At 65.1% G+C, this 53,202-nt stretch carries 66 protein-coding genes and 1 pseudogene (1 of these 67 only partly in view); 51 read left to right on the top strand and 16 right to left on the bottom strand.

All coding sequences use genetic code 11. The annotated features are described in order from the left end of the window. Nucleotides 1-321, bottom strand: partial view of a queuosine precursor transporter gene (locus NIBR502770_RS00710; protein WP_141180706.1) — the 5' end (the start) only. The gene continues 441 nt to the left of window position 1, outside the view; only the first 321 of its 762 coding nucleotides appear in the window; it begins with the start codon at nucleotides 319-321; its stop codon lies off the left edge, out of view. 197 nt (nucleotides 322-518) lie between these two features. Here NIBR502770_RS00710 and NIBR502770_RS00705 point away from each other — a divergent pair, with 197 nt between their 5' ends. The 4 genes from NIBR502770_RS00705 (at nucleotide 519) to NIBR502770_RS00690 (ending at nucleotide 3,444) form a co-directional block, all read left to right on the top strand. Continuing rightward, the gene (locus tag NIBR502770_RS00705; protein ID WP_141180705.1) at nucleotides 519-1,175 is read left to right on the top strand and encodes a TetR/AcrR family transcriptional regulator; all 657 of its coding nucleotides are present in this window, start codon (nucleotides 519-521) and stop codon (nucleotides 1,173-1,175) included. 21 nt (nucleotides 1,176-1,196) lie between these two features. After that, nucleotides 1,197-2,108, top strand: a complete 912-nt coding sequence (locus NIBR502770_RS00700) for a TIGR01777 family oxidoreductase (protein WP_141180704.1) — start codon at nucleotides 1,197-1,199, stop codon at nucleotides 2,106-2,108. Then, nucleotides 2,105-2,515, top strand: a complete 411-nt coding sequence (locus NIBR502770_RS00695; RefSeq protein WP_141180703.1) for a hypothetical protein — start codon at nucleotides 2,105-2,107, stop codon at nucleotides 2,513-2,515. The genes NIBR502770_RS00700 and NIBR502770_RS00695 overlap by 4 nt, the downstream gene beginning before the upstream one ends. A 71-nt stretch (nucleotides 2,516-2,586) precedes the next feature. Next, nucleotides 2,587-3,444, top strand: a complete 858-nt coding sequence (locus NIBR502770_RS00690; RefSeq protein WP_141180702.1) for a hydroxymethylpyrimidine/phosphomethylpyrimidine kinase — start codon at nucleotides 2,587-2,589, stop codon at nucleotides 3,442-3,444. A 91-nt stretch (nucleotides 3,445-3,535) separates the two neighbouring features. Here NIBR502770_RS00690 and NIBR502770_RS00685 read toward each other — a convergent pair whose 3' ends face one another. Next, complete coding sequence (locus NIBR502770_RS00685; RefSeq protein WP_141180701.1) at nucleotides 3,536-5,284, bottom strand: pyruvate dehydrogenase; 1,749 nt, start codon at nucleotides 5,282-5,284, stop codon at nucleotides 3,536-3,538. Nucleotides 5,285-5,447: 163 nt separating this feature from the next. Beyond that, nucleotides 5,448-6,896 (bottom strand): MFS transporter, encoded by a 1,449-nt coding sequence (locus NIBR502770_RS00680; protein WP_370871443.1) that lies wholly within the window; start codon nucleotides 6,894-6,896, stop codon nucleotides 5,448-5,450. A gap of 183 nt (nucleotides 6,897-7,079) precedes the next feature. Between NIBR502770_RS00680 and NIBR502770_RS00675 the strand changes: the two genes are divergently transcribed. The 3 genes from NIBR502770_RS00675 to NIBR502770_RS00665 are packed head-to-tail and all read left to right on the top strand — an operon-like array spanning nucleotide 7,080 to nucleotide 10,205. Further along, a complete protein-coding gene (locus NIBR502770_RS00675; protein WP_141180699.1) occupies nucleotides 7,080-7,751 on the top strand; it encodes a response regulator transcription factor in 672 nt (223 codons plus the stop codon). Further along, a complete protein-coding gene (locus NIBR502770_RS00670) occupies nucleotides 7,748-9,199 on the top strand; it encodes a HAMP domain-containing sensor histidine kinase (RefSeq protein ID WP_141180698.1) in 1,452 nt (483 codons plus the stop codon). The genes NIBR502770_RS00675 and NIBR502770_RS00670 overlap by 4 nt, the downstream gene beginning before the upstream one ends. Then, on the top strand, nucleotides 9,183-10,205 hold the full coding sequence (locus NIBR502770_RS00665; RefSeq protein WP_141183257.1) for a TAXI family TRAP transporter solute-binding subunit: 1,023 nt from the start codon (nucleotides 9,183-9,185) through the stop codon (nucleotides 10,203-10,205). The genes NIBR502770_RS00670 and NIBR502770_RS00665 overlap by 17 nt, the downstream gene beginning before the upstream one ends. A 237-nt stretch (nucleotides 10,206-10,442) precedes the next feature. Here the strand turns inward: NIBR502770_RS00665 and NIBR502770_RS00660 are convergent, their stop codons facing one another. Then, nucleotides 10,443-11,927, bottom strand: coding sequence for a helix-turn-helix transcriptional regulator (locus NIBR502770_RS00660; protein ID WP_141180697.1), 1,485 nt, complete (start codon nucleotides 11,925-11,927; stop codon nucleotides 10,443-10,445). A gap of 176 nt (nucleotides 11,928-12,103) precedes the next feature. Between NIBR502770_RS00660 and aceA the strand changes: the two genes are divergently transcribed. Both aceA and aceB read left to right on the top strand, forming a co-directional pair. Beyond that, nucleotides 12,104-13,420, top strand: a complete 1,317-nt coding sequence (aceA, locus tag NIBR502770_RS00655; RefSeq protein WP_141158209.1) for an isocitrate lyase — start codon at nucleotides 12,104-12,106, stop codon at nucleotides 13,418-13,420. A gap of 220 nt (nucleotides 13,421-13,640) precedes the next feature. Continuing rightward, entirely contained in the window at nucleotides 13,641-15,293 is a 1,653-nt protein-coding gene (gene aceB, locus NIBR502770_RS00650; protein WP_141180696.1) for a malate synthase A, read from the top strand. A gap of 257 nt (nucleotides 15,294-15,550) precedes the next feature. Here the strand turns inward: aceB and NIBR502770_RS00645 are convergent, their stop codons facing one another. Then, complete coding sequence (locus NIBR502770_RS00645) at nucleotides 15,551-16,744, bottom strand: CynX/NimT family MFS transporter (protein ID WP_141158211.1); 1,194 nt, start codon at nucleotides 16,742-16,744, stop codon at nucleotides 15,551-15,553. A gap of 145 nt (nucleotides 16,745-16,889) precedes the next feature. Here NIBR502770_RS00645 and NIBR502770_RS00640 point away from each other — a divergent pair, with 145 nt between their 5' ends. After that, nucleotides 16,890-17,849, top strand: coding sequence for a D-2-hydroxyacid dehydrogenase family protein (locus NIBR502770_RS00640; protein WP_141158212.1), 960 nt, complete (start codon nucleotides 16,890-16,892; stop codon nucleotides 17,847-17,849). Between the two features lie 16 nt (nucleotides 17,850-17,865). Continuing rightward, complete coding sequence (locus NIBR502770_RS00635; RefSeq protein ID WP_141158213.1) at nucleotides 17,866-18,399, top strand: GNAT family N-acetyltransferase; 534 nt, start codon at nucleotides 17,866-17,868, stop codon at nucleotides 18,397-18,399. A gap of 5 nt (nucleotides 18,400-18,404) precedes the next feature. Here the strand turns inward: NIBR502770_RS00635 and NIBR502770_RS00630 are convergent, their stop codons facing one another. After that, nucleotides 18,405-20,585 carry a glycogen debranching N-terminal domain-containing protein gene (locus NIBR502770_RS00630; RefSeq protein ID WP_141180695.1) on the bottom strand — a complete coding sequence of 727 codons (2,181 nt, stop codon included), beginning with the start codon at nucleotides 20,583-20,585 and terminating at the stop codon, nucleotides 18,405-18,407. A gap of 58 nt (nucleotides 20,586-20,643) precedes the next feature. Next, nucleotides 20,644-21,705 (bottom strand): glycosyltransferase family 4 protein, encoded by a 1,062-nt coding sequence (locus tag NIBR502770_RS00625; protein WP_141180694.1) that lies wholly within the window; start codon nucleotides 21,703-21,705, stop codon nucleotides 20,644-20,646. Between the two features lie 214 nt (nucleotides 21,706-21,919). Between NIBR502770_RS00625 and NIBR502770_RS00620 the strand changes: the two genes are divergently transcribed. Together NIBR502770_RS00620 and NIBR502770_RS00615 are read left to right on the top strand one after the other, a co-directional pair. Continuing rightward, nucleotides 21,920-22,618 (top strand): DsbA family oxidoreductase, encoded by a 699-nt coding sequence (locus NIBR502770_RS00620; RefSeq protein ID WP_141180693.1) that lies wholly within the window; start codon nucleotides 21,920-21,922, stop codon nucleotides 22,616-22,618. A 35-nt stretch (nucleotides 22,619-22,653) separates the two neighbouring features. Further along, nucleotides 22,654-23,304 (top strand): TetR/AcrR family transcriptional regulator, encoded by a 651-nt coding sequence (locus tag NIBR502770_RS00615; protein WP_141158217.1) that lies wholly within the window; start codon nucleotides 22,654-22,656, stop codon nucleotides 23,302-23,304. Between the two features lie 30 nt (nucleotides 23,305-23,334). On the opposite strand, the gene NIBR502770_RS00610 is transcribed toward NIBR502770_RS00615, so the two are convergent. Together NIBR502770_RS00610 and NIBR502770_RS00605 are read right to left on the bottom strand one after the other, a co-directional pair. Then, on the bottom strand, nucleotides 23,335-24,009 hold the full coding sequence (locus tag NIBR502770_RS00610; protein ID WP_141180692.1) for a LytR C-terminal domain-containing protein: 675 nt from the start codon (nucleotides 24,007-24,009) through the stop codon (nucleotides 23,335-23,337). After that, on the bottom strand, nucleotides 24,002-24,301 hold the full coding sequence (locus NIBR502770_RS00605) for a type II toxin-antitoxin system VapB family antitoxin (protein WP_210411385.1): 300 nt from the start codon (nucleotides 24,299-24,301) through the stop codon (nucleotides 24,002-24,004). Before NIBR502770_RS00605 ends, NIBR502770_RS00610 begins: the two co-directional genes overlap by 8 nt. A 143-nt stretch (nucleotides 24,302-24,444) precedes the next feature. Here NIBR502770_RS00605 and NIBR502770_RS00600 point away from each other — a divergent pair, with 143 nt between their 5' ends. Together NIBR502770_RS00600 and NIBR502770_RS00595 are read left to right on the top strand one after the other, a co-directional pair. Further along, a complete protein-coding gene (locus tag NIBR502770_RS00600; RefSeq protein WP_141180691.1) occupies nucleotides 24,445-25,374 on the top strand; it encodes a hypothetical protein in 930 nt (309 codons plus the stop codon). A gap of 76 nt (nucleotides 25,375-25,450) precedes the next feature. After that, nucleotides 25,451-27,088 carry a stealth family protein gene (locus NIBR502770_RS00595; RefSeq protein ID WP_141158221.1) on the top strand — a complete coding sequence of 546 codons (1,638 nt, stop codon included), beginning with the start codon at nucleotides 25,451-25,453 and terminating at the stop codon, nucleotides 27,086-27,088. A 54-nt stretch (nucleotides 27,089-27,142) separates the two neighbouring features. Here NIBR502770_RS00595 and NIBR502770_RS00590 read toward each other — a convergent pair whose 3' ends face one another. The 3 genes from NIBR502770_RS00590 to NIBR502770_RS00580 form a co-directional block, all read right to left on the bottom strand. Further along, a complete protein-coding gene (locus NIBR502770_RS00590) occupies nucleotides 27,143-28,069 on the bottom strand; it encodes a phosphodiesterase (RefSeq protein ID WP_141180690.1) in 927 nt (308 codons plus the stop codon). Between the two features lie 161 nt (nucleotides 28,070-28,230). Beyond that, entirely contained in the window at nucleotides 28,231-28,743 is a 513-nt protein-coding gene (locus NIBR502770_RS00585; RefSeq protein WP_141158223.1) for a glutathione peroxidase, read from the bottom strand. Between the two features lie 52 nt (nucleotides 28,744-28,795). Further along, entirely contained in the window at nucleotides 28,796-30,475 is a 1,680-nt protein-coding gene (locus NIBR502770_RS00580) for a M23 family metallopeptidase (RefSeq protein ID WP_246857345.1), read from the bottom strand. A gap of 185 nt (nucleotides 30,476-30,660) precedes the next feature. Between NIBR502770_RS00580 and NIBR502770_RS00575 the strand changes: the two genes are divergently transcribed. Beyond that, nucleotides 30,661-31,596, top strand: a complete 936-nt coding sequence (locus NIBR502770_RS00575) for an oxygenase MpaB family protein (RefSeq protein WP_141180689.1) — start codon at nucleotides 30,661-30,663, stop codon at nucleotides 31,594-31,596. Between the two features lie 327 nt (nucleotides 31,597-31,923). On the opposite strand, the gene NIBR502770_RS00570 is transcribed toward NIBR502770_RS00575, so the two are convergent. After that, nucleotides 31,924-32,298 (bottom strand): ImmA/IrrE family metallo-endopeptidase, encoded by a 375-nt coding sequence (locus NIBR502770_RS00570; RefSeq protein ID WP_168223099.1) that lies wholly within the window; start codon nucleotides 32,296-32,298, stop codon nucleotides 31,924-31,926. A 16-nt stretch (nucleotides 32,299-32,314) separates the two neighbouring features. After that, a complete protein-coding gene (locus tag NIBR502770_RS00565) occupies nucleotides 32,315-32,722 on the bottom strand; it encodes a helix-turn-helix transcriptional regulator (protein ID WP_141180687.1) in 408 nt (135 codons plus the stop codon). Between the two features lie 393 nt (nucleotides 32,723-33,115). On the opposite strand from NIBR502770_RS00565, the gene NIBR502770_RS00560 reads away from it, so the two are divergent. The 16 genes from NIBR502770_RS00560 (at nucleotide 33,116) to NIBR502770_RS00500 (ending at nucleotide 42,890) form a co-directional block, all read left to right on the top strand. Continuing rightward, nucleotides 33,116-33,334 carry a hypothetical protein gene (locus NIBR502770_RS00560; protein WP_141180686.1) on the top strand — a complete coding sequence of 73 codons (219 nt, stop codon included), beginning with the start codon at nucleotides 33,116-33,118 and terminating at the stop codon, nucleotides 33,332-33,334. After that, on the top strand, nucleotides 33,331-33,561 hold the full coding sequence (locus NIBR502770_RS00555; protein WP_141180685.1) for a helix-turn-helix domain-containing protein: 231 nt from the start codon (nucleotides 33,331-33,333) through the stop codon (nucleotides 33,559-33,561). The genes NIBR502770_RS00560 and NIBR502770_RS00555 overlap by 4 nt, the downstream gene beginning before the upstream one ends. Nucleotides 33,562-33,645: 84 nt before the next feature. Further along, on the top strand, nucleotides 33,646-33,903 hold the full coding sequence (locus NIBR502770_RS00550; protein WP_141180684.1) for a hypothetical protein: 258 nt from the start codon (nucleotides 33,646-33,648) through the stop codon (nucleotides 33,901-33,903). Between the two features lie 193 nt (nucleotides 33,904-34,096). Continuing rightward, nucleotides 34,097-34,369: a hypothetical protein gene (locus NIBR502770_RS00545; RefSeq protein ID WP_141180683.1), complete on the top strand. Its 273-nt coding sequence runs from the start codon at nucleotides 34,097-34,099 to the stop codon at nucleotides 34,367-34,369. Next, nucleotides 34,366-34,512, top strand: a complete 147-nt coding sequence (locus NIBR502770_RS21080; protein WP_168223098.1) for a hypothetical protein — start codon at nucleotides 34,366-34,368, stop codon at nucleotides 34,510-34,512. The genes NIBR502770_RS00545 and NIBR502770_RS21080 overlap by 4 nt, the downstream gene beginning before the upstream one ends. A 109-nt stretch (nucleotides 34,513-34,621) precedes the next feature. After that, the gene (locus NIBR502770_RS21630; RefSeq protein ID WP_256371923.1) at nucleotides 34,622-34,756 is read left to right on the top strand and encodes a hypothetical protein; all 135 of its coding nucleotides are present in this window, start codon (nucleotides 34,622-34,624) and stop codon (nucleotides 34,754-34,756) included. A gap of 477 nt (nucleotides 34,757-35,233) precedes the next feature. Beyond that, nucleotides 35,234-36,055 (top strand): YqaJ viral recombinase family protein, encoded by an 822-nt coding sequence (locus NIBR502770_RS00540; RefSeq protein WP_141180682.1) that lies wholly within the window; start codon nucleotides 35,234-35,236, stop codon nucleotides 36,053-36,055. Next, nucleotides 36,052-36,597, top strand: coding sequence for a hypothetical protein (locus NIBR502770_RS21075; RefSeq protein WP_168223097.1), 546 nt, complete (start codon nucleotides 36,052-36,054; stop codon nucleotides 36,595-36,597). The genes NIBR502770_RS00540 and NIBR502770_RS21075 overlap by 4 nt, the downstream gene beginning before the upstream one ends. Beyond that, nucleotides 36,594-37,808, top strand: a complete 1,215-nt coding sequence (locus NIBR502770_RS00535; RefSeq protein WP_168223096.1) for an AAA family ATPase — start codon at nucleotides 36,594-36,596, stop codon at nucleotides 37,806-37,808. Before NIBR502770_RS21075 ends, NIBR502770_RS00535 begins: the two co-directional genes overlap by 4 nt. Further along, entirely contained in the window at nucleotides 37,805-38,269 is a 465-nt protein-coding gene (gene ssb / locus NIBR502770_RS00530) for a single-stranded DNA-binding protein (protein WP_141180680.1), read from the top strand. The genes NIBR502770_RS00535 and ssb overlap by 4 nt, the downstream gene beginning before the upstream one ends. A gap of 14 nt (nucleotides 38,270-38,283) precedes the next feature. Beyond that, nucleotides 38,284-38,694, top strand: a complete 411-nt coding sequence (locus tag NIBR502770_RS00525; protein ID WP_141180679.1) for a hypothetical protein — start codon at nucleotides 38,284-38,286, stop codon at nucleotides 38,692-38,694. 10 nt (nucleotides 38,695-38,704) lie between these two features. Beyond that, on the top strand, nucleotides 38,705-39,172 hold the full coding sequence (locus tag NIBR502770_RS00520) for a hypothetical protein (RefSeq protein WP_141180678.1): 468 nt from the start codon (nucleotides 38,705-38,707) through the stop codon (nucleotides 39,170-39,172). A gap of 105 nt (nucleotides 39,173-39,277) precedes the next feature. Next, nucleotides 39,278-39,595 carry a glutaredoxin family protein gene (locus NIBR502770_RS00515; RefSeq protein ID WP_168223095.1) on the top strand — a complete coding sequence of 106 codons (318 nt, stop codon included), beginning with the start codon at nucleotides 39,278-39,280 and terminating at the stop codon, nucleotides 39,593-39,595. Nucleotides 39,596-39,825: 230 nt separating this feature from the next. After that, nucleotides 39,826-40,959 carry a DNA polymerase III subunit beta gene (dnaN, locus tag NIBR502770_RS00510; RefSeq protein ID WP_141180676.1) on the top strand — a complete coding sequence of 378 codons (1,134 nt, stop codon included), beginning with the start codon at nucleotides 39,826-39,828 and terminating at the stop codon, nucleotides 40,957-40,959. Further along, nucleotides 40,956-41,234 carry a hypothetical protein gene (locus NIBR502770_RS00505; protein WP_141180675.1) on the top strand — a complete coding sequence of 93 codons (279 nt, stop codon included), beginning with the start codon at nucleotides 40,956-40,958 and terminating at the stop codon, nucleotides 41,232-41,234. Before dnaN ends, NIBR502770_RS00505 begins: the two co-directional genes overlap by 4 nt. A 96-nt stretch (nucleotides 41,235-41,330) precedes the next feature. After that, entirely contained in the window at nucleotides 41,331-42,890 is a 1,560-nt protein-coding gene (locus NIBR502770_RS00500; RefSeq protein WP_141180674.1) for a DNA cytosine methyltransferase, read from the top strand. 9 nt (nucleotides 42,891-42,899) lie between these two features. Here NIBR502770_RS00500 and NIBR502770_RS00495 read toward each other — a convergent pair whose 3' ends face one another. Then, on the bottom strand, nucleotides 42,900-43,235 hold the full coding sequence (locus NIBR502770_RS00495; RefSeq protein ID WP_141180673.1) for a hypothetical protein: 336 nt from the start codon (nucleotides 43,233-43,235) through the stop codon (nucleotides 42,900-42,902). Nucleotides 43,236-43,280: 45 nt separating this feature from the next. Then, nucleotides 43,281-43,880 (bottom strand): hypothetical protein, encoded by a 600-nt coding sequence (locus NIBR502770_RS00490; protein ID WP_141180672.1) that lies wholly within the window; start codon nucleotides 43,878-43,880, stop codon nucleotides 43,281-43,283. A 51-nt stretch (nucleotides 43,881-43,931) separates the two neighbouring features. Between NIBR502770_RS00490 and NIBR502770_RS00485 the strand changes: the two genes are divergently transcribed. From NIBR502770_RS00485 to NIBR502770_RS21625, 19 genes and pseudogenes are all read left to right on the top strand, one after another. Further along, nucleotides 43,932-44,420: a hypothetical protein gene (locus NIBR502770_RS00485; RefSeq protein ID WP_141180671.1), complete on the top strand. Its 489-nt coding sequence runs from the start codon at nucleotides 43,932-43,934 to the stop codon at nucleotides 44,418-44,420. A gap of 223 nt (nucleotides 44,421-44,643) precedes the next feature. Then, nucleotides 44,644-45,015: a hypothetical protein gene (locus tag NIBR502770_RS00480; protein WP_141180670.1), complete on the top strand. Its 372-nt coding sequence runs from the start codon at nucleotides 44,644-44,646 to the stop codon at nucleotides 45,013-45,015. Continuing rightward, nucleotides 45,012-45,419: a hypothetical protein gene (locus tag NIBR502770_RS00475; protein WP_141180669.1), complete on the top strand. Its 408-nt coding sequence runs from the start codon at nucleotides 45,012-45,014 to the stop codon at nucleotides 45,417-45,419. Before NIBR502770_RS00480 ends, NIBR502770_RS00475 begins: the two co-directional genes overlap by 4 nt. A gap of 18 nt (nucleotides 45,420-45,437) precedes the next feature. Further along, the gene (locus NIBR502770_RS00470; RefSeq protein WP_141180668.1) at nucleotides 45,438-45,746 is read left to right on the top strand and encodes a hypothetical protein; all 309 of its coding nucleotides are present in this window, start codon (nucleotides 45,438-45,440) and stop codon (nucleotides 45,744-45,746) included. Then, the gene (locus NIBR502770_RS00465) at nucleotides 45,746-46,609 is read left to right on the top strand and encodes a hypothetical protein (RefSeq protein ID WP_141180667.1); all 864 of its coding nucleotides are present in this window, start codon (nucleotides 45,746-45,748) and stop codon (nucleotides 46,607-46,609) included. Before NIBR502770_RS00470 ends, NIBR502770_RS00465 begins: the two co-directional genes overlap by 1 nt. A gap of 70 nt (nucleotides 46,610-46,679) precedes the next feature. Continuing rightward, nucleotides 46,680-47,030 carry a hypothetical protein gene (locus NIBR502770_RS00460; RefSeq protein WP_141180666.1) on the top strand — a complete coding sequence of 117 codons (351 nt, stop codon included), beginning with the start codon at nucleotides 46,680-46,682 and terminating at the stop codon, nucleotides 47,028-47,030. Further along, entirely contained in the window at nucleotides 47,027-47,224 is a 198-nt protein-coding gene (locus tag NIBR502770_RS00455; RefSeq protein WP_141180665.1) for a hypothetical protein, read from the top strand. Before NIBR502770_RS00460 ends, NIBR502770_RS00455 begins: the two co-directional genes overlap by 4 nt. Then, nucleotides 47,221-47,523, top strand: coding sequence for a hypothetical protein (locus NIBR502770_RS21070; protein ID WP_168223094.1), 303 nt, complete (start codon nucleotides 47,221-47,223; stop codon nucleotides 47,521-47,523). Before NIBR502770_RS00455 ends, NIBR502770_RS21070 begins: the two co-directional genes overlap by 4 nt. After that, complete coding sequence (locus tag NIBR502770_RS00450; RefSeq protein WP_168223093.1) at nucleotides 47,520-47,945, top strand: RusA family crossover junction endodeoxyribonuclease; 426 nt, start codon at nucleotides 47,520-47,522, stop codon at nucleotides 47,943-47,945. Before NIBR502770_RS21070 ends, NIBR502770_RS00450 begins: the two co-directional genes overlap by 4 nt. Then, nucleotides 47,942-48,232, top strand: coding sequence for a DUF4031 domain-containing protein (locus NIBR502770_RS00445; protein WP_141180663.1), 291 nt, complete (start codon nucleotides 47,942-47,944; stop codon nucleotides 48,230-48,232). The genes NIBR502770_RS00450 and NIBR502770_RS00445 overlap by 4 nt, the downstream gene beginning before the upstream one ends. Next, nucleotides 48,229-48,411, top strand: a complete 183-nt coding sequence (locus NIBR502770_RS00440; protein ID WP_141180662.1) for a hypothetical protein — start codon at nucleotides 48,229-48,231, stop codon at nucleotides 48,409-48,411. Before NIBR502770_RS00445 ends, NIBR502770_RS00440 begins: the two co-directional genes overlap by 4 nt. After that, nucleotides 48,408-48,635, top strand: a complete 228-nt coding sequence (locus tag NIBR502770_RS00435) for a hypothetical protein (RefSeq protein WP_141180661.1) — start codon at nucleotides 48,408-48,410, stop codon at nucleotides 48,633-48,635. Before NIBR502770_RS00440 ends, NIBR502770_RS00435 begins: the two co-directional genes overlap by 4 nt. Then, a complete protein-coding gene (locus NIBR502770_RS00430; RefSeq protein ID WP_141180660.1) occupies nucleotides 48,632-48,862 on the top strand; it encodes a hypothetical protein in 231 nt (76 codons plus the stop codon). The genes NIBR502770_RS00435 and NIBR502770_RS00430 overlap by 4 nt, the downstream gene beginning before the upstream one ends. A 255-nt stretch (nucleotides 48,863-49,117) precedes the next feature. After that, nucleotides 49,118-49,474 (top strand): hypothetical protein, encoded by a 357-nt coding sequence (locus NIBR502770_RS00425; RefSeq protein WP_141180659.1) that lies wholly within the window; start codon nucleotides 49,118-49,120, stop codon nucleotides 49,472-49,474. Between the two features lie 1,091 nt (nucleotides 49,475-50,565). Next, nucleotides 50,566-50,694, top strand: a pseudogene (locus tag NIBR502770_RS21740) (HNH endonuclease); the annotation flags it as partial. A 293-nt stretch (nucleotides 50,695-50,987) separates the two neighbouring features. Continuing rightward, nucleotides 50,988-51,284 carry a hypothetical protein gene (locus NIBR502770_RS00415; RefSeq protein WP_141180657.1) on the top strand — a complete coding sequence of 99 codons (297 nt, stop codon included), beginning with the start codon at nucleotides 50,988-50,990 and terminating at the stop codon, nucleotides 51,282-51,284. Nucleotides 51,285-51,297: 13 nt separating this feature from the next. After that, on the top strand, nucleotides 51,298-51,459 hold the full coding sequence (locus NIBR502770_RS21065) for a hypothetical protein (RefSeq protein ID WP_168223092.1): 162 nt from the start codon (nucleotides 51,298-51,300) through the stop codon (nucleotides 51,457-51,459). 257 nt (nucleotides 51,460-51,716) lie between these two features. Beyond that, on the top strand, nucleotides 51,717-52,199 hold the full coding sequence (locus NIBR502770_RS00410) for a hypothetical protein (RefSeq protein WP_141180656.1): 483 nt from the start codon (nucleotides 51,717-51,719) through the stop codon (nucleotides 52,197-52,199). A gap of 675 nt (nucleotides 52,200-52,874) precedes the next feature. After that, the gene (locus tag NIBR502770_RS21625) at nucleotides 52,875-53,009 is read left to right on the top strand and encodes a hypothetical protein (protein WP_256371922.1); all 135 of its coding nucleotides are present in this window, start codon (nucleotides 52,875-52,877) and stop codon (nucleotides 53,007-53,009) included. Nucleotides 53,010-53,202: the final 193 nt, after the last annotated feature.

Genomic DNA, 53,202 nt, shown 5'->3' with positions numbered 1-53,202 from the left:
CCAGTAGCAGAGGGAAGCGAAGACGCACAGCGCAAATGTGGTGAAAATGGCTTTGCGGGCCACCTTGAAGCCGTAGACCTCACTGATCACGTCGCCGAGGATGTAAGCCAGCGGGAAGAGGAAGAAGCCGCCGTCGGTGACGATGGGGCCGAATGCCACCCCCTTGGACGCTCCAATGTTGGACAGGATCAGCACCACTGCCATGGCTGCCAGCATGATCCCGAAGTAGGGCGATCCGATGTCCGCGAATCTGGCGGCGGGACCTGAGGCAGTGGGTTGGACGGTTTGGGGCACGGCACTGTGGCCGGGGGCGGAGGTCATTGAGGGATCCGTTCAGGAGTGGTTGGCCGGCCTGCCGTACGGGGCGGCCGGTTGTATTAGCACTCGTGCCATTCTCGCACCGTGCCCTGCGGCAAAGCTCCCCCAGGAGAAGGGCTGGTTAGCACGGAAACAGTTTTTGAACATGTTCAACTACTGTGGCACACTGTTTTTGAACATGTTCAAGAATGGGGATGCCGATGGCAGCGAAGAGCGAACAGACCAGGCAAATGCTGGCGGACACGGCGCTGCGCATGTTCCGAGATATCGGGTTCGAGAAGACCACCATGCGCGCCATCGCCGCCGGGGCAGGCGCCTCCGTCGGCAACGCCTATTACTACTTCGCGTCCAAGGATGACCTGGTCCACGAGCTGTACATCCAGGTGCAGGCAGAGCATGCGGCACGGGCCTCGCAAGCGTTGGACGGGACCGCTTCCCTGGCTGAGCGCCTGAAGGCCACGCTGCATGCCGGCCTTGACGTCATGGCCCCTTACCACCGGTTCGGCGCGGACTTCGTTGCCACCGCAATCCGGCCAACATCACCGGTGAACCCCTTCTCAGCACGGTCCACGCCCGCGCGCGAGGCATCCCTGGACATCTTCAGGCGCACCGTGGACGGGGCCAGGCCTGCCGTACCGAAGAAGCTGCGGACCGACCTGCCGGAGCTGCTGTGGCTTTGCTACATGGGCATCACCCTCTTCTGGGTCTATGACACCTCGGAGGGCCAGCGGCGGACCAGGAGGCTGGTGGACGGTGCGGCCCCACTCATTGCCCGCGGTCTCGCACTGGCCCGCATCCCGGGAGTCAGCAAGGTGCTGGACGACGTCCTGGACCTGAGCCGCAGCATCCGCGATTAGGGAAGAAACATGGGGGGAAACATGGACTGCACAAAGACCGTTGTGGTGGCGGGGGCTTCCGGCTTCATCGGCACATACCTTCGCCGGCGCTTCCGGGAAGACGGATGGACCGTGCGCACCATTGGACGCAAGGGAACGGGCAGCGCCGCGGCCGGATGGGATGACGACGCCGGCATGGTCCGGGTGCTCAACGGCGCCGGGCTGGTGGTGAACCTCGCCGGACGGTCCGTCTCCTGCCGCTACAACCGGCGGAACAAGGCGCTCATCATGGACTCGCGCGTGGCCACCACCCAGGCCCTGGGGCGGGCCATCGCACAATGCCCGGAGCCGCCGTCGACCTGGCTCAATGCCAGCACCGGCACCATCTACCGGGATGCCAGGGACCACCCCCAGCCTGAAACCGACGGCGAGCTTGGCTCCGGGTTCTCCGTGGACGTGGCCAAAGCGTGGGAGGCCGCCCTCGCGGCGGCCACCACGCCGGCCACCCGGAAGATCCCGCTGCGGATCGCCATCGTGCTGGGCCGCGGCGGCGGCGCGCTGGCGCCGTTCGCCAACCTGGCGCGGCTGGGCCTGGGCGGCCACATGGGCGACGGCGGGCAGAAGTTCAGCTGGATCCACGTGGAGGACCTGTACCGCAGCATCCGCTTCCTGCATGCGCGGACCGACGTCACCGGACCCGTTAATGTGGCGTCGCCGGACGTGGTGAGCAACCGGGAGATGATGCGCCTGGTGCGGCGGGCCTACGGCGCCCGCTTCGGGCTCCCCACCCCTGCGTGGCTCCTCCGTGCAGGGGCCGTCCTGATCCGCACCGAAACCGAGCTGGTGCTCAAAAGCAGGTGGGTCCAGCCGCAGAAACTCCTCGACGCGGGCTTCGTCTACAGCCAGCCGGAGCTGGGCCGGGCACTGCTGCAGATCGCCAAGGGCCGGGAATGAGCCGCCCGCTCCGCGTCACCTTCGGCCCAGGCGCGTTCCTTCCCGGCGCGGGCCTCACGGTCCTGGTCTTCGGGTTCCCCCTGGGTTTCCCCGGCTACCTCTACGGAACGCTCTCCGCGCTAATCCTGGGAATGCCCCTGGCGCTGGTTGCCGGGATCTGCATGCGGCCCGTCCGCAACCAGCTGCTCCACGCCGTGGCCGTCGGCGTGGCAGGGCTGGTTACGGGGGTGCTCACGCTCATGGTCATCACCGGCAGCCACTGGTCCGCAATGTGGGGCACGATCCTGTGGACGGGGTTCTGCGCAGCGCTGGGGCGGGCAGCCGTGTCCGGCCTCGTCACAGTCCATGACGCGCCTGCGCCGGAACCCGTGGCTGCGCGGAAGCCCGGCCCACCGCTGGAACCCTGACCATACCGCGTCCCGGCCCCCTGTCCGGTGACACATGGAAAGCGCCCGACGCCGGGTGGCAGGATGGATGCATGACTTCCGCTACCCCTGACGCAACGCTGCCCACCGCAAGTCCCGCCGTCGTCCTCACCATCGCCGGCTCCGAAGCCACCGGTGGCGCCGGCGCGCAGGCCGACCTGAAGACCTTCCAGGAACTCGGTGTCTTCGGCATCGCCAACCTCACGTGCATCGTGTCCTTCGACCCGAAGGACAGCTGGAACCACCGGTTCGTGCCGGTGGACCAGCAGGTGATCGCGGACCAGTTGGAGGCGACGACGGCGGCGTATGGTCCGGCGTCCGGCGCACCTTCGGCTTTGGATACGGTGAAGATCGGGATGCTGGGCAGCCCCGCCACCATCAGCACGGTGGCCGGTGCCCTGCAGGAGAACAGCTTCGCCAACGTGGTGCTGGATCCGGTGTTGATCTGTAAGGGCCAGGAGCCCGGCCACGCGCTGGACACGGACCAGGCCCTGAAAGCCCAGATCCTGCCGCTGGCCACGTTTGTCACGCCCAACCACTTCGAGGCGGAGTCGTTGTCCGACCTGGACATCACGGACGTGGAGTCGCTGAAGGCCGCTGCGGTCCGGATCCACGAGCTCAGCGGCGCAGCAGTCCTGGCCAAGGGCGGCGTTCGCCTGGAAGGCCCGGACGCCGTCGACGTCTTCTACGACGGTGAGACGCTCGAAGTCCTGAGTGCTCCCAAGGTGGGCGAGGTGGCAGTTTCCGGTGCGGGGTGCTCGTTGGCCGCCGCAGTAACCGCCGAGCTCGCAAAGGGTGCCACGCCGCTGGATGCTGCCCGGACCGCCAAGGATTTTGTTACCGCCGGCATCCGCAACCGCGTTGCCTCCGGCGCCCCGTTCGACGCCCTCTGGCAGGGCGGCACCCGGTAGAACCGATCTCCCCGCGGGTTCGCCGGAAACCCTCGAGACCGCCGGGATTTTGCGGCGAACCCGGCAGTTTCCGGCGAACTCGGCAGTACAGCTAGCGCCGCGGGATGTTGCGCAGGTTGCTGCGCGCCATGCTCACGGCCTCGCCCGCTCCCCGGTTCAGCACCACCTTGGACATGGCCGTGGCGAATCCCAGCACCTGCGAGCCGGAGATCTTTGGCGGGATGGACAGCGCCTTGGGATCGGTGATGAGCTCCACCAGTGACGGGCCGGGGTGCGCGAACGCCTCCCGGTACGCCGCCTCGATCTGCGCGGGATCGGTCACCCGGACGGCATGGAAGCCCAGTGCCTCTGCCACGGCCGCATAGTTGGCGTCCGGGACGTCCACGCCGAAGTCGGGCAGCCCGTCCACCAGCATCTCCAGCTTGACCATGCCCAGGGTGGAGTTGTTGAACACCACCACATTGACCGGCAGCTTGTAGGCGGCGGCGGTGATGAGCTCACCCAGCAGCATGGACAGCCCGCCGTCGCCGGAGACGGAGATGACCTGGCGGCCAGGGTAGGCCAACTGGGCGCCGATGGCGTGCGGCAGGGCGTTGGCCATGGAGCCGTGCAGGAAGGACCCGATGAGCCGGCGGGTGCCCAGCGGGTTGATGTACCGCGCGGTCCAGACGTTGCACATGCCGGTGTCCGCGGTGAAGATGGCGTCCTCGGCGGCCACCTGGTCCAGCAGCGACGCCGCGTACTCCGGGTGGATGGGCTGCTTCTTCTCCACCTTCCGGGTGTACGCGCCCACGGCCTTGTTCATCAGCCGGTCATGCTTCTTCAGCATCTGGTCCAGGAACCGGCGGCTCTTCTTCGCCGTCACCAGTGGCAGCAGAGCGCGCAGGGTGGGCAGCACGTCGCCGTGGACGGCAATGTCGACGTCGGTCCGGCGGCCCAGCCGGTGGGCCACCCGGTCCACCTGCGCGGTGCGGGTGTCCGGCAGGAACTGGTCATAGGGAAAGTCGGTGCCCAGGAGGACCAGCAGGTCGGCGTCCTCGATGCCCTCCGCGGCGGCTCCGTAGCCCAGCAACCCGGTCATGCCGATATCGAACGGGTTGTCGTACTGGACGAAGTCCTTGCCGCGCAGGGAGTGGCCCACCGGCGCCTTGGCCAGTTCGGCGAGCGCCATCAGCTCGCTGTGCGCCCCCTCCACGCCGGCGCCGGCGAAAATAGCCACCTTGCCGGCGTCGTTGATGGCGTCCGCGAGGGCCTGGACGCTGGCCGGGTCCGGGACCAGGCTGGCCGGCCGGAAAGTGGCCGGGAGCGGCGTGGGGCCTGCGGCTTCCAGTCCTGCGATGTCGCCAGGCAGGGTCACGACGGCGACTCCCCCAAGCCCCAGCGCGTGCTGGATGGCGCTGTGCATGACGCGCGGTGCCTGCTCGGCGGTGCTGACCAGTTCCGAGTAGACCGAGCACTCGTTGAACAGCCTGTCCGGGTGGGTTTCCTGGAAAAAGCTGCTGCCGATCTGCTTGCTGGGGATGTGGGAGGCGATGGCCAGCACGGGCGCCCCGGAGCGGTTGGCGTCGTAGAGCCCGTTGATCAGGTGAAGGTTTCCGGGGCCGCAGGATCCAGCACAGACCGCCAGCCTGCCGGTGAGCTGGGCTTCGGCAGCCGCGGCAAAGGCAGCGGCTTCCTCATGGCGGACATGGATCCAGTCGATGCCGCCCTTCGCGGCGCCACCCGTTTGGCGGACGGCGTCCACGATCGGGTTGAGGCTGTCACCCACAATCCCGTAGATCCGCTGCACGCCGGCAGCCTGGAGTTGTTCGATGAGCTGGGTGGCAAGTTCCTTGGCCATGGTGCAGACTCCCGCGATTGTGGTGGTGTTGACACTCGCCCAATATAGTCCGCCCACCCCGGACACACCTGGGCGTGGCATGCAAAAGGAGGCGTACGACGGCGGCCCGGCAGCCGCCGTCGTACGCCTCCTTGGGGAGCTGGCCCCTGGGTGCCGCTAAAGGCTACCGTCCGGCACCCACCCGCTCTTCGCCATCGGCCGCGTTGGATGCCCATGCATGGCCCTGTTCGTCATCAAGGTGCGTGGCCTTCTTGTTCTTCAGGGCGAAGATGTAGACCACCAGCGAGATCGCGATGGTGATGGTCACGTAGGTGAAGAACAGGTCCTCACGCGAGGCCTTCTGGAACGCGGCGCCGATCAGCGGCACGGTGCCGCCGAAGAGCGAGTTGGCGATCGCGTAGCCCAGGCCCACGCCGAGTGCACGGATGGAGGCGGGGAACAGTTCGGCCTTCACCAGGGCGTTGATCGAGGTGTAGCCGCCGACAATCAGCAGGCCACCCATCATCAGCAGGAACGCGGTGAACGGGTCCTTGGTGCCGGCCAGGGTGGAGAGCAGCGGCCAGGTGAACAGCACGCCGGTGATGCCGAACCAGAGCAGCAGCGGCTTGCGGCCCACCTTGTCCGAGATGATGCCGTAGACGGGCTGGAGCAGCATGAAGATGAACAGGGCCCAGAAGTTGATCACGGAGGTGTCGGTCTTGGCGATGCCGGAGGTATCGTTCATGAACTTCAGGATGAAGTTGGTGTAGGTGTAGAACGCCACGGTGCCGCCAAGGGTGATGCCGATGCAGACCAGCAGCGGCTTCCAGTAGCTCGTGAACAGCAGCTTCATGGTGCCCGGCTGGGCCTGTCCGGCAACCACGGGAGTCTTGGCGGCCTCTATCTGCTCGGCGGAAACGGTCTCCTCCATGGAGCGGCGGAGCCACAGGACCACGAGGGCAGCCACGCCGCCGATCGCGAATGGGATGCGCCAGCCCCACTCGCCCAGGTCGCCCTTGGGCATGGCGTTCTGCAGGATCACCAGGACCAGCAGGGCCAGCATTTGGCCGCCAATCAGGGTGACGTACTGGAAGCTGGAGAAGAAGCCGCGGCGCTTGCTGGTGGCGGCCTCGGACATGTAGGTGGCGCTGGTGCCGTACTCGCCGCCCACGGAGAAGCCCTGGATCACGCGGACCAGCACCAGCAGGATCATGGCCCACAGCCCGATGACGTCCTGGGTGGGCAGCACGGCGATGGCAAAGGAGCCTGCGGACATCATGGTGACGCTGAGCGTCAGCGCCGCCTTGCGGCCCTTGCGGTCCGCGTACCGGCCGAAGAACCAGGCGCCGATGGGGCGCATGAGGAACGACGTCGAGAACACGGCCATCGCTTCGAGGCCCGCCTGGAGCTCATCCTTGGAATTGAAGAAGTGGGCCTGGAAGTAGGCGGCAAAGACGGTGTAGACGTAGAGGTCGTACCACTCCACAAGGTTGCCGGCGGAACCTTTCAGGATGTTGCCCACGGCCCGCCGGGTCTGGGCGGCCTCCGATCGGGGCGCGGTTTGCTGGGTGCTCATCGGTGAGTTCCTCCTTGTGGTGACGTGCGTCCTCCAACGCCGGAGGGCCTCATCCACGGTATGGGTGATCCACCGCACAACCAACGCGGAGGGGCAATTCCTAACACTTCCTTAGGTATCCGCTGACGGCCTCTCCCCGCCTTGCCGGCCTGCCGCCGTCGGGCAAATCCGTTCTTCAGGCGGTAGTCTCCAAAGGCGGGGGATGATCCAGGCACCGCAGCAACGGCAAGGAAGATGGCAATGGACGTGCTGATCGTCGAGGACGACGACGCCATGGCAGGTGCCCTGACCGCCGCCGTCGAAAGCGCCGGCCACCACCCCCGGCGGCTCGCGCGCGGCGCTGACGCGCTGCTCTCCCACCGGAACTTCCAGGTGATCCTCCTCGACCTGGGACTGCCGGACATGGACGGGCTGGAGGTGCTGCGCAAGCTCCGGCAGGTCACCGACGTCCCCATCCTGATCCTCACCGCGCGGGACGACGAACGCAGCGTGGTGCTCGGGCTCCGTTCCGGCGCGGACGACTACCTGGTCAAACCGGTCAAGCTGGTGGAACTGCTGGCCCGGATCGAAGCGGTGACGCGGCGGGCGGCGCGGGCCGGGGGCGTCCAGCAGGAAGACACCATTGTGCTGGACGACCTGGCGATCGACCTGAAGCGGCACACCGCTGCAAAAGCGGGGCTGCCGCTGGCCCTGACCGCCACCGAGTTCGAACTCCTCGCCCTGCTGGCACGCCACGCCGGCTCGGTGGTTACCCGCGAACAGATCCTGGACGCACTGTGGGGGGACGCCTTCCTGGCCTCCTCCCGGTCCCTGGATGTCCACCTCACCGGGCTGCGCGCAAAACTGCAGAAACCGGGCTTCATCATCAACGTCCGCGGAGTGGGCTACCGGGTGGAGGCGGCTTCCGGATGAGGCTGCGGGTGCTGGGCGTCCTCAGCGTACTCTGCCTGGTGGTGGTCTTCCTGATCTCGGGCACCATCCTCACATCCGCGTCACGTGAACTGACCCAGGAGCTCCAGATCAACCGGGCCGCGTCCCTGAACCGCTTGGCCCAGGTGGCCTTTGACGCCGCGGGCGATGGCGACACGGCGCGGCTGCAGCGGGAGATGGACACGTATTCCGGGTTGTACGGCGAGGGGATCGTGGTGCGCGTCCAGGAGCAGACCCTGGCCTCCGGTGGTTTGGATGCCGGACGGCCCGACGTGCAGAACGCCTTGTCCCTGGCCCGGCTGAACGTCAGCAACACCACCCTTGAACCACTGGAACCCCTTGGCTCCGGTTCGCAGCTCATCTTCCGGCCGTTCGGCAGCGCCAGCCAGGTCCTGGGCGCCGTGCTGCTGGACGTCCACGCCGACGCTGCACGGCAGAAACTCCGCGAACGCTGGCTGGGGGTGGGGGTTGCCGCGCTTGCCCTGGCGGCCGTACTCCTGGTGGGGGCTGCGCGGGTCACCGGCTGGGTCCTGCGTCCGGTCCTGCGCCTGGATTCGGCCCTGCACGAGCTGGAGCGGACCGGGCGCACCGGGAGCCTCCCTGAGGACGGGCCCCCGGAGCTGCGGGAACTGAGCCGGTCCTTCACAGCGATGGCGCGGACTGTCAGTGCCAGCATGGCAGCACAGCGCCAGCTGATTGCGGACACCTCGCACCAGCTGCGCAACCCGGTGGGGGCACTCCGGCTGCGGCTGGACCTGCTGCAGCTCGAGTTGAAAACGGCCCGCGAACACGACGCAGCCGAACGTGCCGTGGCGGAGCTGGACCGGGTGGAAGAGATCCTGGACGGAGTGTTGAAACTCGCCGCAGCTGAGCACCGGGCGTCCGAAGGTTACCTGCGGGCTGCCGGCAGCCTCGAAGAGCTTCCCGCGCCGGACCCGATGGACCCGTTCCCTGTGCTCCAGGGCGAAATCGAACGGGCAGCCCCGTTGGCGGAACAGGCAGGCTGCCGGCTGGTCCTTGCTCCGGCCCCGCAGCCGCCGGCACTGGTTTCCTGCCACCCGGCGGAGCTGGCCCAGATGGCGGCCGAGCTCCTCAACAACGCCATCAAGTACGCCCGGGGTGCCACCATCACGGCGGCGGTCCGGACGGAACCGGGCATGGTGGCAGTGGAAATTACCGACGACGGTCCAGGGCTTACCGCCGCTGAGCGCGCCTCGGCAGCCACCAGGTTCTGGCGGTCGCCTCAGCATGCGTCGGTTCCGGGCACCGGGCTGGGCATGACCATTGTGGGAGAGCTTGCCGCTGCCAACGGCGCGCGCCTGGTGCTGGCCGATGCCGTCCCCCATGGGTTGTCCGCGCGCATCGAGTTCCCCGTCCATCCTGCCGGCCATGCGCTCCCGGGTTCCAGCCGGGGTGGTGCCCGTGCGTGATCCCGTAGCCCCGGGCGGTCCATTGCCGCAACTGCCGCGGCGGTCCGTGCTCACGTCAGTCGTCGCCGTCGGACTCGCGGCCTGCCTGCCGCCCGGCCTCAGCGCCTGCACCGGGGGCGACCGTCCGGAGGACCTGGTGGTGGCGGGCGGTGAACCGGGCGGCTTCTACCTGGAGTTCTCGACGCTGCTGGCCGCAGCGCTTGAGCGCCACGGCGTAGCCGGCCACGCCCGGGCCGTGGCAACCGGCGGAAGCCTGGACAACATCGCCGAGTTGCGGGCTGGGCGTGCCGCCTTTGCCGTCGCCCTGGCCGATGCCGCCGGGGACCAGTCCGGCGGGGAGGCGGCAGGGATCGCTGCGATCGGCAAGGTTTATGAGAACTACGTCCACTGCGTGGTCCGGAAGGACAGAGGCATCCGGGACATTTCCGGGCTGGCAGGGCGGCGGGTGGCCGTGGGGCAACCCGGATCGGGGACTTCCCTTACCACTCCCCGGTTGCTCGAAGCAGCGGGGCTGGGCACCTCAACGGATGCCGCGCAGCCCTCTGCGGGGACTGCCGGCGTCGAACATCTTGGCCTGAACGACGGCATCGCGGCGCTCAAGGCGGGGACCGTGGATGCGCTGTTTTGGTCCGGTGGCGTGCCCACCGCCGCCATCGCCGCCGCGCAGCAGGAGGTGGCGCTGGAACTGCTGGACTTGTCCGCGCTGCTGCCGGAGCTGCGCCGGAGGTACGGCGGAATGTACGACCGGGTCCTGATTCCGGAGGGCAGCTATCCAGGAGTACCCGCGGTGTGGACAGTGGGCGCTCCCAACCTGCTGCTCTGCCGGCGGGACCTGGACAGCGCCACCGTGGAGCGCACAGTCCAGTTGCTGGTGCACAACGCCGGCGAACTCATTCCCCAATCCACCCTGGGCGTGCAGTTCCTTAGCGCGGAAAGCCTCATCAACACCGCCGGGATCCCCCTGCACCCCGCCGCCGCGGACGCGTACCGCAAGCTCCACGGCTGACCAAAACGCCCCATCACCTTTTGCCGCCTTAACCCAAACGCCCCATCACCTCCTGCCCCACAAACCAAAACGCCCCACCACCTCCTGCCCCACAAACCAAAACGCCCCATCACTTCCGCCCAGAAAGTGATGGGGCGTCAGAAGGAAACCGGCAGGAGCTGATGGGGCGTCAGGAAGAAACCGGCAGGAGCTGATGGGGCGTCAGGAAGAAACCTGCAGAAAGTGATGGGGCGTTGTTCAGCTCCCGGAGTGGGCCTGCAGGAAGCTGTACACCTCGGTTTCGTCCACCCCAGGGAAGGCTCCCGGGGGCATGGCGGCGAGCAGGTGCGAGTGGGCCCGCGCCGAGGGCCACGCGTTCCCGGCCCACTGGTTGGCCAGCTCGGCGGGCGGCCGTTTGCAGCACTTCGGATCCGGGCAGTTGGACGTCGCCCTGGCCGTGGTTTCCCGCCCGCGGAACCACTTCACGTGCTGGTACGGCACCCCGATACTCAGGGAAAACTCCCCGCTGGCGGACCGCTCGGTGCGGGCCGTGCACCAGTACGTGCCGGACGGCGTGTCAGTGTACTGGCTGTAGGCGCTGAACTTGTCCGGGACGTCGAACACCGCCCGCGACGTCCAGGCCTTGCACGACGGCTGGCCCTCGATGGCGCCGGTGTGGTCCTGCGGGAAGTTCACGCCGTCGTTCTCGTACGCCTTGTAGATGATGCCGCTCTGGTGGGTCTTCTGGAAGTGCGTCGTGATGCCGAGGTGCTTGGTGGCCAGGTTTGTAAACCGGTGCGCGGCGGTCTCATAGGACACGGCGAACGCGTCCCGGATGTCCTCGACGGCGATTTCCTTGGCTGCTTTGGCTTTTTGCAGAAATTCGACGGTTGCCTGCTCGGGCAGGAGCAGGGCGGCGGCGAAGTAATTGGTGGCGACCCGCTGGGCCAGGAAGTCACCGTAGTTCTTGGGCGTTTCATGGCCCAGGACATAGTGGCCCAAGGCCTGCAGCAGCACCGAGCGTGGGTCGTGGTCCTGCCGCTGGCTCTGCGTCAGGTAAATTTTGCGGTTCTTCAAATCCGTCACGGAACGGGTGGAATGCGGCAAATCCCCCACGTGATGCAGGGTGAAACCGAGATGCTCGGCGATGTCCGCGATGACGTGCTGGCTCAGCGGACCTGCGGTGTAACCCACCTCCTTGAGGACCTTCTGCGCCTCTGCCTCGTACTCAGGGAAATAGTTGCCGCGCTCCCGCATCATGGCCCGCAGTTCGCCGTTGGCGCGGCGGGCTTCCTCCGGGGTGGCCACCTGCTCGTTCATCTTCCGTTCCAGCTCGTGCAGCAGTCCCACCTGGGCCTCCAGCACATCCAGCGGAAGCCGCGAACTGATGCGGATTTTGGGCAGGTCCAGCGACTCGTACAGCGGCCCGCGCTGGTAGCGCTCCAGCTCGATTTCCAGGGCGGCTCGGCGGCTGGGCGGCTCGGCCCCGAGCAGCTGGTCGATGCTGACATTCAGCGCTGCTGCCAAGTGCTGGAGCAGCGTCAGCTTGGGCTCCCGCTTGCCGTTCTCGACCAGGCTCAGCTGGCTGGGAGCGGTCCCGACGGCGGCACCCAGGTCATCGAGCGTGAGCCCGGCTTGTTTGCGGAGATGGCGGACGCGGCGGCCCAGCGCAATGACGTCAAGTTCCGCTGCGGCGGCTGACGGTGGCTGGGAAACGTCCCTGTTCCAGCTTGAAGGCGACATTTATGAAGAATACGTGAAGAAGTGCAATTCTTTCCAGACTTTTCATCTAGAAAGGGGGTTGAAAGTGCTGAAAAGTAGTTGTCACGGAAAGAAACACCGCACCGGATAAGCCGGTGGGAACCTCAACGAAGCGGTTCCCACCTACTCCATCCGGAGCTCAATCAAGGAGATCAACGATGACTGCAGCATTTGAGCCCACCCAGCAGACGCCCGAAGAGCAGGCCGCCGCCCTGGAGCTCGAGTGGGCCGCCAACCCCCGCTGGGAAGGTGTGACCCGGGACTACTCAGCCTCCGACGTCGTCCGCCTCCGCGGCCGCGTCACCGAAGAGCAGACGCTGGCCCGCCGCGGCTCGGAAAAGCTGTGGAAGCAGCTCACCGAGGAGCACAAGACCGGCGGCTACACCAACGCCCTGGGCGCCCTCACCGGCAACCAGGCCGTGCAGCAGGTCAAGGCGGGCCTGCGCGCCATCTACCTTTCCGGCTGGCAGGTCGCGGCCGACGCCAACAACTCCGGCCACACCTACCCGGACCAGTCGCTCTACCCGGCCAACTCCGTCCCCACCGTGGTCCGCCGCATCAACAACGCCCTGCTCCGCGCAGACCAGATCGAGTTCTCCGAGGGCATCCAGACGGTCGAGGACTGGCTGGTGCCGATTGTTGCCGACGCCGAAGCCGGCTTCGGTGGTCCGCTGAACGCCTACGAACTCATGAAATCCATGATCCAGGCCGGCGCAGCAGGTGTTCACTGGGAAGACCAGCTCGCCTCGGAGAAGAAGTGCGGCCACCTCGGCGGCAAGGTCCTGATCCCCACCCAGCAGCACGTCCGCACCCTGAACGCCGCCCGCCTGGCGGCAGATGTCGCAGGCACCCCCACGGTCGTCATTGCCCGCACCGACGCCGAGGCCGCCACCCTGATCACCTCCGACGTCGACGAGCGCGACCAGGAATTCATCACCGGCGAGCGCACCGCCGAGGGCTTCTACAAGGTCCGCAACGGCATCGAACCCTGCATCGCCCGCGCCAAGGCCTACGCCCCCTACTCCGACCTCATCTGGATGGAAACGGGAACCCCGGACCTGGAACTGGCCCGCAAGTTCGCGGAGTCCGTCAAGGCCGAGTTCCCGGACCAGATGCTCTCCTACAACTGCTCGCCGTCCTTCAACTGGCGCAAGCACCTGGACGACGCCACCATCGCCAAGTTCCAGCGCGAACTCGGCGCCATGGGCTTCACCTTCCAGTTCATCACCCTGGCCGGCTTCCACGCCCTGAACTACTCGATGTTCGACCTCGCCCACGGCTACGCCCGTGAAGGCATGAGCGCCTACGTCGAACTCCAGGAAAAGGAATTCGCCTCCGAATCCCGCGGCTACACCGCAACCAAGCACCAGCGCGAAGTCGGCACCGGCTACTTCGACACCATCTCCACGGCGCTCAACCCGAACGCGTCGACCCTCGCCCTCGTGGGATCCACCGAAGAGGGCCAGTTCCACTAGCAACTTACGACGGCGGGTGTCGCCTCCGGCCTTCGGACCGACGTCGCTCTGCCTGCTATTCCCCACGCCCGCCCCATGACCTCGTAGAACTCGGTCGGGGGCGGGCACAGGGCCCCTTTTACGCAGGCTGCCGCGACACCGGCTCCTCGGCCTCGTGCCTCAGTCGCCGCCCTGCCGCTACCCGCCGTCGAACTTCCCTTTCGTCTTTAAGGAGACTGAGATGAACAGCTTCACCGATAGTTTTACGATCAATGGCATTACCCTGACCGCGCAGCCGATTTGCCGGCAGGACGAGGTGCTGACGCCGGACGCCCTGTCGTTCATCGCGAAGCTGCACCGGGCCACCGCCGACCGCCGGCAGGAACTGCTCCAGGCGCGGCGCACCCGGCGGGCCGATATTGCCGCCGGAGCGGACCCGCGGTTCCTGCGGGAAACCGAGCACATCCGGAATAATCCGTCCTGGCGGGTCGCTCCCCCCGCCCCCGGCCTGGAGGACCGCCGGGTCGAGATCACGGGCCCGGTGGACAAGAAAATGACCATCAACGCCCTGAACTCCGGTGCCAAGGTATGGCTCGCGGACATGGAAGACTCCTCCACCCCCACGTGGCGGAACGTCATCAAGGGCCAGCTGAACCTCACCGACGCCCTGGAGCGCCGGATCGACTTCACCACCGAAGAAGGCAAGGAGTACAAGCTCCGCCCGGCCGGGGACCTGCCCACCATCGTGGTCCGCCCCCGCGGCTGGCACCTGCCGGAAAAGCACATGCTCATCGACGGCCAGCCCATCGCCGGCGGCATCGTGGACTTCGGCCTGTTCTTCTTCCACAACGCCCGCCGCCTCCTCGCGCAGGGCAAGGGCCCGTACTTCTACCTGCCCAAGATCGAGAACCACCTCGAAGCCCGGCTGTGGAACGATATCTTCATCCTGGCGCAGGACCTGCTCGGCATCCCGCAGGGCACCATCCGCGCCACGGTGCTTATCGAAACCATCACCGCAGCGTTCGAAATGGAGGAGATCCTCTATGAACTGCGCGACCACGCGGCAGGCCTGAACGCCGGCCGTTGGGACTACATCTTCTCCCTGATCAAGAACTTCCGCACCCGCGGGCCCCGCTTCGTTCTCCCGGACCGCGGCCAGGTGACCATGACCCAGCCGTTCATGCGCGCCTACACCGAACAGCTGGTCCGGGCCTGCCACAAGCGCGGCGCCATGGCCATCGGCGGCATGGCGGCAGCCGTCCCCAACCGCAAGGACCCCGAAGCCAACGCCAACGCCCTGGAGAAGGTCCGCGCAGACAAGACCCGCGAGGCCAACGATGGCTTCGACGGCTCCTGGGTGGCGCACCCGGACCTGGTGCCCGTGTGCCGCGAGGTGTTCGACGGCGTCCTGGGCACCAAGCCGAACCAGCTGGACCGGCTCCGCGAGGACGTCACGCCGGACGACCGTGCCCTGATCGACGTTGCCGCGACCACCGGCACCATCACCGAGCAGGGCATCCGGAACAACATCGAAGTGGGCATCCGCTACATCGAATCCTGGCTTCGCGGCAACGGCGCAGTGGCCATCCACAACCTCATGGAGGACGCCGCCACCGCGGAGATCTCCCGCTCCCAGCTGTGGCAGTGGATCCACGCCCGGGCCATCACCGACCAGGGCGAGATCGTCAGCCACGAGTGGGTGGAAGAACTCCTGGACGAGGAATTCGCCCGGCTGGAGCGCTTCGACGGCGACAGGTTCGAGGACGCCCGCGACATCTTCGAGGAAGTCACCCTCAGCCGTGAGTTCCCTTCCTTCCTCACCCTCCCCGCCTACGCCCGCTACCTGACCGAGGCCCGCGAAAAGGCCACCGTCGAGGAGCTCGCCGCGGCGTAACCAAACCTCCGTTTGCCGGGCCGGCACGCCCTTCGCAACAGGCCCCCCGAAATCCGGGGCGCCGGCCCGGCAACGGAACACCCCTCACACCCCCGCTCACTTACTGAAGGAAAACCCGAAACGCCCGCTCACTTTCCCAAAGAAAGTGATCGGGCGTTCCGCCATTTGGTGCAAGAAGTGAGCGGGCGTTTCACCGTTTAGTGCAAGAAGTGAGCGGGCGTCGGGGGCGACGGAACGTCCGACGGCGGCGGGTCGCCTCAGCGGCCCTTCGGCACCTTCCGCACGGAGAGCGTGGTTCCGACAAAGAAGGCCAGCACCGAACCCAGGATGACCAGCAGGGCCGGCGTCCAGGATCCAGAGCTGTCGTGGACAAATCCCAGCAGCGGCGGGGCCACGGCTGCGAGGCAGTAGCCCAGCCCCTGGACGGTGGCGGACATTCGGCCCGCAGCGGCCTGGTCCCGGGCCAGCTTGATGACGGCAATGAAGATCAGCGTGATGCCGCCGCCCTGTGCGATGCCGCCGGAGGTGGACCACAGCCACCACAGTTGCGGCAGGAAAAGCAGCCCCACCGGAACGGCAAGCCACAGGGCACTAAGGGTGACCGCCACCGCCGTCGTACTCATGTACTTGGCCGCAAAAGGCACGCCGAGGCCGCCCACGATGGCCAGGATCTGGAAGATCGAGGACGCGGCGCCGGCCTGCGCGGCATTCATGCCCAGTTCGTCGTGCAGGTAGCTGGGCAGCCATGCCGTGACGCCGTAGTAGGAGAAGGCCTGGCCCCCGAAGCCCGCGGTGAGCCCCACCGTGATCCACCCGGAACGGCTCACGGGGGCCCGCGGGGCGTCCGCGCCGTCTTCGGCCGAGACCAGGAACGCGGTGCGGGGACCCACGGCCAGCACCCACACCACCACCGCGGCCACGGCCAACACAGCCACCGCGGCTAGGGCCAGCCGCCACCCGGTCACGGCCGCCAGCGGGGCCATGGCCACCGAGGTCAGGAAGGATCCGATGTTCAGGGCTGCGGTATAGATGCCCATCGCGGTCCCCTGCCGCCGCGGCGCAAAATCCCGGCGGATGATCAAAGGAACCGCAATGTTGCCCACCGTAATGGCCACGCCGATGACCACCGTGCCGGCCACCACCAGCGCCGGCCCTCCCGCGGAACGGAGCAGCACGCCGGCCAGCACCCCCACGATGGTCAGCGTCACCGCGAACTCCGCACCGAACTTCCGCGCCGCCAGGGACGCCAGCGGAGCGGCGAGCGAAAAGCACAGCACCGGGATGCTGGTCAGCAGCCCCAGCATGACCGGCGAAAAGTGCAGTTCCGCCTGCATGAGGTCCACCAGGGGTGCCACGGAAACGATGGGGCCGCGGAGGTTCAGGGCCAGCAGGCCGATGCAGGCCAGCAGGACCCAGCTTTTCGGGATGCGGGACAGGGCGGGGCCGCTCACAGGGACAAAATCGGGAATAGGCGTGGATTCATCACTCCCATTGCTATCACGCTCCTGCACTGCCGGGGCTTCACGCACCCTGTGGACCGGCCCCTGCCATACGATAAGCGTGACCCAGGACGTAGGACACTGCGAAGGACTCCCGATGACGCACCGCCTTGCCATCCTCGATGACTACCAGGACGTGGCCCACGGCTTCGCCGACTTCGCGGCTTTGGAGGCGTCGGGTGTCACCGTGACCACCTACCGTGAACCTTTCACGTCGCGGGATGCCTTGGTTTCGGCATTGGCGGACACCACCATGGTGATCGCCATGCGCGAGCGGACCGCGTTCCCCCGGGAAGTCTTCGAGGAGCTGCCGGCGCTGGAACTGCTGGTCACTACCGGAATGGCGAACGCCGCGATCGACGTGGCAGCCGCCGCCGAACACGGGGTGACGGTCTGTGGCACGCCCGGCTCACCTACGGCAGCGCCGGAACTCACCTGGGCCCTCCTGCTGGCCATTGCCCGGCACCTTCCCACCGAGGAAAGCTCGCTGCGGGCAGGTGCCTGGCAGTCAACGGTAGGCGTCGAACTTGCCGGGAAGACCCTGGGCATCGTGGGCCTGGGCAAGATCGGCCGGCGGATTGCGGCCTACGGGCAGGCGTTCGGCATGGATGTGGTGGCCTGGAGCCAGAACCTCACTGCGGACTCCGCAGCGGAAGCCGGCGCCCGGCTGGTGTCAAAGGAGGAACTCTTCACGGTGGCCGACGTCGCAACGCTCCACCTGCGGCTCTCCCCGCGGTCGGAGAACATCGTGGGTGAGGCCGAGCTGAAGCTGCTGGGCCCCGAAGGCCTCCTGGTCAACACCGCCCGCGGACCCCTGGTAGACCAGGACGCGCTCATCAAGGCATTGAACGAGGGGTGGATCCGCGGCGCCGCCCTGGACGTCTTCGACCAGGAACCCCTGCAGGCCGGGCACCCGCTCCTCGCCGCGCCGAACACCGTGCTTTCGCCCCACCTGGGCTACGTCACCCAGGAAAGCTACCGGCAGTTCTATGGCGGCGCCCTCGAGGACATCACCGCCTGGCTTGCCGGCTCCCCCGTCCGAACCATCACCCCCTGACGTGGAGGGACACCACATGACCCACATCATCCGCAGGGCAACAGCGGACGACGCCGGCCCGCTCGCCGACTTGGCGGCCGTCACCTTTCCGCTGGCCTGCCCGCCGTCGTCCTCACCTGCCGACATTGCCGCCCACTTGGCCAACACGCTCAGCGAGGAACACTTCACGGGCTACCTCGAGGACCCGGATGTCACCATCCTGGTCATCGACGCCGACAGGCGGCTCACCGGCTACAGCCTCCTGGTGGACAGGCCGGCCGCAGACCCGGACGTAGCCTCCGCATTGGCACTGCTGCCCTCCGTGGAGATCAGCAAGTGCTACGTCCACCCCGAATACCACGGCCTGGGCGCGGCTGCTGAACTGATGCACGCCAGCCTCCAGGCCGCGGCTGCCACCGGGGGCGCCGGGGCGTGGCTGGGCGTGAACAGCCAGAACGCCCGCGCCATCCGCTTCTACGAGAAATCCGGCTTCCGGAAGGTGGGCACCAAATCGTTCCGGCTGGGCAGCACCGTGGAGCACGACTTCGTGCTGGAACGCGCCCTGCCCTGAACGCTTCAGCTGCTGGCCTGCTGGATGCCCGGGACGCGGGAGTTGGCGGGGGCTCCGTCCGGTGGGTAGGCCAGTGGCGGGCGGGGCTCCGTCAGGAGCTTCAGCCCCGGCGGGAGTCCGTCGATGGCGCCCGTTGTTCCCGTGGCGGTGATGGTGACCCGGCTGGTATCCAACAGGACATTTTCGGCCCGGAAGGTTCCCACTGACTCCGGCAGGATCGGCGCCAGGTGCACCACCCTGCGGGTGAAGACGGGGTCGAAGCGCAGCAGGATCCTGGCGAGCTGCACGGGCGCCGCCGCCGCCCACGCCTGGGGTGAGCAGGCGGTGGGATACGGAACAGGGCCCGGAAACTCACCGCGGTCGAACCCGCAGAACAATTCCGGCAGCCGGCCATCAAAATGCCGGGCCGCGTCGAGGATGCCCAGTGCCACTCGTTTGGCCTCGTCCACGAACCCGTAGCGCATCAGCCCAGTGGCCACCAGCGCGGTATCGTGCGGCCACACAGAGCCGTTGTGGTAGCTGACGGGATTGTAGGCTCCCATGTCGGAGGCCAGCGTGCGGATGCCCCAGCCCGTGAACATCTGCGGGGACATCAGGTTTTCCATGACGGACGCGGCTTTGTCCTCGTCCACGATGCCCGTCCACAGGCAGTGGCCGATGTTGGACGTCAGCGCGTCGACGTGCCGTTTGTCCTTATCAAGTGCCACCGCAAAGTAGCCCTTGTCCGGCAGCCAGAACTTCCTGTTGAACTCCTCCTTGAAGGCTGCCGCCTTGTCGGCCCAGTGCTTTTCCAGGTCAGGATCCCCTGTCCAGTGGGCCAGCAGCGACCTGCCCAGGTAGGCCGCATAGACATAGGCCTGGACCTCGCAGAGCGCGATGGGGGCTTCAGCGATGGTCCCGTCCGCGAAGTTGATGCCATCCCAGGAGTCCTTCCAGCCCTGGTTGACCAGCCCGTGGTCATTGGGCCGGAGGTACTCCACGAAGCCGTCGCCGTCGCGGTCGCCGTATTTTTCGATCCATTCCAGGGCGCGGTCGGCGTGGGCCAGCAGTGGCTGGATCGCATCCCGGGAAAGCCCCCACCGGCTCAGCTCGCCCAGGGTTGCGACGAAAAGCGGTGTGGCATCCGCCGTGCCATAGTACGCCGTGCCGCCCAGCGACAGGCCGGCAGTAACGCCCAGCCGGACCTCGTGCGGGATGCGTCCGGGTTCCTCCTCGGAATCCACGTCCACTTTCTTCCCTTGGATCCCGGCCAGGGTCTGCAGCGTGCCCAGGGCGAGATTGGGGTTAACCATCATGCTCATGTAGGACGTCAGCAGCGAGTCCCGACCGAACAGCGCCATGAACCAGGGAGCCCCCGCCGCGACCGCGGCGCGGTTGGGATGGCGGGCATCGAAGATCCGTAGTGCACCAAGGTCGCTTTGGCTGCGGTTGAGCACATTCTGGAAGCTGGTGTCCTCGATGCTGATCCGCGGAACGTTCTCCTCCCACGCCAAGTGGCGCTGCACGCCCTCACGGTGGTGCGGGAGCTGGCCTTCGGTGAAGGGCTTTTCCGGGGCTTCCCCATTGACCAGCGGCACCACGATGACGCTGGTGCTCCATTTGCCGCGGGCCGGAACGGTGACGTTGAACCGGAGCCCATCCGTGCCCACCTCCGCATCCTTGGCCCCGATGGCGGAGCCCCGCTGCTGGCCGTGCCGGGATGCTTCGATGATGAGCTTTCCATCCACCACGGCGCGGGTGGTGTCATCGGGGCCCGTTGTGCGGCCGCCTTTCACTTCGAAGAGGTCGGCCTGGTCCGCGTCCACCAGCAGCTCGATGGCGCATTCAACGGGTTCCGCCGCGTAATTCTCCAGGATGATGTCGTCCTGCAGGCCCGGTCCGATGTGGCGGACCTGGCGGACCACCAGCGGACTGTCGAACCGGCCTCCGGGCCACGTTGCACGGCCCACGAAGGTTGCTTCGAACGGCTGGGCCTTCTGGGCTGACAGCGGTTCGCGCCGCGAGCCGTTGATCCGCAGCACCCAGCCCGAGACGATCCGGGTGTCCTGGTAGAACGCGCCGTTTGTGCTGCCGTCGGCGCTTATGTCGCCGGTACCGGCCGAGATGCAAAACGAAGAGCCTTCCAGTACGGTGACGGCACCAACATCGGAGCCGGAGGCCTCATTGTCTTCGTTCCAGGCGGTCATGGAAGGACTCCCTTCTCAGGCTGGATGCTGCCGGGGAGCCCAACGCCCGCCCGTCCCCTTAACGATTCTGGTGCACCGGCGGGGTAACCGGAACCCCTCCCGGCAATCTCCCCGCCAGCAGGTCATCGAAGAGCCTGAGGTGCTGCGCCACCATCCGGTGGGCACTGAACCGGTCCTCCACTGATGCCCGGCAGCGCTCCCTGCTGAGCCCGGCGGCTGCCTCAACGAAGCCCTGCAGTTCCCCGGTCTTTCCAAGGAAGCCCGTGCGGCCGTGTTCCACGATCTCAGGGGCTGAGCCGATCCTTGTGCCGATCACGGGAGTTCCGGTGGCCAACGCCTCGATCATCACCAGCCCAAACGGCTCGGACCACTGGATGGGGTTCAGGAAGGCCGTGGCTTCGCCCATCATGCGGTATTTGGTGGCGTCGTCCACTTCCCCCACAAAATCCTCGTTGGGGCCCAGCATCGGTTCGATGACCTCGCGGAAGTAGCGGATCTCGTCCGGTTCCCGCATCTTGACGGCGATCTTCAAGTGCATGCCCACGTCCCGGGCGAGTGTGATTGCTTCAAGCAGCCCTTTGTCGTGGGAGGCGCGCCCAACGAAGCAGAGGTACCCGCCACGGCCACTGCCTACCGGGACCGCGGAAACGTCCATGCCGTGGTGGATTACCTGGGTGACGGGGACTTCCGGAGCGTGTGAGGCCTGGTCCCGGGAGATTGCAACCATTGCCACATCCCGGGCCATGGCACGGTAGAGATCTTCCGCCTCCTTGTGGAGAGGACCGTGGATGGTGGTGACCACCGGTACCTTGGCGGGCCGGTGGGCGTAGAGCGGGCCCGCAAGCGTATGGTCGTGAATGATATCCACGTCCTGCAGCCCCTGGTAGGCCCGGATCACATGGCTGAGTTCGGACATCGTCGAGCCAAGCTCATCCCGGACCGCCGGCCGCATGCCCGGCAGCAGCGGAACGGGACAGGTGCTTTCGGTGGGAGCCGCGAGCAGTACGTCGTGCCCGGCGGCCGCAAAGCCCCGCGCCAAGGTATCCACAACCCTTTCGATGCCGCCGTATGTCAGCGGAGGAATGGGAATCCAGGGTCCGGCAATAAGTCCAATTCGCATACTTGGCCTCCAGGGAAACGAGGCCCGCGCTCCCCAGCCGCCAGGCATATTCCGTCGTGGGACATGGAGGTCCCGCGGTGTTTTATTTTTGTAGGGCGTCTGCTTCGCCTAACTCCGACTATTGCCCAGGATCGCCCCGGCCACAAGGGCTGAATGTGCCCCATCTCACGGCACGCCCCGGAATGGCGGCAACGGCAGCCGGGTTGTGCAAGGCATGAAGATTGAGATCTGGTCAGATGTTGCCTGCCCGTGGTGTTTCATCGGCAAGCGCCGGTTTGAGGCTGCGCTTGCTGCGTTCCCCCACCGCGCTGCTGTGGACGTGGTGTGGCGCAGCTACCAGCTGGATCCCACACTGCCGGAGCATTATGACGGAACCGAACTGGAATACCTGAGCAGCCGGAAGGGCATGCCCGCCCAGCAGGTGTCGCAGATGTTCGAACATGTGGCCCAGCAGGCAAAGGGCGAGGGCCTTGACTACCGGTTCGACCAGGTGGTGGTGGCCAACAGCTTCACCGCCCACCGCCTGATCCACCTTGCGGCAGCCCACGGCAGCCAGGACGCCGCCAAGGAACGCCTCCTCAGCGACCACTTCGAGCACGGCAAGGACATCGGGAGCCGGGAGTACCTGGCGTCCCTGGGCAACGATCTCGGCCTGCCGGCAGGCGAGGTGGAGGAACTGTTCACCACGGACAAGTACTCGGACGAGGTCCGGTTCGACTTCGAGGAGGCCCGGGGCCTGGGCATCAGCGGGGTCCCGTTCTTCGTGATCGACCGCAAGTTCGGGTTGTCCGGCGCCCAGCCCACTGAGACGTTCACCGCTGCCCTCACCCAGGCATGGCAGGACGCCAACCCCCTGGTCCTGGTCAATTCCTCCGAGGCTGAGGCCTGCGGACCTGACGGGTGCGCCGTTTAGCGCTTTTTACTGACACATCGCGGTAAAGTGTCTGTATGCCCAGGATTTCAGCGGCGAGCAATGCCGAACAACGCGCGGACACCCAGCGACGTATCCTCACCGCTTTTGGCGAGCTTCTCTTCACTCACGGCCTTCCGGGACTGACCATGACGGACGTGGCGCGGCACGCAGGCGTGGGCCGCACGGCTGTCTATAACTACTACGCCGATATTGAAGAACTCCTGATCTCCTACGCCCTTGACGAGACCGAGAAGTTCCTCTCCGAACTGCGCGAATCGCTGGACCGGATTGCAAACCCGGTGGAACGGCTGGCCCTGTACGTCCGCGCCCAGGTGGTTGACCTCAGCCGACGCCACCTCCCGCCGGGTCCTGCCATGGGGGCGGTGCTGTCGCCGTCGTCCTTTGCCAAGCTCTCCGACCATGTGGGCGAGCTCAGCGTCCTGCTGCAGGGCATCCTGCGCGACGGCATGGACCAGGGGTACCTGCCGGTGGCTGACGTGGGCCAGCAGTCCCAGCTGATCCTGGGCACGTTGTCCTCCAGCGCGGCGCGGGGCAGCGACGAGCCGGCTGAGCTGGAAGCGCGTGTGGCCAGGACCGTCCGGTTCATCCAGCTGGGCGCCGGCGCACGGTTCGACGACGACGGGCGGCCGGTGAAGGTCGCCCAGCTTCCGGTGGTGGCCCGCTGAGTCCGGCCCGCTGTTTCCGACTGGCTTCGGTCAGCGGGTCGGAGCGGCGGCAGGCATCACGGGCAGCTTGTCCGTGTCCGCGATACGCCGGCTTTCCCTCGGGCAACTGAGCTTGCCGGGGGTCTGGTCCACCAGGTCCGCCGGTGTCAGTGCCTTGTAGTCCTGTGCCAGGATCACGTCCACGCTGGCATCGGTCCTTCCGTCCTGGAAGTAGTCCGAGCCGGGCACATGGCGCTGGACCGTGAATGCCGCCGCATGCCCTGCTGCACCTGACACCACGGCGGCCACGCCCCGGTAGCCGGCGTTGATGTTCGACACGTTCCCCACGACGAACTTGCGTGCAAGGAATTCGTCCGCGACGGACCGGGCAAGGCCCGGCCGGCTGGTGGAGTTGTAGACGTTGAGGTTGACCTTGTCCGCCGGAACGTAGTCGTAGATCGAAGGCGGGCAGGATGACACCGGGCTCGGGGCGGGCTCCGCGGAGGGCAGATGCAGCCGGCCGTTGATGATGGCCAGGGCAAGGATGATGGCCGCGGCGATCACGCCGATCAGCAGGACCAGCACCACCCCGTGCAGGACTCGGCGCCGGACCCGGGCGGTTTCGTCGGCGTCCCTCGCCGCCTCCATGGCGGCCCGCAGTTCAGGGCCGGTAACGACGTGGTGGCCGTGCAGGACGCTCGGATCCTTTGGCCGTTTGCTAGCCATCAAGAACCAGGACCCGGGCATGGATCGCGGTGCGCTGGTGCAGGGCGGTCCGCACCGCCCTGTGGAGGCCGTCCTCCAGGTAAAGGGTCCCCCGGTACTGCACGACGTGCGGGAACAGGTCGCCGAAAAATGTTGAGTCTTCCGCCAGCAGCGCTTCGAGGTCCAGGGTGCGCTTGGTGGTCACCAGTTCATCCAGCCGGACCGGCCGCGGCGGCAGCGACGCCCACTGCTTGGGGGTGCTGTAACCATGGTCGGGGTAAGGGCGGCCCTCGCCCACAGCTTTGAATATCACCATGCAACAGTAGGCACCCCTGTGCCCCAGCGAAAGTGGCAGGGCTGGCGCGCGGCAGGTTGTAGCCAAACAGTGACCATCTGCCACGCGCCCCCGGCGCCGGGGGCGCGGAATGGCCCCGGTCCTGCTGACAGAATGGACCCATGACAGTCTCCGAGTCCCCTGCCGTGTCCGCGCCCGGAACCAGCCAGCCGGCGGCGCCGCCGCTGGCCCTCCTGCTGGACGTGGACGGCCCGGTGGCCAGCCCGGTGACACGTGACGTCAAGCCCGGCATCATCCTTGACCTGGTGGCCCTCGCGGCTGCCGGCATCCCGGTCATCTTCAATACCGGCCGTTCCGACGCCTTTATCCGCGAGCAGGTCATGGAACCCATGATCGCGGCCGGCATTCCGGCGGGAACCGTCATCCATGCCATCTGCGAAAAGGGCGCGGTCTGGTTCAGCTATACGTCCGCCGGCCCCGGCCCCATCCACGTGGACCGGGAACTCGCCGTTCCGGCAGCGTACGGGGATGACATCCGCCGGCTGGTGGCGGAGGACTATGCCGCCCACATGTTCTTTGACGAGACCAAGCGCGCCATGGTGTCCGTGGAGCAGCACATCAACGTGCCCAGCGCCGACTACCTGGCCGAGCAGAAACTGTTTGATGCGGAGGCCGTGGAGCTCATGGCACGGCACGGGTTGGGTGTTGTCCGGCTCGACCACCACGCACCAGATTCCGACGACGAGGTGGACTACCGGGTGGATCCCACCATTATTTCCACGGACATTGAGTCGGTGCGGCTGGGCAAGGACCTGGGCGCCAGCCGCGCGGTGGAACTCCTCGCAGCGCAGGGCATTACGCCCCAGGCGTGGCGGACAGTGGGCGATTCCCGCACCGATTACGCCATGGCGGACTGGCTGCACCACAACGACCACCCCGTGAAGCACGTCGACGTGCGCCCGGCGGACGGCATTCCCAGCAAGCCGTATCCGGTACTGACGGCAGCGGACCTGGGGCTGGAGGACACAGTGATCCACGACGACGCCGGCGGAGCCTTCCTGCACGCATGGCGCGACGCGCTGGGCGCCTGAGCCGCTGCCGGGCGGACAAGCGGCCTGCCGCCCGCCAAGTTACCCGGAAACCTTCCGTTACCCGGGCAGGACTATCATGCAGGTAAGAATGCCCACCACCACCAGCACGGAGACCACCATTACAGAAGCACCGGTCCAGGACGAGGTTTACTACGGCGCCCAAGCGTCCGTGGAAGAACAATTTCACGCCGAAATCACATCGGCAGCGGCTGAGCAACGCCTCAAGCACCGACCCGACGTCATCCGGCACAAGGGCCGCTACGCCCTGATCAACGACACCAGGACTCCGTACCAGGCCATGGTGGAAGACCTGCTGTTCCTGCGCAACGTCCTGGCCAACGCCGGCCTTTCGTACCTCCTGGTCCGCGGCAACAACGACAGGCCCGTGGTGGCCCTGGACTGGAAGGACCGGAAGAAGCTCCGGGCCGCCTTGGTGGATGCCTGCCGGGACGAACCCTTCTACTCGATGACCGTGGACGCCAAGAAGAAGACTTCCGTCCTGGTGGCGGACGGAGAGCTCTCGCCCAACCGGCAGGGACGCATCTTCCGCCTCTACCGGCCGCGGGTGGAACCGGTGGGCGGCTTTGAGTTCGGCGCCTCAGCCGGCGTCCAGATCGAGCTGTGGGCCTTTGAGGGCGAGCAGCTGATCCTCCCCATCGAGAACTCGCTGACGCGCCGGACGCTGCTGCGCCAGGATGCGGTCCGCGGCACCGTGGAACGGTACGGGCACACCTGGCCCACCATCGAGAACATGTTCGCTGACCACGCCAGCGACATCAGTTTCGACATCGACATCGTGTTCTCCTGGGTGGACGGCAGCTCCCCCGAATACATCGCGGCCCGCCGCGCCCAGCAAAAGGGACATGTCCTGGGCGAAGGCGACGACCACGAGGCCCGGTTCCGGCAGATCAACGAACTCAAGTACGCGCTGCGGTCCGTGTACATGTTTGCACCGTGGATCCGGCGCATCTTCATCGCCACGGACTCCCCCGCGCCTGCCTGGCTGGCGGACCACCCGTCCGTCACGATCGTCCGCAGCGAGGAGTTCTTCTCCGATCCCTCGGTGCTGCCAACGCACAACTCGCAGGCCGTGGAGTGCCAGCTGCACAACATCGAAGGGCTGTCCGAGCACTTCCTCTACTCCAACGACGACATGTTCTTCGGCCGGCCGGTGGGCCCGGACATGTTCTTCACCCCCGGAGGCATCACCAAGTTCATCGAGGCTGAAACAAGGATCGGCCTGGGCGAGAACGACGCCGAACGCAGCGGGTTCGAAAACGCCGCCCGGGTAAACCGCAAACTCCTGTGGAACCGGTTCGGCCGGATCACCACCCGGCACCTAGAGCATACGGCCGCGCCGCTGCGGCGCAGCGTCGTGGACCAGATGGAGGAGGAATTCCCGGAAGAGTTCCGCAAGACCGCTGCCAGCCGATTCCGGGCAGCGGACAACATCTCCGTGACCAACTCCTTCTACCACTATTACGCCCTGCTTACGGGCCGAGCCGTCACTCAGACGGCGGCAAAGGTGCGTTACGTGGACACCACCATGCGCTCGGGCCTGAAGTACCTGCCCAAGCTGCTGGCCAAGCGGAACATGGATTTCTTCTGCCTGAACGACGGCAGCTTTCCTGAGGTCAGCGCGGACGAGCGGGCTGAAGTGGTGACCGACTTCCTGGAACGGTACTTTCCTATCAGGGCGCCCTGGGAAAAGTAGGCCGCACGCATCGCTCCGGCCGGTCCGGTAGCCGGGCCGGCCGGAGCAACCGTGTTAGCGCCGGCTGGGTGCGCCCAGCTTGGTGCTGCCGCGCTTGGTGGTCTCCGGAATCCGGACCCCTGCAGCCTGCAGCCTCCGGGCCGTCTCTTCCGGGGAGACATATTCGCCCACCGTGGGCGCACTGCCCAAGGGCACCACGGAGTGCACAATGGTGTGTTCGTACACGTGTACCAGGTTGAACGCCTGGCCGCCGTCCTGGCCGCGCGTTCCACCCACAGGGACGTTCAGGTCCTGGGTGTAGCACGAGGCCGAAGCGACCGAGACAGGCACGCCCGCAAAGCTCGCGGTGGTGGAGTAGTGCAGGTGTCCGGCCAGGATGGTGCGGACGTCCGAATTGCGCACCACCGCCGCCAGCGAAGCCTGGTCGCGCAGTTCCACGAGTACCGAAAGGTCCAGCACCGACGGGACCGGGGGGTGGTGCATCGCGAGGATGGTTCCGTCCGGAGCAGGGGTTTCCAGCTGGCGGGCCAGCCACTCCAGCTGCGCCGGGCTCAGTTCGCCGTGGTGGAACCCGGGCACAGTGGTGTCCAGGGTAATGACACGCAGGCCATTGATGAAGTAACTGTGGTCCACGGGTTCGTCACTGCCCGGCTGGTCCAGCAGCCCCCGGCGGAAGTTGGCGCGGTCGTCATGGTTTCCCATGGCCCAGATGACCTGGGCCCCGAGTTCCTTGCAGGCCGGCTCAACGATGGCCCGCAGCTTTACATAGGCCTCAGCGTCACCCTTGTCGGCGAGGTCACCGGTGAAGATGACAGCCTCAGGCCGGGCGCCGGACGCTTTGACTTCGTCGAACAGCTGGGCAAGCCTGGCCTCGCTGTCGACGATTCCGTAGAGGGGTTCCGGACCTCCCAACAGGTGGGGATCGCTCAGGTGGAGTAGGAAGTGGCGTGGCCGGGGGTGTTCGGCCTCGATGTGCTCCATTGCTACCTCTATGGTTGGTGGGAAGCCGTTCTTCCCTTGTACCCTTCAGTAATATTTATCCAATCAGACATTTGGCAAACATGGGGTAAATCGCCGTGGCTGATGTGGAAAAAGTTAAAAGAACTGCGCTTTTGCCGGCCCGCATTCGGCCCGCTGCCCGTTTATCCCAGTGCGTGTTCGATGGCGCCCGTCACCTCTTCCGAGTCTGGTTCGACCGTAGGGGCGAACCGGGCCACCACGTCCCCCTCGCGGTTGACCAGGAACTTCTCGAAATTCCACTTCACCAGCCCCGGCAGCAGCCCGGTCTTGAACTTGGTGAGCTCTGAATAGAGCAGGTGCTGGTTGCGGCCGCGGACCTCGGCTTTGGCCGTCAGGGTGAACGTGACACCGAAATTCCGTTCGCAGAAGTCCGCGATGTCGCTGTCGGTTCCCGGCTCCTGCCCCGCGAACTGGTTGCACGGAACCCCCAGGACCTCGAACCCGCGGTCGCGGAACTTCCCGTACAGCGCTTCCAGCGCGGCGTACTGCCGCGTGAAGCCGCAGTTCGAGGCCACGTTGACCACCAAAACCACCTTCCCTTTGAACTGGCCGAAATGTGTCCTGGTGCCGTCGTTCAGGATCAGCGGGATGGGATAGAGGGGTCGCGGGCTGCGCGACAGCAGGAAATTGCTCATGCAGGGAATTCGTTGCCGGCGGCGGACCGTACGGGTCCGGAGGAGAAAATTTCTAGGGCGGGGGTGCCGTTGGGGATGGCTCGGTCACGGTGGGAGTTGGCGCCGGGGTGGGTTCCGCGGCTGGAACGGTTGGCTCGGGTTCAGGCGTGGTGGTGATGGGGGCGGGGTCAACAGGCACCGGTGCCGGGGCAGGTTCAACGGGAACCGGCACAGGAACGGGCTCAACAGCGACGGGCGCAGGGGCCGGTTCGACAGGTGCCGGCCCCACGGAGGCGGGTTCGGGCTGGACGGGCGTAGGCGACGGCGGCGGGCTTACAGGATCAGACGGCGCAGGTTCCGTCGGTGCGGGTTCCGTCGGTGCGGGTTCCGTCGGCGCGGGTTCGGGCTGGACGGGCGTAGGCGACGGCGGCGGGATTGCCGGGTCAGTCGTCGCAGGTTCCGTCGGTGCGGGTTCCGTCGGCGCGGGTTCGGGCTGGACGGGCGTAGGCGACGGCGGCGGGCTTGCCGGGTCAGTCGTCGCAGGATCAGACGGCGCAGGATCCGTCGGCGACGAGGGCGACGTGGGCGACGGTGAAGGTTTTGTCGGGTCAGTCGTCGCAGGATCCGTAGGCGACGGCGGCGGGCTTGCCGGATCGGACGGCGGCGGCGCGGCACTGCCCGCCGGTTCCGCAGTTGGCGGGGCCGTCGTCGTCAATTGCACGTCGGGTGGCGGCAGCACAACGCCCGTCGGTTGGGACGGCGACGGCGACGGCCCCGGCCCCGGGACCGGGAGCGGCGGGAAGGGCGAAGCCTGCAGGCCGGCTGCGGGGAGTCCATCACCCGGATCGACCTGGAGGGGAATGGTCCAGCTGATCCGGCCGCCGGACAACCCCGTGCCCGGCGCATAGGAAACCATGTCAGCCGGGAAGGACTGGTTCACCGCCCGGAGCTGGAGGAATGTCCATCTCAGGGGGTTGGTGTAACGGCCGTTCAGGACGGCTTCAAAATGCAGGTGGCAGCCCGTGGACCATCCGGTGGTGCCTACGCGGGCGATCACCTGCCCCACCCGTACCTGGTCGCCGGTGTGTACGCCGATCGATTCCAGATGGTTGTAGGTAGTCATGAGCCCGTCGCCGTGGTCAATCTCTATCCGGTTGCCGCCTCCCCAGGGGTGCCAGCCGGCTGCCCGCACGACGCCGGAATCAGCTGCGTAAACCGGTGTCCCGCACGGCGCTGCGTAATCCTGTCCCAGGTGGAAGTCCCCCGCCGACCCACTGATCGGGCTCACCCGGAAACCGAACGGCGAACTCGGATACAGGAGTTGCAGGGGTGCCATCAGGAATCCGGCCAACGGCCTGCCCGCGCCCGCAGGGCCAACAGTCAGGGCGGCCGCTGTACCCTGGTCGGCGCCGCCGATTGCCGTGCGCGGGAACGCCAACGTGGCCTGGGGACTGGAAAGGATGGCGGCAGGATGGGGCGCGGCACCCACATGGTCTGCCGTGGACGAAGCAGGTGCGCTGTCCGGTTCGTGGCCGCTTATGGTTCCAAAAATTCCGTCCATGGCAGCCGCACCGGGGGTGGTCCCTGCTTCGGAAACCGACCGCGCAAACTGCGGCCGCTCCCCGGAGCCGGCGGAAAGGTTTACGGCATAAACGGATGCCGCCAGGACACCGGCAGCGGCGACGGCACGGGCCACCGGGGGAAGGCTGCGCTGGTCCGGCTTGCGGTTGCCGGGCACGGAATTCTTGCCCAATTCACTGACTCCAGGACGTGGCCTGCCGCGCGTTGTCGCGACGGTATGTCCCATGGGACCACAGGACCGCGGGGGTGGAAACCCCAAAGCCGGACTATGCGGGTTTTTTGTGGGCCGTTAGGGGGTGGGAGGCCGCGCTTCACCACCGGAGCGGCCGTGCCGCCGGAAATGGGCAACAATGTCTCATGCGCAATGTCCTTCGTACATGGCAGGACGAGATCAAAAAGACGTTCTCCGGCAGGGCCGACGCCCCGCCGGACTGGACGCTGAAGCTGGCCGAAGGGGACGACCCCGGCTACCACCTGCCCGGATCCGCCGTTTGGGCGGTGCACGGCTCCATGACGCCCATCGTGGGTGGCATCCGCACGCTGCTGATGCAGTCGCTGCATCCGGGCGCGCTGGCGGGGGTCCACGAGCACTCCAACTTCCGCGACGATCCCCTGCGCCGGCTGGCCAACACCATCCGCTGGATCTTCACGGTGACCTATGGGTCCACGGCGGCCGCGGAGGAGGCAACCCGGCGTGTCCGCCGCCTGCATGAGCCCGTCCAAGGCAACTACCAGGACAACGACGGCGGTGTACGCCCCTACAGTGCGAACGATCCCGGACTGGCCGGTTGGATCCATCTGGCCTTTACCGATGGCTTCCTCGCAGCCCACAAGATCTGGGGCAAGCCCATCCCGGGCGGCACGGACGCGTACGTCCGGCAGTGGGCCCAGGCCGGGACGCTGATGGGAGTGGAAGACCCGCCGCTGACGGAAGCACAGCTGCACGGCCAGCTGGAACGGTGGAACGCAGGGGGCGAACTGCGCGCGGACGCCCGGGTCAAGGAAACTGTGGAGTTCATCCGCAATGCGCCGCTGCATCCCCTGCTGAAGCCCGGCTACCGGATCCTGTTTGCTGGTGCCGTGTACAGCCTGGAACCCCGGTACCGGGACATGCTGGGACTTTCGGTTCCACGGCTGGGCCCGTTTCCACTGCCGGTCCGGCTGGCAACCAAAGCCGTGCTCGTCGTCGTCCATTTTGCTTTGGGCGGCCCGCTGAGGCGGAGGGGTCCCAGCGAAACGGCAGCGAGGAAGCGTCTGAGGCGGCTGGGGGAACCGTTGGCAGACGTGGCCTGATCCCCCATTTTCGGGGGCCTGCACGCTCCGCATAAAGCAAGAACCCGGCCCCGGGTTATCGGGACCGGGTTCTTGACCGGCGGAGAATGGGGGATTTGAACCCCCAAACCACTTCGCTAGATGTAGGCAAAAACCGCGGAATCACGCGGAAGTTGACCCTACTCCACCTATCAGCAGATAGCGCTTCCTGACCCTATTCGTTGACGGCGTCAACATCGAAAATCGACCCAAGTAACAAAGAGGCCCCTCTCCGACACATTTCGGAGAGGGGCCTTCTTTTGCGTTCTAAGCGACTCGACCCGACATCGATCCCCCATGCCCTACGGTTTACGCAACGCGGCGCAGAGCGGCTGCCCGAAGGGCGCTGAGCTGGGACCTGGTCAGCAGCTGCAAGTACGTCTCCAGGACGTCCGGCATGACCTCGAGCGCGGCCGCTACTCCGGAGCTCGATTGCTCAACGGAAGCGACCGAGAGCAGGTCGTCAAAGTCGATCAGTCGGTACGCTGCCCAGCGATTCGCCAGAGTCTCTTGCTTGCCCGTCACGCCAGTATGTCCGTAGTGCGCATGTCCTAACTCGTGCATCAGGGTGCAGCGAAGTTGGATTGGACCAAGGCCCGGTCGAAGAGTGATTAGCCGGCGCCTGTAATCGTAGGCGCCCCACCATCCATGCGGCGTAACCGCCGTCCGAACCCGAATGCCCATCAGTTGGGCGAGAGTTCTAGGGTTCGTGTGGAAGCTCGTCGTGTCCAATATTCTTGTCCCCCTCATGTGCCGCCAGATCATAAGCATCCTGGTCTGACATTTTGGAGTAGTCCGGATCCTGCTCGGCGCTCGCGCCCATCGAGATGTGATTGTGTGCAGGTCGAGCCTGCGGATTGTCGATACGTCGAGCGAGCTCTTCCAGAAGCTGCTGAGTCGTCATCTCCTGCACGCCGATCTTCACCTCGTGAAGGTCCGCTTCTTCGTCGGTGATCAAATCCGCCTGAGCGAGCGCCATGAGAACGTTCTGGTTGAACGCCCGGGCGAACTGCACGACGAACTTCGGGTCTGCGTTCGCGCCGTTCTTCCAACGAGTCATTGCCGACTGATCGAACCCTGCCCGATCGGCAACTTCTTTCGCGGTCATACCTTCCGTGACCCTAAGAACGTACTCATACCATCGCGTCTGCGCTTGCTTCTGTTGTCTATTAGGCACCTGTAAAACGTAGTTGCGCATGCGCAATCCGTCAATGTAGAAGTCCCAGTCCTCATCTCCCAGGCGCTACCTCACGAAACGGTCAGATGGCGGCGCCGCAAGTAGTCCGACACGCCCTCCTGAGTACCGCTGAAAAAATTTCCAAGTACCGGAAATCCGCGAGATTCCGGGCGAGTTGGGCATTAACAAGTCCTCATTGTTAATTAACAACCCAAGTACAACTTGTGCTTGCGCAAGTACCTAGTTACAGTGATGTCATTAGCAATTGGGGGTTGCACAAGACCTAATTGCGGCACAGCAATCCATCCCAGAAGGTCTCTCAAAATGGCACGTCTCACCATCAACCAAGAAACGCTCGAGCGTCTCCGCGCCGGGCAGCCCTGGGGGGTATTCGCGGAACAGATCGGCGTCGACAGCGGGACTCTTTCCCGAATCCGACACGGCCTTTCCCAGCCCGGGCCCAGCTTCATCGCAAATGCCGTCACCCGGCTCCCCGTTCGTATGGACGACCTAGTGACAGTGGTGGAAGACGACGCGGCATGACCGCCGAATCCGAAACCCTGACGGCGGCCGAGGTCGCCAACAAGCTCAAAGTATCCGTCGAAACCGTCTACCGCATGTGCAAGGCCGGCAAGTGGCCCGCCACAAAGGTAGGCCGCCTCTACCGCTTCACCCCTGAGCAGTACCAACGCATTATCGAACCACCTGCAGCGCCGCAGAAGCCACGCACTCAGCGTCGAAACATCGACCGACTCCTGCGCTCCGCCTAGTCAGGCGTCCGCCCCGTTCGGGCACCCCTTCCTTTCTTGACCCCTCCCTTCCGTGTTCCTTGCGGAAAGTAAGGACTCATTGTCATGCCCAAAAACAACCGCAACTACCTCGGCGAGCTCGCCGCCTACAACCAGAAGAACGGCATCACCGCCACCTTCTCCGAGATGAAAAAAACCGCCAGGCGGATCGAGAAGCTCGATGCCGAGCGTGCCGAGCCGATCGACCTGAACGCGTACTTCCTCGACTACCAAGACCCGACGGGCGAAGAAGCCGCTGAGAACGTGGACGGCGAGCGCGAACACCATGCAAGTGTCCGACGCCGGCTGGCGGTGGCCGCATGATCGACCGCACCGTGCACCAAGCCGTCAAAGGCGGCGCCAGGACGGTCCCGGTCGCGGATAAGCCGCGACCCAAGACCATCCGCGGGAACGTTGCACTTACGCCGGCCGAGCTCGCGCTGGCCCTCGACATGGCCCGCAGCGACCGCCTGGAGCAAGAGCTCCACGACTATGCCTGCCGGAAGAGGTCTAGGCCATGACCCGCGCCGCTGTCCTGGATACGCGGGAAGAGTGGCTGGAAGACGCAGTCGCCACCATTCACGCGCTGGCGCACTCACAAGGTTCGGTGACCGCGGACGATCTACACCGCGAAATGCGCGAACCCCCACATAGCAACCTGCCCGGCATCGCATTCACCATCGCAACCAACCGCGGCTACATCCACTCCATCGGGCGCAAACGGTCGTCCACCAAATCACGCAAGGGCGCCCGGATCGACATCTGGGCCGCCGTCAAGGAGGAATCATGATCCAACTCCAGAGCTTCGGAATCCTGTTGTGCGTCGTCCTCGCCGCATGGTTCCTGGCAGCAATCCCGGCCGCGAGGCTGCATGACAAGCACCTGCTGCACAAGCCGGGCGAATGCCCCGACGGTGCTTGCGACGAGCAATGAACCCGGACTGGCTTTTGGAAGAACCTGACGACATTGATCACGACGAACTGGCCGACTTGGCCGACACCCGCGCCGAAGACGACGCGGATGGATACCGCAAGGGGGAGCAATGAAAAACAACCGACCAGAAGCTTGGCACGCCCAAGTTCTGCATGACGAGATCGAGCAACTGACGGTCGCCGTCCGGATGGTTGAGTTTGCAGCCGGCCGCCAGGCTGCCCACGAAGGTCAGGTGGCGGCATGATCCGCTGGTTCCGACGCCGAAGCCCACAGCATCGCGCTGAACTAAGGCCCCCTATTGGCGAAGTTCTGGTGATGAGCGCATGGGGTCTTGACGAGGGCCAGTGGCGCTCACTGTCTGACTTCGAACGGGCCGAGTGCCGCCGCAACATCACCGCAGCGCCCCGATTCCAGGGCCCTGTAGCCCACTAACCGAGAGGGGGCATTGGTGCTCCTTGATGACGAAGGCAGGCGGCACAACTACGTCGGGACTGGCAGCGAGTCCTTCTGGTCACGCCGCACGAACACTTACCCCGGCTGCACTTGCCCGCCCTGGCGCTACAACCCGCGCTACCCAAAACCGACAAACCCCGAATGCGCCATGCATGGAGAACCCAATGAGCCAAACGTCCCAGCCGCCGCGCCGTGATCTTTACGAGATCGAGCAAGAAACCAAAGCCGCCCCCGAGCGGCTTTTTTCATCCCCAGACAAGGACGAGGAATGACCCTTCACCTTTTCAAAGACCTCGAACAAGGCACAGACGAATGGCTGGCCGCACGGTGCGGGATCGTCACGGCCTCAGTCGTCGGTCAACTCGTCACCTCGCGCCAGCCGTCAGCGATAGAAACTGACTGCCCGGACTGTGGCGCCGCAGCTGCAGACCCGTGCACCGGGAAGCGTTCGCCCGGCCCATTGAAGACCCTCCACTCAGCCCGTGCAGCAGCGGCCCGTGAGATGGATCGCGTGATCACCGCAGACAACAGCAGCGAGACCGCCCGCGGTCTCACCATGACGCTGGCAGCCGAACGGATCACCGGTCACGTTGATCCAGTGCCGACATCGCGGGCCATGGAGCGGGGAACCATGGACGAGCCCTACGCGAGAGACGCGTACTCCGAGCATCACGCGCCCGTCACCGAACTGGGATTCATGGTCCGGCAATTCGACGGATTCAAGATCGGATACTCGCCCGACGGGCTGGTCGGTGAAGACGGACTGATCGAGATCAAGAGCAGGGCCCAGAAGGCTCAGCTAAAGACCGTCCTCGCAGATGAAGTCCCTGCCGAGAACATGGCCCAACTTCAAACCGGGCTGCTTGTCTCCGGCCGTGCATGGATCGACTACACCAGCTACTGCGGCGGCATGCGGCTCTGGACTAAGCGCGTATACCCAGACCCCGCCTGGCAAACGGCAATCATCGATGCCGTCGAGCAGTTCGAGAAGACAGCTTCCGAAATGGTGAGCACCTACCTCGAAGTCACCGACGGCCTGCCCGAAACCGAGCGCATCGACCACTACCTCGAACTGGAGTTGAAGCTTTGAAAATCACAGCCGAACCCCGCTCAGACCAATGGAATGCCGACGATTTCACCGGCGGCCCGCGAACATTCACCATCGCAGGAGTGAAGCCCGGGGCGGCCGAGCAGAAGTACGACATCGAGCTTGTGGAAGGCGAAGGCCGTGTCTGGCGTCCGCCGCTCGGCATGCTGCGCGTCCTGATGAACGCGTGGGGCGACGAAGCAGAGGTGTGGGTTGGCCGGAGGGTCACGCTCTTCAAGGATGCAACAGTCAGATTCGGCAAGGAAGTTCCCGGCGGAATCCGGATCTCTCACCTGTCCAACCTCGGCAACAAGCCGTTGAACGTGCCCATCACAGTCGCCCGAGGCACTCGCCGGACTTACACCGTCCATCCCCTCCTGGATGCCATTCAGGCCGCAACCCCAATCATCCCGGACGACGTCAGAGCCAACACGGAAAAGGCAGTCACCGAGGGCACTATCGACCAGTACATCGCATGGCTGGCCGAGAAGAACGCACCCGAACACATCATCGACTACGTCAGCGAACGGAAACCATCAGCATGAGCAGGATCATCAGACTCGAATCCACGAACTACAAGCGGCTGAAGGCGGTGAAGGTCGAGCCGGATCCGGACGGCAATCTAGTTATCGTGGCTGGCAAGAATGGCCAAGGCAAGACGTCCATTCTGGACAGCATCACGGCCGCACTCGGTGGTGTGAACGCGAAGACCACGCCGAAGCCAATCCGCGACGGCGAAGACCGCGCCGAGATCATCCTCGAGACTGAGGACCTGATCGTCACGCGCCGCTTCACCCCATCGGGCTCAACCCTCACGGTCAAGTCCCCGGATGGCGCCGTGTATCCCAAGGGCCAGGCGAAGCTCGATGACCTGCTGGGCAAACTCTCCCTCGACCCGCTTGCCTTTACGCAGCTGGACGACAGGGCCCAGCTGAAGACGCTGCTCGCACTGGTCGACCTCCCATTCGATCCCGTGGAGCTCGACGCCGAGCGAGCCGACATCTTCGCCGACCGCACGGCCGTGAACCGGGACTTGAAGAATGCCAAGGCGGCTCTCGACGCCATCCCCGTCACCAAGGAAATGGCAGACCTCGAACCGGTCAGCGTTACGGAGCTGCTCGCCGAGTACCGGGCCGGGCAGGAGGTGAACGCGCAGCGAACCAACGTGATCCGTGTCCGAAACGAAGCAGCGGATGCCGTCCGGCTGCTGAAGCTACAACTCGCCGCGGCAGAGGAACGATTCGCCGAAGCCGTGCAGATGCTCGAAGCTGAGCCGGCCCCGGTCGACGTGGACGCCATCCAGGCAAAGATCGACGGCGCCGAAGAGATCAATGAAGACGTGCGCGCATTCGAGCGCTGGAAGCATGCGAGCGACAACGTGTCCGGACTGCAGAGCGAGGCAGCCGAACTGAGCTCGAAGCTGGACGCGATCGACAAGCAGAAGGCTGAAGGGCTCGCGGCGGCGAAATTCCCTGTCGAGGGGCTTGGCTTTGACGAGTCCGGGGTGACCTACAACGGCGTGCCGTTCAAGCAGGCATCCAGCGCCGAGCAGCTGCGCGTCTCGCTGGCAATGGCAATCGCGCTGAACCCCAAGCTCCGCGTCATCCGCATCGCTGACGGCTCGTTGCTCGACTCCGACAACCTGGCGCTCGTCGAATCGGTGGCCCGTGAGAACGACTTCCAAGTCTGGATCGAGATGGTCGGCGACGCGGACGGCCGCGGGATTGTGATCGAGGACGGAGGCATCAAGGCATGAGCGGCGAAACCTACGTGACCATCATCGGCAAGGTCCACGAGGATCCGGGCCTGAAGTTCAATGATGGCGGCGGCGCTGTCGCCCGCCTGGTGGTCGTCACCAACCCCCGCAAGTTCAACCGGCAGACGAACGAGTGGGAGAACAAGCCCGGCAAGTTCTGGGACTGCAGGGCATGGAACCAGGGCAAGATGCTGCTCGCCGAGAACGTCGCCAACCACCTGAAGAAGGGTGACAACGTCATCCTCTACGGCGAGATCGAAACGAACGCCTGGGAAGACTCGGAGGGCAAGAAGCGCCGTTCGGACCAGCTCCGGATCGAGTCCATCGGCAAAGACTTCCGCTGGCACCAAGCACCCGCCAACGACGTGCCGGCCGCTGCAGCCGATCAAGGCTGGGGCGGCGGCGACCCGGCAGCCACCGGACAAGGTGGCTGGGGCAACCCCGGCGGCCAAACCTACTAACCAAGGAGCTACACATGAAAGACGTCCTCAAAGTCATTGCCGCGGTACTCGCCGCAATCCTCCTTATCGCGCTCATCTGGTGGGCGGTCTGGGCAATCAGTGTCGCCACATCCGGGCCCAAAGGTCAGGGTGACGCGGTCAAGATCAACAACAGCGCCCAGAACTGGACCGAGAAGCAGCAGAAGTTCGAGAAACTCAACGCCGCCGTGAACACCAACAAGCAGCTGGTCACCATGCACGCGGCGCGAGTCGCAACTGATCCCACCGACAAGACAGCATCCCAGATCCTCGCCGGAGTCCAGAGCGAGTGCATCGCCTCCGTGGAGGCCTACAACGCAGAGTCCCGCAAGATCCTGTCCAAGGACTGGAAGAGCCCGGACCTGCCCTACGAACTGACCACCGCCGGCTGCACCACCACCAAGTAAGGAACCCACAATGAAGACCACCCACAAGATCGCCGCCGCCCTGACCGCTGCCGCCCTCGCCCTGGGCGCCACCGCCTGCACCGCCGAATCCGAACTGGACAAGCGCAAAGCCGCCCAGGGTTCCTCGCAGATCGTGAACTCGCTCGAAAAGCAGAACCTCGAGAAGAAGCGCGACAAGGAAGAGGACCCCAACACAATCCGGTACGTCTACGTGCTGAGCTACGCCAACATCATCGGCTTCTACACGGCCAAGGGAAAGGTAAGCTCCAGCGGATCTCAGGTCGGCCCGGAGCAAGAGGTAGTCAAGCACTACGGCAGCTACTACACCCTGGACTCAGCAAAGGATGACGGTACCTACGGCGCCGGTGACCCTGGCATCTTCTTCTTCACGACCGACGGCACCATGGTGGAAACCAGCCTCGACTACATCGTGTCCGATCAGCCCCTGCCGATCGACGTGCCGCGCTTCTCCAAGTAACCGCGCACCAACCCAAATCGAAGCCGCCAGTGAGCGGCTTTTTTCATGCCCGCGGCGCCCGGACCTCCCCCGGCCGGGCGCCGCGCCCACACACGAAAGAAGCACATGAGCACCGCCATCGAAGAAGCCACAGACCTCACCCAGCGCATCCAGGCGCGCGACGGTGTCGCCGTCGTCATCTACACCAAGAATGAATGCTTCGGCTGCACCAAGACCAAGGAAAAGCTGGACGAGAAGAACATTCACTACACCGCCGTCAACGTCGAGGAAGACGCCACCGCCTACTGGTACGTCACGGAGCACCTCGGCTTCCGGCAGATGCCCGTCGTCGAAGTTTCCACGATCGAAGGCAACGTCATCTGGTCAGGCCTACAACCGACGAAGATCCGGGAGCACATCACGCACCGGGCGGACGCCGCCTAGTGGACCCGTGCTGCTTCCTCTGCAAGGGAGCGCACGGCATCTGCCTCTCCCGCGGCCAATGCGAACATCACAAACTCGCGCAGGCCCAGGACGAAGCAGACTCACGCGCCCGCCGCACCCACCGCGACCCGACGGCCGAACAAGCCATACGGAACGCCACACGCTCCCCCAAACCAAAAACCAAGGCCGCCCCCAAGCGGCCTTTTTCGTACCCAAAGGAGAACTAAGCAATGAGCACCCAGCAGGCAATCACGGCCCCGGCAAAGGACTGGATCGCGGCCCTCAACCGTGTCGCCCCCGCACTGGCGGGCAAGAAGCCCCTGCCCGTTCTTTACGGCGTCCACATCGATCCCTCAGCCGGCGTCCTGTCCGCCTTTGACTACGACACCTCGTGCGTGACCACCGTTGCCGAGGCCGAGGGTGAAGGCACCCCGTTTCTCGTCACCTACCGGTGGCTCATCGATGCAATCCGCACCACGACGGGCAAGACAAAAGCCGCGCCGGTCACTGTCGCTATCGAGGGTGAGAAGGTCACTGTCTCTGCCTGCGGATACGAGCTCCACGCCCAGGCGCTGCCCGTCGCCGAATACCCGGAGATCCCTGACCTCGCCCCCAGCGAGTACATCTCGGTCCCGGCCGCCGATTTCAGGGCAGCCCTGCGACGCGTCTCCATCGCCGCATCCAAGGACGACACGCTGCCCATCCTCACGGCGGTCCGGATAGCCATCGGAGACGGCGCCATGGAGCTTCTCGCCACCGACCGCTACCGGCTGGCCGAGGACCACGTCCAAGGGCAAGGCGAAGGCAGCGCAGACTTCCTGCTGAACTACCGGACCATCAAAGCCCTCGACCGCTTCCTCACCGGCGATGATGTCGTCATCGGACTGCGTGACCGTCGCATCACCATCAAGACCGAGCACGCCACCTTCACTTCGATGAGCGTTGACGGCGACTACCCCAAGATCAAGTCGCTGTTCCCCGCTGATGTCACCGCCTCGTTCGAAGTTGACCGGGCTGTACTTCTTGAGTCCGCCAAGGTCGCGGAGCGGATGAATGAACGATTCTCGCCCTGCTTCGTCCGCATGTTCGACGGCGGCGCCGAAGTGACTTTCGACTACGGACTATTCGGGCCCTCGAAGGCCCCAGTGGCCTGGGGCGGAGTCGTCGCTGGCCTGAAGGACGACATAAAGTTCGCGCTCAGTCCGCGCTACCTGGTGGAGACCTTGCAGCAGCTGCCTGGCGACAAGGTCAGGATCTCCTACACCAGCGCACCGAAGCCCTTCCTCTTCTCACCTGGCGGCCTCGAGACGAACGATCCCAAGTCGTCAAAGCACCTGATCATGCCCGTTCGGATGCCGTCATGACTCGCCCCAAGCCGGCCCCCACAGCAACCCACACGTTCCGCGCTGTCTGGCCCGTGGTTGATGGCGCCGGAACTGCGCAGACCGACCAAGAGCTGATCCTCCAAGCCATCGGGGACCTGCCCGACGTAGCTCACCGCCACCAAGCCCGCATAGTCGGCCCGCCCCGCGCCTGCATAGCAGACGGCCGCCGCGTCCCGGGATCCGGCGGCGCCCGCACTGTCGTCATCATCGAAGCGCCCGCCGTCGCAGCAGCCGCCCGTGGATACCACCACTGACCGGCAGATCCCGGTGCTCGAGGGCCAACTCAGCATCTACGACGTCCTCGAGCAGCCAGAGCCAGACGTAACCCAACTAGAAGGAGACACCCCAGCATGAGCTTGACCATGACCGACATGTTTTGCGGCGCCGGCGGATCCAGCACCGGAGCGACGATGCTCCCCGGAATCAGCGTGAAGACCGCACTGAACCACTGGGACAAGGCACTGGAATCGCACAACGCGAACCACCCAGACACCATCCACGTCCAAGCCGATATCAAGGAGACGGACCCGCGCTACATCGGCAACTCCGATATCCTCTGGGCCTCGCCGGAGTGCACCAACCACTCGGTAGCAAAGGGCCGGAAGCGCGTCACTGCCCAAGCGGACCTGTTCGGCGACACACTGCCCGACGAAGCCGCCGACAGGTCCCGCGCCACCATGTGGGACGTGCCCCGGTTCGCCGAGGTCCACCACTACCGCGCCATCATCACCGAGAACGTCGTCGACGCCGCCAAGTGGGTCATGTTCGAAGCCTGGCTGATGGCCATGAAGTCCCTCGGCTACGAGCACCGCATCCAGTACCTCAACAGCATGCATGCCCAGCACGGCGGCCTGCCCGCGCCGCAGTCCCGCGACCGCATGTACGTCCTCTTCTGGAAGAAGGGCAACAAGGCACCCGACGTCGAGAAGTACTTCCGACCAAAGGCCTACTGCTCCAGCTGCAACGAGGTGGTAGACGCCATGCAGGTCTTCAAGAAAGTCAACGAGCCGTGGGGCCGATACCGAGCCCAGTACCTCTACCGCTGCCCCAAGGTCAGCTGCAAGAACCAGATCGTCGAGCCCGGTTGGCTGCCAGCCTCGCACGCTATCGACTGGTCGCTCCGCGGTGAGCGCATCGGCGACCGGCAGCGGCCGCTGGCACCGAAGACGATGGCTAGGATCATCGCGGGCCTCGCCAAGTACGGGCAGGAGCCGGTCAGCATCGACTCCGTGCGTGGCTCGCAGATCCTGTCCGCCGTCAACCACGAGCCGTTCCAGACGCAGACGACCGCCTACACGCGGTCACTGCTCGTCCCGGTAGAGGGGCGCGACGGCAAGCAGACGCAACTCTCCGGCGAGCCCATGCGGACGCAGACCACGCGCAACGAGACGGGCCTGCTGGTGCCGGCCCTGCTCATGCGGAACAACTCCAGCCGCGGATCGGGCGCCGAGATGTCGACCCCGGTTCACGAGGAAAGGCGCACCCTCACCACCGCTGGCCACCAGTCCCTCATCACGCAGCCAGGACACCACATGCTGATGGAGTACTACGGCAACGGGCAGATGCACCCGACGTCGAAGGCCATCCCGACCATCACTACGCACGACCGCTTCGCCATGATCACGACCCTCCGCGGGCAGAACGCGCCGAAAGACGTCGGGCAGCCGCTCGACACCTTCGCCGCCAACGGCCTGCACCACGGCCTCGCTGAGTGGAAGGTCCCCGACATCGACGACTGCGAGTTCCGGATGCTGGAGCCCCACGAGATCAAAGCGGGCATGGCCTTCCCGAAGGAATACATCATGCTCGGCAACAAGCGGGAGCAGGTCAAGATGGCCGGCAATGCCGTCACTCCCCCGGCCGCCCGTGACCTCGTCGCCTGCATGGCCGAGACACTGCAGGCGGCGTGAGTTAGTTGGCTACGACTCGACATCTGCCGGTTGTTCGACCGGTTCATCTTCCCGGGCGAACATCCCAGCAAATAGGAGGACCAGCACAACGAGGAGTAACAGCACACTGAACGCAATAAAGGGGCTAAGGAACCCAAGTTCCGTCCGTAAGACGACGATGGCGAGGCAGCAGCCCAGGGAAAAAAGATTGAGGACAACCGCAGTTTCCCGCCACTTCCTGACCCATTGGCGCACCTTCGGGCGCGGAATAAGAACAGGTGAAAGCCGGTCCTCCAGTGCGAGGAACACCAAGAGTGCCGGAATTACTTGGGCAAGCAAGCCTGCCGCATTTACATCGATAGTCATGGGCGGAGCATATATCCGGCCGCTGACACTCCAGGCGTACTGAGGCTAATTACTCCCGCGAGGAATGTCATACGTCGTCAGAGCATCCTTTAGAGCGTTGTCCGCCTCCAGGAGCAGTTCAGCGCTGTCCTTTCTAACGGTCTTATCTTTCGACACGGACCCAGGCAAGGCCACCGTTGCCTTCGTGATGACATTCGCGACTCTGTCGAGGATGTCGTCAGTTTGCGGGGCTTCCTCCCGAACGGCTTCCTTGTATTTCTTGGCCAGATGAGAGAGTTCACCTGGCCAGTGGATGAGGATATGGGCGACCGAAACCGCTTCCTCGCGAGACATCTGCAGTCGTGCAACTGCAGCTCTCATGGGGATCATGTAGGTGCCGGCGTCGAATTTCGCATACGGTTCGTGCCGCCTCATGGCCCATTCGAGGCCCTCAATCGCCGCCACGCAATCCCCCAGGGCAGCCGCCTCGATCGTCTGCTCGACTCCGCGCTGCGCTTGTCCGTTCGTCATGCGGACGACCAGGTATGCGACGCCGGCGCTGAGAATCGCGGCGACCAACGCCCCGATCACACCGCTCCAAAACCCAAGCCACGTGCCGCAAGTAATTGAGAAGAAGTTGCCACAAACAAAGAAATCATCATTCACCCCCGGATCATACAAGCCACCCATCATCCGAACGCAAAGAAAGGAGGCTCAATGGCCAGGCAGTACGGACAGATCAAGGTGAGCATCTGGGTCGACGATGACTTCCTTGACCTGTCGCCCATGGCCCAATGGCTATTCATCCACCTGAGCACGCACGCCGACCTAAGTCACTGCGGAGTCGTCGACTGGCGCCTCAAACGCATCGTCCCGAAGGCCAGCGGGCTCACCCTGGACGTCTTGGAGTCGGCAGCGCAGGAGCTCCTCGAGAACGTCTACATCGTGGCGGACGAGGACACAGAAGAGGTCCTCGTCCGCTCGTTCATGCGCAGCGACGGGCTCCTGAAGCAGCGGAACATGGGCGCGGCCGTGGCCAAGGCTTACGCCTCGGTCGCGTCTAGAACGATCCGCGGCGTCGTCGTCCACGAACTCCACCGGCTGCAGGCTGAGAACCCGGAATGGACCAGCTGGGGAGCTTTGAAGGATGCCATGGCGGGACGGTCCATAAACCCTCGTGAAATGGTTTCCCCGGCCGATGCATAAACCCATCCGGAAAGGGTTCGGTAAAGGGTTCCAATGGGCATCCAGAAAGGCTTTATCGAAGGGGTCTTGAAAGGCATCGGTAACACCTGCACCTAACACCTACACCTTCACACCTACACCTAATCCCACCCAAGTTTCGTACTTAACCTCACCAGAAGCCGCAGAAATCGGCACCGGCCGAGCGGCGAAAGCAAGCGACGTCTGGATGGATGAAAGGAGAAATTTGATCACCGAAAAGCAAGCCAAGATGATCGCCCACGTCCTTCACGAGATCCGCCCGGCATGGGGCATCGAAGGAAGCATCAAAGTCTTCGAACGGCACAAGGACCACACGGCACCGTTCGCTGACATCCTGGCCGCCGCCGTGACCGCGGCACGCGACCCATCCACCCAGACACCCGGACGGATCTTCGAGGTCCGGCTCCACTGGCCACCATCCATCCGGGCCCAACTGCCCAAGCCGCCGCCATGCGAAGACCACATCGGCAAGGACGCTCACACCTGCTCCAGCTGCTGGGCAGACGTCAAGGCCGGGATCCGACCGGCCGAAATGATCGGCAAGCATCACACCCCCGCCGATGAGAATCTCGGATGACTCTTCGGCTCGCGCGCAGCAGGCACGACCTCCCACTGCTCTGGGACGGCGTACCAGTCACGTGGGACGCGTGGAGCGACTACCGGTCAACGCTCCCGCTCCACGTGCCAGCGGACAAGATGGCCTGCCACGAGTGCGGCGCCGTCGACGAGTCCCTCATTGCCTGGGGGATCCGGCCGCCAGCCGAGTCCACCTTCACCACCACGACAACCAAGACGACCCGGAGCGGCCACAAGTACGAGGCCCAGGTCGAAGTGCCCGCGTATCCGGTCCACGACATCTACGCCGCCCGCTGCCGGCACTGCGGCCACGACGTCGTAACCGACACCCGCACCAACGAGACATGGGACCTCGATGAAACCGACTACGGCCCCGAAGGGTCCACCGGCGACACCCTCTTCTGACTTGAAAGCGAGAACGACATGCAGACCGAACTAACGCAAGGAACTCCCGTCCGGTACTGGCCCGGTTTCCGGGATGGCGCATCCAAACTTGGACGCCTCCGCTCCGGCCTGGCCACCATCGGCGGCACGCCCGGCTACTACGTGACCGGCGCGGGCTTCATCAGCGGTGGGCACATCGAGCCCCTACCCCTCAACGATGGCGTCATTGAAGTAGCGACTGGCCGTGAAGCGCTGGAAGTCTGCGGATGGGAAGGCGTTACCGACGTCGTAGTCACCGACAATGCCGAACGCATCAAACTCGAAAAGCTCATGAGGGGGCTGCGCTGATGACCGCCGCCCATACCGCCTCGAGCATGACGGAGCTGCTGCGCCAGCACTACAACCCGGACGGCCGCGCCATGGGGCACCTGTTCATGCCTGAGATCGGAGCGCCAGGCGGCCGCCGGCGGGCGGACCTGCTCGTTGCGCCAATCTCCATCGCCGGAGCGAAGGAGAACACCCTGATCGGGCATGAGATCAAGGTGACCCGGTCGGACGTCATGGCCGAACTCGCCGACCCGACGAAGGCGGATCCTTGGCTGCGATACTGCACGCGCTGGTATCTCGTCGTCTCTGACCCCGCACTCGTCGAAGGACTCACGATCCCCGACTTATGGGGAGTCATGGCCCCGCCGTCAGGCAGGCGAACCCGCTCAATGACAATCCTGCGTGAAGCCCCGAAGCTCACCCCTGACGGCGAAATGTCCCCCGCGCTTTCTCGGCTGGCGGCCTACATGGTGAATCGGCTCGAGCACGTCGTCAAAACCGCCGAGTGGGACCGCGACGCATGGAAGAGCCGAGCCGAACGCGCAGAGCAGCGTGAGCAGGAACTTCGCCTCAACGGGTCAGGTGGGCACGTTAGTCCTCACACGAAACGCATCAACACGATCGTGAACCTGATCGAAAAGGGCAAGCACGATTACAGATCAAACCTGCCCTACCTCATTGACGAAGACGTGACCGAGCAAGACATCGCCGAGGGCATCCTCGATCTCGCCCGCAGCCGATCCCTGGCACGGCAGGTGAGGCGAGACATCGACGGCACGATCCGGGAAGTCGAGCGAGCACTCAACCCATTCGCTCACCTCACAAAGCAGCTGCACGCCGTCAAGGCCAAAGCCGCGGACATCGACGAGCGGAAGGCATCATGACGCCACCATCCCAGCACAACAACCACGAAGCCGTCCCAACCGGGGCGGCTTCTTCCATTCGGGAGAGCAGGTGAGCCTGCCAACCATCCGAGTCTCGATCGACTGCGGATCCTGCGGGGATTCGCTGGAGCACGACTGCGACCAGTACGTCTGCCGCGACTGCGGCCTCTGCTGGGCAACAAACGACGTTTTCGATGACAGCCCGGCCACCTACCTCGATGAGGAAGCCCAGCCATGCAGCGCCCCGTCGAAGGACACCGAAACCGTGCAGGTCAAGCCATTCAGGACCGTGAACGGCGTGGTCGAAGTCTGGCGCACATGGCGGCACGTCTACGCGCCATGCGCCCTTCCCGCCGGCCACATGTCCGACCACGAGTTCCCGCTCAGCACCACCTATACAGACCACGAGGAGAAGCCATGAAATTCAAGATCGGCGACCATGTCCGGATCATCGCCCGCCGGTGCCGTCAGTTCGATGACGTCGGCGCCATCGTGGACGTCGTTGACGGCGCGCACCACCCGTTCCGCGTCCAAATCCAAGACCAGCACCCGCTCTGGTTCGGCCCGCACGAGCTTGTCCTCGCCGAAGCTCCCGCGCCGGCGGTGACCCAATGATTCGCAAAGAGCGCAAGGCATGCTGGATCTACACATGCCCGACCTGCGACGTCACGGCCACGGGCCCTGACCAGTGGACGGTCTACGAGTTCCAGTGGCACCACGTACGCAGCCTCGCCCACGCCTTCAAGGTCATCGGACAGGCATTCCAGCCCGTGGTGGACGCCTATGCGGCCGCCGCCAGGTCGATTATCGGCACCACGGAGCAGTTCCAGAAGGACTACGCGCTTCTGCCACCGCCGAACCTCCCGCACGATCCATCCATGCTGCGGGACCGCCGGAAGTGGGGAGGAAAGTGATCCACACGTTCGTCCCAGGCACGGCCGTCCCGCAAGGATCCGTCGACGTCTACCGCGGCCGCATCGTCGGCGTGAAAGCACCTCTCAAGACGTGGCGCACCGACGTCCGTGCGGCAACCCTCGCCCGGCACAGTGGGGAACCGCTCGACGGGCCCATCGCCGTCAGCCTCGTATTCCAGATCGTCCCGCCGCAGCGGCCACGCTGGTGGGCGCCGGCCGTCAAGCCCGACCTCGACAAGCTCATCCGCGCCGTCCTCGACTCGCTATCGACCACCAAGAACCGCAAGACGAAAGCCGTCGTCAAAGGCGTCATCACCGACGACGCGCGCATCGTGTCCATCACCGCCACCAAGACCTACCACGGCAACCCCGGCGTCCTGATCACCATCAACCCGGCACAGAACCCCAAGGAGAACCCATGACCGTCTACGTCGATGACGCCTACATTCCGGCCGCGGTCCGATCCGGCCCGCTGACCCACGACACATGCTGGTGCCACCTCACTGCCGACAGCACCGAGGAACTGGTGGCCTTCGCCACGAGTATCGGCCTGCAAGCCAAGTACATCCAGTACCCCGGCACGTGGAAGGAACACTTCGACGTCACCGAACCAAAGCGGCGTCAGGCGGTAGCCAAGGGGGCCGTGGAAGTCTCGGCTCGTGACCGCGTGATGCAGATGGCCGAACGTCGCATGCGAGCCACCGAATGAGCGACCAGGTCAACGTCCAGCGCAAAGCCGAGGACCCCAAGGCGGGCATGACCGTCGGTGAGCTCTACGCCTTCGCCCAAGCCGCCCTCGCCTACGACATCGACCCGCGCACCCCGGTCAAGATCACCGCCGGCTGGCGGCAACAAGTCCAGATCATCACTACGAGGGGGAGGCCTTGACCGCGCGACGTAAGCCAGGCGGCCACCCGGCCAAGCAGGATCCGGACGTCGCCAAGCTCTTCCGGACCATGCGCGCCACGGTCGAGCTCGTAAAGGACCTCAAGGGCAAGGTCAGCGATGAAGCAGACGTGAACCTCCGGGCAGCCGCGCTGGGCATGATGCACACCTACGCGGAATTGGCCGGCCTGCCCGCACCCACCGAAATCCTAGGAGGTACCAAGTGACGTCATTCTTCGGCCAGGAAGGCCTCATAGTCATCGAACCAGCACCGCCGAGACCGCTCCGCAACTTCGCGTACAGGGTCTACGACAAGGGCATCGAACACGAGGTCAGCGCCAACGACATCTACTTCTACGACGCCGGCCGAGTCGGCTTCTGGAACGACGACCCAGAGCGCCCTGGCGAACGAATCCTCGTGCTCGCCACCAAAGCATTCAGCATCAGGAGTTGATCAACAGATGAGCATCGAATGCACCACCGACGACTGCCGAAACCAGACTCACACCTACCTCTGCGGCCGCTGCGTAAGCGACCTGCAAGCGTGGATCGACATGGTCCCAGCCTTGATTACCGCGCTCAACGTCACCATCGCGAAGCTCGACAACGTCCGGCCAGCAGGCGGTGGCGGCGGAGGTGGCGGCCACAAGCTGGCAGCGATGCGCCGATCAACCTCGACGCGCTCCAGCTGCAAGAGAACCTCCGCAGCGTGCACCGCACCCTCGCATCGGAGCACGCCAAGGATCCTCACGCGGCAGGCGTGGCCTGGCTAATTCAGGACTGGGTTACGAAGGCCGAACGCATGGTCAGCGGGCCCGACGAGCCGCCGGTAAACCACCATGAAAACCGCGAGCGCGTCAAAGGCATCGCGCCTGCCATGCCCACCCGCCAACTCGTGCCTTGGCTTCGGCAGAACGCGAAGGTCGTCGTAACGAGCATGGACATCCGCAACTGGGTCAGACGCGGCAAGCTACGGGCCGCCGAGGAAGCACCCCAGCCGACCTACCACCCCCACGAGGTGCTCGACGCATGGTACGAAACACGCCGCGCCGAAACACGCACCTGACCTCGGTCAACACGTGCTAAAGTGTGTCACGCGGGACGTTCGACGTCCCCAAAACAAGCCGCGCCTCACAGTAGGGCGGCTTTTTTCGTGCCCTGGCTAGGGGTCCGGCACGACGGGAAGCGCCCGTAATAGCGCCGGGCTGAGGTTTACTGGTTCCTCACCGGGTTCGAGTCCCGGCAGCCGCGATGTGGCCCGTCAACGTCGGTTCTCCGGGCCACACCAAACCTCACCAACTCTTGGAATGATGCACATGCTGATTCCAGAACAAAGACCAGTCGCGCGCGTTGAACGCAGCAAAATCTGGCTCTTTCGAGTCTCGAGTCGGATCACCCTGTGACATCCAGACCCCATCCCGCTTAGCATATTGGTCCAGTATTCACGCTGGGCTAGGGCAACACTCTGCACAAGTTCTTCATCCATCCTTCAATTGTCTCAGCCCCGCAATCCGGCTATCTGAGGAGGCAGCATGCGCCTGTACGTGCGCTCTGCGCAGCCCTCGAAGCATACGCAGCCGCTATGAACGAGCCGGCAGAGCACCATCCAGAAGGTGCCGGCGAAGCCCGAAGCGAGTTCGCCCACGACTTCACATCCCAACCCGAGATGCACAGCGGATACCCTGCCCGTTCCATCGATGACGATGACAGCGGCAGCTACAGGTTCATTCCCTCGGAGAGGGAGCGTTCCGAGTGCCAATCCTCGGAGCGCGACTTCGGGCCGCTACAAGGCCGACCGCAACCCATCGGCTTCACCCGGAATGGAGAGTAGACCATGCGAAACGCAGTCATCCGTAAGAAGCGCCTCAAGGTAGAGCGCACACTCGAAGACTTCCTGCGCATGCCGCAACGCATCATGGTCCCCACATCGAGATCCATACCGACCCACAGTGGGACCCGGCTGAGGTCGCCGACAGCATCGGTAGGACCATGCGCAATCAGGCAGCCGTATTCGGCTCTGATGGCCACCTCACGCACTGGCACATCCCAGTGGAGAAGGTACGCAAGCGTGCGCTATACCTAGCCAGGCAGCAAGCATAGACCGCTGCCCGTACTGCAAGGTCAAGCTGACTATGACGTGACCCGAACACAAGAAGTGCCGAGCCTGACCACGTGTTCGCGCACGCCAACGGAGGCGAAGACAAGCTCGAAAACCTTCGAGTCTGCTGTCGCAAGTGCAACCAGTCCAGGGCGACCGACCAGCACCCAAGACATCAACCGTCCTGAAGGCGAAACGCTCAAAACGAGCCGTCGCTGGTAGTCCACAAGCTGTGGAAACCCCAAATACGAATACTCGTATCCCGAAACCCCGTCGCGGAAAGGGTAGGGGGAGCACCCCTCCCCACCGCCGGCGCCTCGCCCCGGGCATAGCGAAAAAATCTCCCCCCGAGCTCGCCCACCAGGGCGGCCGGTGGTGCTTCACCCTCCGCCGAGCCGAATGCCGTTCGCGCTACTGCCCAAGGAGCTCCAAATGATCCTGCCCAAGACGATGGCCGCTGATGCTCTGGTGACTGCGATTGATGGCGGCCGGGTTGTTGTGTTCGCCGGCTCTCGGCGTCACGGCGATCAGGAAGGATCTGCTGCGCGCGTACCCGGAGCTTGCCGATGTCGCGGAGATTCGGCGGCCCAACGGCGACCAGTCCTTCACCTTCCCAGGCGGCGGCACTGTTGAGTTCCGCGACGTCGGCCGAACGGTCGAGTACCGCGGCGCATGCGTGGACCGCATCTACGTGCCGATCGGAACCAGCCAGGACATTCTCATGGAGATTCGCCCGGCGCTTGCAACCAGCCCGGACGGCACGCTGACCGGATACTGATCGGAGGTCCGCCATGGATGTTCCTGCTGGCCTTGGCGAGCGCGGGCTCGCTGTATGGGAAGCGATGTCGGGCACTGATGTTCCCCGCAACGCGCTGGTGCTTGAGGCTGCCCGCCTGGCTGACCGTCTGGACGAGCTCGACAACATCATTCAGGGCAAGGGCGTCCTGAACTGATGCAGTTCCGAGTGCTCGACCTGAATCGGGGACGACGGCGAGCTGGACATCAACGTCGAGGTGAAGTTTCAGAGCGTCTTTTCTGAGGCCCGTCAGCAGGCGATCGCATTCTCGACCATCTCTCGAAGCTTGCCCTGTGGAGTCTGCCGCGAAGGCGCATGCTGCTCCGGCTGCCGTTCCGACGGCGGCCAATGTCACCCCGCTGGATCGGATCAAGGCACGGGGTTTGAAGAAGGCCTGAGCGGTGGTGGTGCGGGTTGATCGGTTCACAGGATGCCCGCTTCTACATCACGCCGACTCCCCGCGGATACTCGTGCGATCACGCTGAGGCTGCGATCGACCTTGCCGAGAGCTACGGGCTGACTCTTGACGAGTGGCAGGCGAAGGTTGTCCGGGCTTGGTTTGAGGACGACGACCACGGGCAAATGGTGCGCTGGCACGTGGGGCATCTCAGTTCCTCGTCAGAACGGCAGAACGGCGCGCTGGAGGCCGTCGAGCTGTACCTGATGTCGTCCTTGGCTGAAGTCCTGCACACATCGCACCTGCTGCCGTCGGCGCGGAAGGCGTTCAAGCGCCTGATGTCGTTCTTCGGCAACAAGGTCGATGACCCGAACGCGCGCTTCCCAGAGCTGAACGCCATGGTCGTTGAGATCCGCAAGACGAACGGCCAGGAAGCGATCGTCCTGAACAACGGGCATGATCGAACTGGGCGCCCGTACCGGTGGCGCCGGCCGCGGTAGCTCGTTCGACGTCCTCGTGGTCGATGAGGCGCAGGAGTACGAAGAGGACGAGCAGGAAGCGCTGAAGCCGACTATTCGGCGGCTCCCGGCGGCGACCCGGTGACGATCTTCATGGGCACTCCACCGCGTGATCTGTCGAGCGCGGCGAGCCGTTCGTGCGCGTGCGGAACAAGCAGTGACGGGAAAGAACAAGCGCGCAGCATGGGTCGAGCACTCGGCCAGCGGCGCGTCGACAAGATGACGACACCGAGTTGGCGGTCTTCGTACGCGACCTTTCACAACGCTGCTGCCGCTAACCCTGCGCTGGGCATCCGCATCTCTCTGGAGACGATCCCGGACGAGTCAACGAGTTTCCCCGCGGTCCTACGCGCGCGAGCGGCTGAATATGTGGCCCTCCCGTCTGAGGCTGGCAAAAAGGCGTTCACGAAGTGGGATGCTCTGGCGATCGATGACCCGGATCCTGAATGGCAGGTCGCCGCGTACGGCGTTGACATGAACCCGGAGCGCACGAAGGTATCCATCGGCGTTTCAACGTTCGCGAGGGTGAGAGCATCACCTCGAGCTCGCAGCTGATGCGCGTTCGACGAGCGTGGCACGTCGGCTCTGGTCGAGTGGCTGTGGCAGCGCGCCAGCGCGCATCCCGTCGTCATCGACGCTCTTTCGCCCTGCCGCGACTTGCTGGAGCCACTCCTGAAAGCCAAGAAGATGAAGGTGTTCATCCTCGAAGCCAAGGATACCCAGGCGTGCGCACTGCTGCACGAGGCCGTCGAGAAGCACCCGTCCATCACCCTTCGGGCAGGAACACCTTGACGCGTCGGTCAAGCACACGTGCAGGACCCGATCAAGAACCGACCCGGCTCGTTCAGTGGAACCGCGACAGCCTCGACGCTGACCTTGGCCCCATCGTTGCCGTGACCTGCGCCTTTTTGGGTGCCAAGAAGTTTGCCCGCCGCATCGTCAGTCTTCTCCGAAGAGCGCGGCGCGATCGTTTTCTAGGAGGTGG

The sequence above is a fragment of the Pseudarthrobacter sp. NIBRBAC000502770 genome (assembly GCF_006517815.1).
Lineage (GTDB): Bacteria > Actinomycetota > Actinomycetes > Actinomycetales > Micrococcaceae > Arthrobacter > Arthrobacter niigatensis.
Note: the sequence above shows the minus strand (reverse complement) of the source record. Positions and strands in the feature narration are given on the sequence as shown.

Excerpts from the sequence above, each read along its gene's own strand:
- NIBR502770_RS00705 (WP_141180705.1), top strand. The coding sequence starts at position 519 with ATGGCAGCGAAGAGCGAACAGACCAGGCAAATGCTGGCGGACACGGCG.
- NIBR502770_RS00700 (WP_141180704.1), top strand. The coding sequence starts at position 1,197 with ATGGACTGCACAAAGACCGTTGTGGTGGCGGGGGCTTCCGGCTTCATC.
- NIBR502770_RS00695 (WP_141180703.1), top strand. The coding sequence starts at position 2,105 with ATGAGCCGCCCGCTCCGCGTCACCTTCGGCCCAGGCGCGTTCCTTCCC.
- NIBR502770_RS00690 (WP_141180702.1), top strand. The coding sequence starts at position 2,587 with ATGACTTCCGCTACCCCTGACGCAACGCTGCCCACCGCAAGTCCCGCC.
- NIBR502770_RS00685 (WP_141180701.1), bottom strand. The coding sequence starts at position 5,284 with ATGGCCAAGGAACTTGCCACCCAGCTCATCGAACAACTCCAGGCTGCC.
- NIBR502770_RS00675 (WP_141180699.1), top strand. The coding sequence starts at position 7,080 with ATGGACGTGCTGATCGTCGAGGACGACGACGCCATGGCAGGTGCCCTG.
- NIBR502770_RS00670 (WP_141180698.1), top strand. The coding sequence starts at position 7,748 with ATGAGGCTGCGGGTGCTGGGCGTCCTCAGCGTACTCTGCCTGGTGGTG.
- NIBR502770_RS00660 (WP_141180697.1), bottom strand. The coding sequence starts at position 11,927 with ATGTCGCCTTCAAGCTGGAACAGGGACGTTTCCCAGCCACCGTCAGCC.
- aceA (WP_141158209.1), top strand. The coding sequence starts at position 12,104 with ATGACTGCAGCATTTGAGCCCACCCAGCAGACGCCCGAAGAGCAGGCC.
- aceB (WP_141180696.1), top strand. The coding sequence starts at position 13,641 with ATGAACAGCTTCACCGATAGTTTTACGATCAATGGCATTACCCTGACC.
- NIBR502770_RS00640 (WP_141158212.1), top strand. The coding sequence starts at position 16,890 with ATGACGCACCGCCTTGCCATCCTCGATGACTACCAGGACGTGGCCCAC.
- NIBR502770_RS00635 (WP_141158213.1), top strand. The coding sequence starts at position 17,866 with ATGACCCACATCATCCGCAGGGCAACAGCGGACGACGCCGGCCCGCTC.
- NIBR502770_RS00630 (WP_141180695.1), bottom strand. The coding sequence starts at position 20,585 with ATGACCGCCTGGAACGAAGACAATGAGGCCTCCGGCTCCGATGTTGGT.
- NIBR502770_RS00625 (WP_141180694.1), bottom strand. The coding sequence starts at position 21,705 with ATGCGAATTGGACTTATTGCCGGACCCTGGATTCCCATTCCTCCGCTG.
- NIBR502770_RS00620 (WP_141180693.1), top strand. The coding sequence starts at position 21,920 with ATGAAGATTGAGATCTGGTCAGATGTTGCCTGCCCGTGGTGTTTCATC.
- NIBR502770_RS00615 (WP_141158217.1), top strand. The coding sequence starts at position 22,654 with ATGCCCAGGATTTCAGCGGCGAGCAATGCCGAACAACGCGCGGACACC.
- NIBR502770_RS00610 (WP_141180692.1), bottom strand. The coding sequence starts at position 24,009 with ATGGCTAGCAAACGGCCAAAGGATCCGAGCGTCCTGCACGGCCACCAC.
- NIBR502770_RS00600 (WP_141180691.1), top strand. The coding sequence starts at position 24,445 with ATGACAGTCTCCGAGTCCCCTGCCGTGTCCGCGCCCGGAACCAGCCAG.
- NIBR502770_RS00595 (WP_141158221.1), top strand. The coding sequence starts at position 25,451 with ATGCAGGTAAGAATGCCCACCACCACCAGCACGGAGACCACCATTACA.
- NIBR502770_RS00590 (WP_141180690.1), bottom strand. The coding sequence starts at position 28,069 with ATGGAGCACATCGAGGCCGAACACCCCCGGCCACGCCACTTCCTACTC.
- NIBR502770_RS00585 (WP_141158223.1), bottom strand. The coding sequence starts at position 28,743 with ATGAGCAATTTCCTGCTGTCGCGCAGCCCGCGACCCCTCTATCCCATC.
- NIBR502770_RS00575 (WP_141180689.1), top strand. The coding sequence starts at position 30,661 with ATGCGCAATGTCCTTCGTACATGGCAGGACGAGATCAAAAAGACGTTC.
- NIBR502770_RS00570 (WP_168223099.1), bottom strand. The coding sequence starts at position 32,298 with ATGGGCATTCGGGTTCGGACGGCGGTTACGCCGCATGGATGGTGGGGC.
- NIBR502770_RS00565 (WP_141180687.1), bottom strand. The coding sequence starts at position 32,722 with ATGACCGCGAAAGAAGTTGCCGATCGGGCAGGGTTCGATCAGTCGGCA.
- NIBR502770_RS00560 (WP_141180686.1), top strand. The coding sequence starts at position 33,116 with ATGGCACGTCTCACCATCAACCAAGAAACGCTCGAGCGTCTCCGCGCC.
- NIBR502770_RS00555 (WP_141180685.1), top strand. The coding sequence starts at position 33,331 with ATGACCGCCGAATCCGAAACCCTGACGGCGGCCGAGGTCGCCAACAAG.
- NIBR502770_RS00550 (WP_141180684.1), top strand. The coding sequence starts at position 33,646 with ATGCCCAAAAACAACCGCAACTACCTCGGCGAGCTCGCCGCCTACAAC.
- NIBR502770_RS00545 (WP_141180683.1), top strand. The coding sequence starts at position 34,097 with ATGACCCGCGCCGCTGTCCTGGATACGCGGGAAGAGTGGCTGGAAGAC.
- NIBR502770_RS21080 (WP_168223098.1), top strand. The coding sequence starts at position 34,366 with ATGATCCAACTCCAGAGCTTCGGAATCCTGTTGTGCGTCGTCCTCGCC.
- NIBR502770_RS21630 (WP_256371923.1), top strand. The coding sequence starts at position 34,622 with ATGAAAAACAACCGACCAGAAGCTTGGCACGCCCAAGTTCTGCATGAC.
- NIBR502770_RS00540 (WP_141180682.1), top strand. The coding sequence starts at position 35,234 with ATGACCCTTCACCTTTTCAAAGACCTCGAACAAGGCACAGACGAATGG.
- NIBR502770_RS00535 (WP_168223096.1), top strand. The coding sequence starts at position 36,594 with ATGAGCAGGATCATCAGACTCGAATCCACGAACTACAAGCGGCTGAAG.
- ssb (WP_141180680.1), top strand. The coding sequence starts at position 37,805 with ATGAGCGGCGAAACCTACGTGACCATCATCGGCAAGGTCCACGAGGAT.
- NIBR502770_RS00525 (WP_141180679.1), top strand. The coding sequence starts at position 38,284 with ATGAAAGACGTCCTCAAAGTCATTGCCGCGGTACTCGCCGCAATCCTC.
- NIBR502770_RS00520 (WP_141180678.1), top strand. The coding sequence starts at position 38,705 with ATGAAGACCACCCACAAGATCGCCGCCGCCCTGACCGCTGCCGCCCTC.
- NIBR502770_RS00515 (WP_168223095.1), top strand. The coding sequence starts at position 39,278 with ATGAGCACCGCCATCGAAGAAGCCACAGACCTCACCCAGCGCATCCAG.
- dnaN (WP_141180676.1), top strand. The coding sequence starts at position 39,826 with ATGAGCACCCAGCAGGCAATCACGGCCCCGGCAAAGGACTGGATCGCG.
- NIBR502770_RS00505 (WP_141180675.1), top strand. The coding sequence starts at position 40,956 with ATGACTCGCCCCAAGCCGGCCCCCACAGCAACCCACACGTTCCGCGCT.
- NIBR502770_RS00500 (WP_141180674.1), top strand. The coding sequence starts at position 41,331 with ATGAGCTTGACCATGACCGACATGTTTTGCGGCGCCGGCGGATCCAGC.
- NIBR502770_RS00495 (WP_141180673.1), bottom strand. The coding sequence starts at position 43,235 with ATGACTATCGATGTAAATGCGGCAGGCTTGCTTGCCCAAGTAATTCCG.
- NIBR502770_RS00485 (WP_141180671.1), top strand. The coding sequence starts at position 43,932 with ATGGCCAGGCAGTACGGACAGATCAAGGTGAGCATCTGGGTCGACGAT.
- NIBR502770_RS00475 (WP_141180669.1), top strand. The coding sequence starts at position 45,012 with ATGACTCTTCGGCTCGCGCGCAGCAGGCACGACCTCCCACTGCTCTGG.
- NIBR502770_RS00470 (WP_141180668.1), top strand. The coding sequence starts at position 45,438 with ATGCAGACCGAACTAACGCAAGGAACTCCCGTCCGGTACTGGCCCGGT.
- NIBR502770_RS00465 (WP_141180667.1), top strand. The coding sequence starts at position 45,746 with ATGACCGCCGCCCATACCGCCTCGAGCATGACGGAGCTGCTGCGCCAG.
- NIBR502770_RS00455 (WP_141180665.1), top strand. The coding sequence starts at position 47,027 with ATGAAATTCAAGATCGGCGACCATGTCCGGATCATCGCCCGCCGGTGC.
- NIBR502770_RS21070 (WP_168223094.1), top strand. The coding sequence starts at position 47,221 with ATGATTCGCAAAGAGCGCAAGGCATGCTGGATCTACACATGCCCGACC.
- NIBR502770_RS00445 (WP_141180663.1), top strand. The coding sequence starts at position 47,942 with ATGACCGTCTACGTCGATGACGCCTACATTCCGGCCGCGGTCCGATCC.
- NIBR502770_RS00440 (WP_141180662.1), top strand. The coding sequence starts at position 48,229 with ATGAGCGACCAGGTCAACGTCCAGCGCAAAGCCGAGGACCCCAAGGCG.
- NIBR502770_RS00415 (WP_141180657.1), top strand. The coding sequence starts at position 50,988 with ATGGCGGCCGGGTTGTTGTGTTCGCCGGCTCTCGGCGTCACGGCGATC.
- NIBR502770_RS21065 (WP_168223092.1), top strand. The coding sequence starts at position 51,298 with ATGGATGTTCCTGCTGGCCTTGGCGAGCGCGGGCTCGCTGTATGGGAA.